The sequence below is a fragment of the Salipiger sp. ABF4_146 genome (assembly GCF_056161345.1).
Genome location: NZ_JBSWYX010000028.1, coordinates 1 through 53,370, shown reverse-complemented (window position 1 = coordinate 53,370; position 53,370 = coordinate 1). Strand labels below are relative to the sequence as shown.

General features: G+C 65.8%; 56 protein-coding genes and 1 tRNA gene (1 of these 57 only partly in view). 28 read left to right on the top strand and 29 right to left on the bottom strand.

Translation table 11 applies throughout. The features are described 5' to 3' along the window. The 7 genes from ACXAJT_RS24845 to ACXAJT_RS24815 all read right to left on the bottom strand — a co-directional run. Positions 1 to 916: the 5' portion of an SPFH domain-containing protein gene (locus ACXAJT_RS24845; protein ID WP_475240754.1), read on the bottom strand. It extends 197 nt beyond the left edge of the window; only the first 916 of its 1,113 coding nucleotides appear in the window; its start codon is at positions 914 to 916; its stop codon lies beyond the left edge, outside the window. A gap of 30 nt (positions 917 to 946) precedes the next feature. Beyond that, on the bottom strand, positions 947 to 1,924 hold the full coding sequence (locus ACXAJT_RS24840; protein WP_475240752.1) for a DUF2927 domain-containing protein: 978 nt from the start codon (positions 1,922 to 1,924) through the stop codon (positions 947 to 949). Positions 1,925 to 1,928: 4 nt separating this feature from the next. Then, on the bottom strand, positions 1,929 to 3,131 hold the full coding sequence (locus tag ACXAJT_RS24835) for a toxic anion resistance protein (protein ID WP_475240803.1): 1,203 nt from the start codon (positions 3,129 to 3,131) through the stop codon (positions 1,929 to 1,931). 19 nt (positions 3,132 to 3,150) lie between these two features. Further along, positions 3,151 to 4,053 carry a 5-bromo-4-chloroindolyl phosphate hydrolysis family protein gene (locus tag ACXAJT_RS24830; protein WP_475240750.1) on the bottom strand — a complete coding sequence of 301 codons (903 nt, stop codon included), beginning with the start codon at positions 4,051 to 4,053 and terminating at the stop codon, positions 3,151 to 3,153. A 221-nt stretch (positions 4,054 to 4,274) separates the two neighbouring features. Continuing rightward, the gene (locus tag ACXAJT_RS24825) at positions 4,275 to 5,108 is read right to left on the bottom strand and encodes a hypothetical protein (RefSeq protein WP_475240747.1); all 834 of its coding nucleotides are present in this window, start codon (positions 5,106 to 5,108) and stop codon (positions 4,275 to 4,277) included. A 98-nt stretch (positions 5,109 to 5,206) separates the two neighbouring features. After that, on the bottom strand, positions 5,207 to 5,401 hold the full coding sequence (locus ACXAJT_RS24820) for a hypothetical protein (protein WP_475240740.1): 195 nt from the start codon (positions 5,399 to 5,401) through the stop codon (positions 5,207 to 5,209). 132 nt (positions 5,402 to 5,533) lie between these two features. After that, positions 5,534 to 6,712: a pseudouridine synthase gene (locus ACXAJT_RS24815; RefSeq protein WP_475240735.1), complete on the bottom strand. Its 1,179-nt coding sequence runs from the start codon at positions 6,710 to 6,712 to the stop codon at positions 5,534 to 5,536. Between the two features lie 78 nt (positions 6,713 to 6,790). On the opposite strand from ACXAJT_RS24815, the gene ACXAJT_RS24810 reads away from it, so the two are divergent. Genes ACXAJT_RS24810 through ACXAJT_RS24800 form a run of 3 tightly spaced genes read left to right on the top strand, consistent with a single transcriptional unit; the run spans position 6,791 to position 8,491 of the window. Continuing rightward, positions 6,791 to 7,246 (top strand): nucleoside deaminase, encoded by a 456-nt coding sequence (locus ACXAJT_RS24810; RefSeq protein WP_475240733.1) that lies wholly within the window; start codon positions 6,791 to 6,793, stop codon positions 7,244 to 7,246. Further along, on the top strand, positions 7,246 to 7,791 hold the full coding sequence (locus tag ACXAJT_RS24805) for a pseudouridine synthase (RefSeq protein WP_475240726.1): 546 nt from the start codon (positions 7,246 to 7,248) through the stop codon (positions 7,789 to 7,791). Before ACXAJT_RS24810 ends, ACXAJT_RS24805 begins: the two co-directional genes overlap by 1 nt. A 40-nt stretch (positions 7,792 to 7,831) precedes the next feature. Continuing rightward, positions 7,832 to 8,491 carry an SOS response-associated peptidase gene (locus ACXAJT_RS24800; RefSeq protein WP_475240721.1) on the top strand — a complete coding sequence of 220 codons (660 nt, stop codon included), beginning with the start codon at positions 7,832 to 7,834 and terminating at the stop codon, positions 8,489 to 8,491. Positions 8,492 to 8,512: 21 nt separating this feature from the next. Here the strand turns inward: ACXAJT_RS24800 and ACXAJT_RS24795 are convergent, their stop codons facing one another. The 4 genes from ACXAJT_RS24795 to ACXAJT_RS24780 form a co-directional block, all read right to left on the bottom strand. Then, the gene (locus ACXAJT_RS24795) at positions 8,513 to 8,863 is read right to left on the bottom strand and encodes a cupredoxin domain-containing protein (RefSeq protein ID WP_475240716.1); all 351 of its coding nucleotides are present in this window, start codon (positions 8,861 to 8,863) and stop codon (positions 8,513 to 8,515) included. Positions 8,864 to 9,012: 149 nt separating this feature from the next. Beyond that, a complete protein-coding gene (locus ACXAJT_RS24790; protein ID WP_475240710.1) occupies positions 9,013 to 10,188 on the bottom strand; it encodes a class I SAM-dependent methyltransferase in 1,176 nt (391 codons plus the stop codon). Continuing rightward, the gene (locus ACXAJT_RS24785; protein ID WP_475240708.1) at positions 10,185 to 10,961 is read right to left on the bottom strand and encodes a DUF1365 domain-containing protein; all 777 of its coding nucleotides are present in this window, start codon (positions 10,959 to 10,961) and stop codon (positions 10,185 to 10,187) included. Before ACXAJT_RS24785 ends, ACXAJT_RS24790 begins: the two co-directional genes overlap by 4 nt. Then, positions 10,958 to 12,250 (bottom strand): NAD(P)/FAD-dependent oxidoreductase, encoded by a 1,293-nt coding sequence (locus tag ACXAJT_RS24780; protein ID WP_475240703.1) that lies wholly within the window; start codon positions 12,248 to 12,250, stop codon positions 10,958 to 10,960. The genes ACXAJT_RS24785 and ACXAJT_RS24780 overlap by 4 nt, the downstream gene beginning before the upstream one ends. Positions 12,251 to 12,470: 220 nt before the next feature. Between ACXAJT_RS24780 and ACXAJT_RS24775 the strand changes: the two genes are divergently transcribed. The 3 genes from ACXAJT_RS24775 to ACXAJT_RS24765 are packed head-to-tail and all read left to right on the top strand — an operon-like array spanning position 12,471 to position 14,513. Beyond that, positions 12,471 to 13,133 (top strand): sigma-70 family RNA polymerase sigma factor, encoded by a 663-nt coding sequence (locus tag ACXAJT_RS24775; RefSeq protein WP_475240700.1) that lies wholly within the window; start codon positions 12,471 to 12,473, stop codon positions 13,131 to 13,133. Continuing rightward, positions 13,130 to 13,765, top strand: a complete 636-nt coding sequence (locus ACXAJT_RS24770; protein ID WP_475240696.1) for a ChrR family anti-sigma-E factor — start codon at positions 13,130 to 13,132, stop codon at positions 13,763 to 13,765. Before ACXAJT_RS24775 ends, ACXAJT_RS24770 begins: the two co-directional genes overlap by 4 nt. A 13-nt stretch (positions 13,766 to 13,778) precedes the next feature. Further along, positions 13,779 to 14,513, top strand: a complete 735-nt coding sequence (locus ACXAJT_RS24765) for an SDR family NAD(P)-dependent oxidoreductase (RefSeq protein ID WP_475240691.1) — start codon at positions 13,779 to 13,781, stop codon at positions 14,511 to 14,513. 39 nt (positions 14,514 to 14,552) lie between these two features. Here ACXAJT_RS24765 and ACXAJT_RS24760 read toward each other — a convergent pair whose 3' ends face one another. Continuing rightward, entirely contained in the window at positions 14,553 to 14,957 is a 405-nt protein-coding gene (locus ACXAJT_RS24760; RefSeq protein WP_475240689.1) for a DUF2177 family protein, read from the bottom strand. 140 nt (positions 14,958 to 15,097) lie between these two features. Here ACXAJT_RS24760 and ACXAJT_RS24755 point away from each other — a divergent pair. The 3 genes from ACXAJT_RS24755 to ACXAJT_RS24745 all read left to right on the top strand — a co-directional run bounded on the left by ACXAJT_RS24755 (position 15,098) and on the right by ACXAJT_RS24745 (position 19,138). Then, positions 15,098 to 15,171, top strand: a tRNA-Gly gene (locus tag ACXAJT_RS24755). A gap of 125 nt (positions 15,172 to 15,296) precedes the next feature. Then, positions 15,297 to 17,096, top strand: coding sequence for an ABC transporter transmembrane domain-containing protein (locus ACXAJT_RS24750; protein ID WP_475240687.1), 1,800 nt, complete (start codon positions 15,297 to 15,299; stop codon positions 17,094 to 17,096). A 146-nt stretch (positions 17,097 to 17,242) separates the two neighbouring features. Then, on the top strand, positions 17,243 to 19,138 hold the full coding sequence (locus ACXAJT_RS24745) for an acyl-CoA synthetase (RefSeq protein ID WP_475240684.1): 1,896 nt from the start codon (positions 17,243 to 17,245) through the stop codon (positions 19,136 to 19,138). 33 nt (positions 19,139 to 19,171) lie between these two features. On the opposite strand, the gene ACXAJT_RS24740 is transcribed toward ACXAJT_RS24745, so the two are convergent. The 4 genes from ACXAJT_RS24740 to pcaD form a co-directional block, all read right to left on the bottom strand. Then, positions 19,172 to 19,462, bottom strand: a complete 291-nt coding sequence (locus tag ACXAJT_RS24740; protein ID WP_475240800.1) for a metalloregulator ArsR/SmtB family transcription factor — start codon at positions 19,460 to 19,462, stop codon at positions 19,172 to 19,174. Positions 19,463 to 19,657: 195 nt separating this feature from the next. After that, positions 19,658 to 20,476 carry a hypothetical protein gene (locus ACXAJT_RS24735; RefSeq protein ID WP_475240680.1) on the bottom strand — a complete coding sequence of 273 codons (819 nt, stop codon included), beginning with the start codon at positions 20,474 to 20,476 and terminating at the stop codon, positions 19,658 to 19,660. A gap of 3 nt (positions 20,477 to 20,479) precedes the next feature. Further along, positions 20,480 to 21,199: an alpha/beta fold hydrolase gene (locus tag ACXAJT_RS24730; RefSeq protein ID WP_475240675.1), complete on the bottom strand. Its 720-nt coding sequence runs from the start codon at positions 21,197 to 21,199 to the stop codon at positions 20,480 to 20,482. Then, on the bottom strand, positions 21,199 to 21,999 hold the full coding sequence (gene pcaD / locus ACXAJT_RS24725; protein ID WP_475240672.1) for a 3-oxoadipate enol-lactonase: 801 nt from the start codon (positions 21,997 to 21,999) through the stop codon (positions 21,199 to 21,201). Before pcaD ends, ACXAJT_RS24730 begins: the two co-directional genes overlap by 1 nt. 212 nt (positions 22,000 to 22,211) lie before the next feature. Here pcaD and truB point away from each other — a divergent pair, with 212 nt between their 5' ends. Continuing rightward, on the top strand, positions 22,212 to 23,117 hold the full coding sequence (truB, locus tag ACXAJT_RS24720; RefSeq protein WP_475240668.1) for a tRNA pseudouridine(55) synthase TruB: 906 nt from the start codon (positions 22,212 to 22,214) through the stop codon (positions 23,115 to 23,117). 3 nt (positions 23,118 to 23,120) lie between these two features. Here truB and ACXAJT_RS24715 read toward each other — a convergent pair whose 3' ends face one another. Together ACXAJT_RS24715 and ACXAJT_RS24710 are read right to left on the bottom strand one after the other, a co-directional pair. Continuing rightward, a complete protein-coding gene (locus ACXAJT_RS24715) occupies positions 23,121 to 23,948 on the bottom strand; it encodes an alpha/beta fold hydrolase (protein ID WP_475240664.1) in 828 nt (275 codons plus the stop codon). Further along, positions 23,948 to 24,634 (bottom strand): haloacid dehalogenase type II, encoded by a 687-nt coding sequence (locus ACXAJT_RS24710; RefSeq protein WP_475240658.1) that lies wholly within the window; start codon positions 24,632 to 24,634, stop codon positions 23,948 to 23,950. The genes ACXAJT_RS24715 and ACXAJT_RS24710 overlap by 1 nt, the downstream gene beginning before the upstream one ends. Positions 24,635 to 24,917: 283 nt before the next feature. Here ACXAJT_RS24710 and ACXAJT_RS24705 point away from each other — a divergent pair, with 283 nt between their 5' ends. Then, on the top strand, positions 24,918 to 25,346 hold the full coding sequence (locus tag ACXAJT_RS24705; protein WP_475240654.1) for an FKBP-type peptidyl-prolyl cis-trans isomerase: 429 nt from the start codon (positions 24,918 to 24,920) through the stop codon (positions 25,344 to 25,346). Between the two features lie 99 nt (positions 25,347 to 25,445). On the opposite strand, the gene ACXAJT_RS24700 is transcribed toward ACXAJT_RS24705, so the two are convergent. Beyond that, complete coding sequence (locus tag ACXAJT_RS24700) at positions 25,446 to 26,432, bottom strand: quinone oxidoreductase family protein (protein ID WP_475240652.1); 987 nt, start codon at positions 26,430 to 26,432, stop codon at positions 25,446 to 25,448. Positions 26,433 to 26,660: 228 nt separating this feature from the next. Here ACXAJT_RS24700 and ACXAJT_RS24695 point away from each other — a divergent pair, with 228 nt between their 5' ends. Beyond that, positions 26,661 to 27,527, top strand: coding sequence for a DUF2189 domain-containing protein (locus tag ACXAJT_RS24695; protein WP_475240648.1), 867 nt, complete (start codon positions 26,661 to 26,663; stop codon positions 27,525 to 27,527). Positions 27,528 to 27,576: 49 nt separating this feature from the next. On the opposite strand, the gene ACXAJT_RS24690 is transcribed toward ACXAJT_RS24695, so the two are convergent. Beyond that, positions 27,577 to 28,560, bottom strand: coding sequence for an NAD(P)H-quinone oxidoreductase (locus tag ACXAJT_RS24690; RefSeq protein ID WP_475240642.1), 984 nt, complete (start codon positions 28,558 to 28,560; stop codon positions 27,577 to 27,579). Positions 28,561 to 28,603: 43 nt separating this feature from the next. Further along, complete coding sequence (locus ACXAJT_RS24685; RefSeq protein WP_475240638.1) at positions 28,604 to 29,287, bottom strand: COQ9 family protein; 684 nt, start codon at positions 29,285 to 29,287, stop codon at positions 28,604 to 28,606. Between the two features lie 116 nt (positions 29,288 to 29,403). Here ACXAJT_RS24685 and rpsU point away from each other — a divergent pair, with 116 nt between their 5' ends. Continuing rightward, positions 29,404 to 29,610 carry a 30S ribosomal protein S21 gene (rpsU, locus tag ACXAJT_RS24680; protein WP_007818122.1) on the top strand — a complete coding sequence of 69 codons (207 nt, stop codon included), beginning with the start codon at positions 29,404 to 29,406 and terminating at the stop codon, positions 29,608 to 29,610. 224 nt (positions 29,611 to 29,834) lie between these two features. On the opposite strand, the gene ACXAJT_RS24675 is transcribed toward rpsU, so the two are convergent. Beyond that, the gene (locus ACXAJT_RS24675) at positions 29,835 to 31,394 is read right to left on the bottom strand and encodes a D-alanyl-D-alanine carboxypeptidase family protein (protein ID WP_475240634.1); all 1,560 of its coding nucleotides are present in this window, start codon (positions 31,392 to 31,394) and stop codon (positions 29,835 to 29,837) included. Between the two features lie 221 nt (positions 31,395 to 31,615). Then, positions 31,616 to 32,314, bottom strand: coding sequence for an HAD family hydrolase (locus ACXAJT_RS24670; protein ID WP_475240631.1), 699 nt, complete (start codon positions 32,312 to 32,314; stop codon positions 31,616 to 31,618). Positions 32,315 to 32,455: 141 nt separating this feature from the next. Here ACXAJT_RS24670 and clpS point away from each other — a divergent pair, with 141 nt between their 5' ends. From clpS to hemF, 4 genes are read left to right on the top strand one after another with little or no spacing between them, the layout of a single operon-like run. Next, the gene (gene clpS, locus ACXAJT_RS24665) at positions 32,456 to 32,782 is read left to right on the top strand and encodes an ATP-dependent Clp protease adapter ClpS (protein ID WP_475240628.1); all 327 of its coding nucleotides are present in this window, start codon (positions 32,456 to 32,458) and stop codon (positions 32,780 to 32,782) included. Between the two features lie 24 nt (positions 32,783 to 32,806). Then, positions 32,807 to 33,787, top strand: coding sequence for a class I SAM-dependent methyltransferase (locus tag ACXAJT_RS24660; RefSeq protein WP_475240626.1), 981 nt, complete (start codon positions 32,807 to 32,809; stop codon positions 33,785 to 33,787). Positions 33,788 to 33,824: 37 nt separating this feature from the next. Further along, entirely contained in the window at positions 33,825 to 34,625 is an 801-nt protein-coding gene (locus ACXAJT_RS24655; protein WP_475240620.1) for an SDR family NAD(P)-dependent oxidoreductase, read from the top strand. Positions 34,626 to 34,644: 19 nt separating this feature from the next. Next, entirely contained in the window at positions 34,645 to 35,535 is an 891-nt protein-coding gene (gene hemF / locus ACXAJT_RS24650) for an oxygen-dependent coproporphyrinogen oxidase (protein WP_475240615.1), read from the top strand. Between the two features lie 8 nt (positions 35,536 to 35,543). On the opposite strand, the gene ACXAJT_RS24645 is transcribed toward hemF, so the two are convergent. After that, entirely contained in the window at positions 35,544 to 36,605 is a 1,062-nt protein-coding gene (locus ACXAJT_RS24645; RefSeq protein ID WP_475240613.1) for a YeeE/YedE family protein, read from the bottom strand. A gap of 172 nt (positions 36,606 to 36,777) precedes the next feature. On the opposite strand from ACXAJT_RS24645, the gene ACXAJT_RS24640 reads away from it, so the two are divergent. The 4 genes from ACXAJT_RS24640 to ACXAJT_RS24625 all read left to right on the top strand — a co-directional run bounded on the left by ACXAJT_RS24640 (position 36,778) and on the right by ACXAJT_RS24625 (position 39,905). Beyond that, a complete protein-coding gene (locus ACXAJT_RS24640; protein WP_475240609.1) occupies positions 36,778 to 37,203 on the top strand; it encodes a cupin domain-containing protein in 426 nt (141 codons plus the stop codon). A 54-nt stretch (positions 37,204 to 37,257) separates the two neighbouring features. Then, positions 37,258 to 38,493: an MFS transporter gene (locus ACXAJT_RS24635; RefSeq protein WP_475240797.1), complete on the top strand. Its 1,236-nt coding sequence runs from the start codon at positions 37,258 to 37,260 to the stop codon at positions 38,491 to 38,493. Positions 38,494 to 38,587: 94 nt separating this feature from the next. Continuing rightward, the gene (locus ACXAJT_RS24630; protein WP_475240606.1) at positions 38,588 to 39,463 is read left to right on the top strand and encodes a 50S ribosomal protein L11 methyltransferase; all 876 of its coding nucleotides are present in this window, start codon (positions 38,588 to 38,590) and stop codon (positions 39,461 to 39,463) included. A 97-nt stretch (positions 39,464 to 39,560) separates the two neighbouring features. Further along, positions 39,561 to 39,905, top strand: a complete 345-nt coding sequence (locus ACXAJT_RS24625) for a hypothetical protein (RefSeq protein ID WP_475240603.1) — start codon at positions 39,561 to 39,563, stop codon at positions 39,903 to 39,905. Positions 39,906 to 40,004: 99 nt separating this feature from the next. On the opposite strand, the gene ACXAJT_RS24620 is transcribed toward ACXAJT_RS24625, so the two are convergent. Then, positions 40,005 to 40,268 (bottom strand): DUF1127 domain-containing protein, encoded by a 264-nt coding sequence (locus ACXAJT_RS24620; RefSeq protein WP_475240599.1) that lies wholly within the window; start codon positions 40,266 to 40,268, stop codon positions 40,005 to 40,007. Between the two features lie 331 nt (positions 40,269 to 40,599). Between ACXAJT_RS24620 and ruvC the strand changes: the two genes are divergently transcribed. The 4 genes from ruvC (at position 40,600) to ACXAJT_RS24600 (ending at position 43,535) form a co-directional block, all read left to right on the top strand. Then, the gene (gene ruvC / locus ACXAJT_RS24615) at positions 40,600 to 41,088 is read left to right on the top strand and encodes a crossover junction endodeoxyribonuclease RuvC (protein ID WP_475240595.1); all 489 of its coding nucleotides are present in this window, start codon (positions 40,600 to 40,602) and stop codon (positions 41,086 to 41,088) included. Continuing rightward, on the top strand, positions 41,085 to 41,759 hold the full coding sequence (ruvA, locus tag ACXAJT_RS24610) for a Holliday junction branch migration protein RuvA (RefSeq protein ID WP_475240589.1): 675 nt from the start codon (positions 41,085 to 41,087) through the stop codon (positions 41,757 to 41,759). The genes ruvC and ruvA overlap by 4 nt, the downstream gene beginning before the upstream one ends. Positions 41,760 to 41,762: 3 nt before the next feature. Then, positions 41,763 to 42,797: a Holliday junction branch migration DNA helicase RuvB gene (ruvB, locus tag ACXAJT_RS24605; RefSeq protein ID WP_475240585.1), complete on the top strand. Its 1,035-nt coding sequence runs from the start codon at positions 41,763 to 41,765 to the stop codon at positions 42,795 to 42,797. A gap of 114 nt (positions 42,798 to 42,911) precedes the next feature. Then, positions 42,912 to 43,535 carry a hypothetical protein gene (locus ACXAJT_RS24600; protein ID WP_475240583.1) on the top strand — a complete coding sequence of 208 codons (624 nt, stop codon included), beginning with the start codon at positions 42,912 to 42,914 and terminating at the stop codon, positions 43,533 to 43,535. Here ACXAJT_RS24600 and ACXAJT_RS24595 read toward each other — a convergent pair. Together ACXAJT_RS24595 and trpS are read right to left on the bottom strand one after the other, a co-directional pair. Further along, a complete protein-coding gene (locus ACXAJT_RS24595) occupies positions 43,527 to 44,438 on the bottom strand; it encodes a homocysteine S-methyltransferase family protein (protein WP_475240581.1) in 912 nt (303 codons plus the stop codon). The two genes, ACXAJT_RS24600 and ACXAJT_RS24595, sit on opposite strands and share 9 nt — an antisense overlap. A 207-nt stretch (positions 44,439 to 44,645) precedes the next feature. Next, a complete protein-coding gene (gene trpS, locus ACXAJT_RS24590; RefSeq protein ID WP_475240576.1) occupies positions 44,646 to 45,686 on the bottom strand; it encodes a tryptophan--tRNA ligase in 1,041 nt (346 codons plus the stop codon). A 75-nt stretch (positions 45,687 to 45,761) separates the two neighbouring features. On the opposite strand from trpS, the gene ACXAJT_RS24585 reads away from it, so the two are divergent. Then, positions 45,762 to 46,448 (top strand): rhomboid family intramembrane serine protease, encoded by a 687-nt coding sequence (locus ACXAJT_RS24585; RefSeq protein ID WP_475240573.1) that lies wholly within the window; start codon positions 45,762 to 45,764, stop codon positions 46,446 to 46,448. Positions 46,449 to 46,476: 28 nt separating this feature from the next. On the opposite strand, the gene ACXAJT_RS24580 is transcribed toward ACXAJT_RS24585, so the two are convergent. Further along, positions 46,477 to 47,967, bottom strand: a complete 1,491-nt coding sequence (locus ACXAJT_RS24580; RefSeq protein WP_475240569.1) for a phospholipase D family protein — start codon at positions 47,965 to 47,967, stop codon at positions 46,477 to 46,479. A gap of 3 nt (positions 47,968 to 47,970) precedes the next feature. Then, positions 47,971 to 49,515 carry a murein biosynthesis integral membrane protein MurJ gene (gene murJ, locus ACXAJT_RS24575; RefSeq protein ID WP_475240566.1) on the bottom strand — a complete coding sequence of 515 codons (1,545 nt, stop codon included), beginning with the start codon at positions 49,513 to 49,515 and terminating at the stop codon, positions 47,971 to 47,973. 253 nt (positions 49,516 to 49,768) lie between these two features. Between murJ and ACXAJT_RS24570 the strand changes: the two genes are divergently transcribed. Next, complete coding sequence (locus tag ACXAJT_RS24570; protein ID WP_475240561.1) at positions 49,769 to 51,202, top strand: TrkH family potassium uptake protein; 1,434 nt, start codon at positions 49,769 to 49,771, stop codon at positions 51,200 to 51,202. Positions 51,203 to 51,335: 133 nt separating this feature from the next. Further along, positions 51,336 to 53,207, top strand: a complete 1,872-nt coding sequence (locus tag ACXAJT_RS24565; RefSeq protein ID WP_475240555.1) for an amidohydrolase — start codon at positions 51,336 to 51,338, stop codon at positions 53,205 to 53,207. Positions 53,208 to 53,370 lie beyond the last annotated feature (163 nt).

The window sequence follows — 53,370 nt, the reverse complement described above, 5'->3', positions numbered from 1 at the left end:
CGTGTTCGACGGGCGGCGGGGGAGGCGGCGGCGGTGCGGCGGCGGCGCTCTGCTGCGGGCGGGCGCCCCATGGCCCGGCCTGTGCGCCGCTCATGGCCATCCCCATGCCTGCCCCAAAGCCGGTGCCCATCGCCTGCCCGGCGGCAGAGCCCTCGGCCCCAAGCGCCTCGGCAGCCTGAAAGCGGGTGTAGGCATCCAGATCGCCAACGACGCCCATCGAGGTGCGCTTGTCGAGCGCCTTCTCGACGGCATCGGGCAGTGAGATGTTTTCAATGTAGAGCTCGGGCAGGGTGAGCCCGTATTCGGCGATGGTCGAGGAAATGCCCTCGGCCAGCATCTTGCCCAGTTCCTGAGTATTGGCCGCCATGTCGAGCACCGGAATGCCCGACGAGGCGATCAACCGCGAGAACTCCTGCACGATGATGTTGCGGATCTGAAAGCTGATCTCGTGGCTGGTGAACTCGCCGTCGGTGCCGACGATCTCGACGAGGAATTTCGCCGGGTCCGACACGCGCACGGCATAGGTGCCATAGGCGCGCAGGCGCACCGGGCCGAACTCGGGGTCGCGGCAGATGATCGGGTTCTTCGTGCCCCACTTCAGCCCGGTGAAACGGGTGGTGTTGACGAAGTAAATCTCGGACTTGAACGGCGAGCGAAAGCCATGATCCCAGTGCTGCAGCGAGGTCATGATCGGCATGTTGTTGGTCTCGAGCATGTAAAGGCCCGGCGTGAACACATCCGCCAGTTGCCCTTCGTGCACGAAGACCGCCGCCTGTCCCTCACGCACGGTGAGCTTGGCGCCGTATTTGATCTCATGGCCCTCGCGCTCAAAGCGCCAGACCATCGTGTCGCGGGTGTCGTCGGTCCAGTGGATGACGTCGATGAACTGTCCCGAGAGGAAATCCAGAATTCCCATGATCATCTCCTGTTCTCGCCTGTGCTCAGCTCAACTCGGTCCGCTGCCGCCGGTCATCTGCGCGGCGAGGGTCTGCACGATCGGTCGCGCGGTTGCGGCATCCATGCCGGGTTTGAGCTGGGGGTCATAAAGGATCTTCAGCAGCATCTCGTCCATCGAGGTGAGAAGTGCGAACTCATCGTCGTCGTTGAAGATCGAAGGCCGGGCCTGCGGGCTGTCGTTGCCCAGCCCAAGACCCTGCGCCACCTCCTCGTGGATGCAAGAGCGGCGCAGCAGATCGGGGTGCTCGGAGCGGATCACCGCGATGGCCTGACCGTAGGCATAGCCCCCCGGCTCGTCGGAGAAGGCGATGACCAGGCAGTGAATCTCGCGCGGGAGATCGTTGAACACAGCCAGCGCGGTCGGGTTCACGTCGGGCACCAGTTGTTTGATGCGCGGGGCGATGGCCTGCTTGTCGTCCTCGGACATGAAAAGCACGTGGAAGTTCGAATTGCTGTCCTGCATCGAGATCGGATGCCCGGTGATCCGGCCCAGCCGTGTGACGTACTGGCTGAGCATGTTGCGGTCGGTGACCTGCTGATCCGGGGGAACATGCGCACCGAACTCTGCCGAAACCCGCACCGGCTTCAGCCATTTCTTCACCAGGCCCAACTCGCCGCGCGAGGGCTTCAACCCCTGTCCGCGGGCGTATTCCTCGGCCAGTGCGATGCGTTCGAAATTGCGCGCCAGCATGGTGTCGGTGACCGGCGTGTCGGGGCCGCCACCATCGGTGCGCAGCAGGCCCTGCTGCAGAAGGTCAGCCTGAACCCGCGCGTAGTACACCTCGAGGTCATAGCTCGCCAATGACTTGCGCGGCAGTCCGGGTGCGGCGGGTGCCTCGGGCTTCAACCCGGAGGGCCGCGACTGCGGCAGCACCTCGGTGCTGCGCGGAGCCAGGGCAGAACTGTCGCAGGCCGCAAGGCCCGCGCAAAACAGGATGCTCAGTACACTCTTACCCCAACCCCGCATGCAATCACGATCCCGCAGGAACCGAAGTGGCGGCGTTGTCGCCGGTGCCGGTCGAGCGCGCCTTGGCTGACGCCAGCGTGTCGCGCAGTTCGCTTTCCATCTGCTGCAGGTCCTTTTCGGCGGCGGCGCGGCGGGCCTTGCCTTCGTCGGCGATGCGCAGGCTGTCCTCGATGGTGGCAATCAGATCGGTATTGGCTTGTTTCACCGCCTCGATGTCGAAGACGCCGCGCTCCATCTCGGTGCGGATCGCCGCGTTGCTCTCGCGCAGGTTCTTGGCGTTCGAGGTCAGCAGCTCGTTGGTCAGGTCGTTGGCGTCGCGCACGGCGGCTGCGGCCTCGGACGATCGCTGAATCGTCACCGCCTGCGCCAGCTGGGTCTCCCACAGCGGCACGGTGTTCACGAGGGTGGAGTTGATCTTGGTGACGAGGCTCTTGTCGTTCTCCTGCACCAGCCGGATCGATGGCAGCGACTGCATGGTCACCTGCCGCGTCAGCTTCAGATCGTGCACCCGGCGCTCCAGATCGTCGCGCGCGGCGCGCAGGTCGCGCAGCTCCTGCGCCTTCATCACCTTCTCGTCCTCGGGGGCGGCCTCGACAGCGGCTTCGCGGGCGGGGATGTCGTTGGCGTCAAGGTCTTCGAGCTTCTTCTGACCGGCGGCGATGTAGAGCGCCAGCTCGTCGTAGAAGGTCAGCGTCTTGTCGTAGAGCAGGTCGAGCGACTTGATGTCCTTGAGCAGCGTGTGCTCGTGTTTGAGCAGGTTGTCGGTGATGCCGTCGATCTGGCCTTGCACCTCCTCGTAGCGGGCGGTGAACTTGGCGAAGGGCGCGGCCTTGCCGATCAGCTTCTCCCACCAGCTGCGCTTGCGGCGCACGTCCAACTCCGAGACCGAGAACCCGCGGATGGTGGTGACGATGTCGCGCAGGCTGTCGCCCGCCGGGCCGACATCCTCGTTGCGCACATCCGCCAGCATCGCCTGACTGATTTCCTGCAGTTCGGCCTGCGCCGCCGAGCCGAAGGAGACGATCGACTGGGTGTCCTCCATGTCGATCTCATCCATGCGGGTGCGGATCTCTTCGGTCACCTCGGGCGAGGCGGCCTCATAGCTTGCGACCTCTTCTGCGGGCTTGGGCTCGGGCAGGATCACAGCATTCACCTCTTCCACCATGGCCAGTTCCTGCTGGGCCTTGGCTCTTACGTTCTCGGACATCGGACTTCCTCCGTATCTGTCACTCATTGGGCTCTTTCAGCCGTACGCCTTCGCGCTGCAGGCGATCGCGCAGCACGTCGATCTCGACCGTGAGGTCGGCATTGTTGTCGAGCAGCAGCTTGCGGTTCTTCTGGCCGAAGCTCTCCTCGAGGTCCGTCAACAGCATCATGAAATCGGATTTCGCGCCGCGATCCTGGGTGCGGCTGTAGATGTCGGCAAATTTCACCGCCGCATCACGCGCGCCCATCAGGTAGACGCCGAGATACTTGCGCGCGGCGGTCAGGTCGCGCGGGTCCTCCTCGACGGTGCGAATGAGGTCCTTGGCCTTCGAGTGAAAGCGCTGCACGCGCGCCTCCACCTGCCGGTCGCCAGCGCGGCGCACCGCGTCTTCCATGGCGTTGAGGTAGCTCTCGGCCTCGTCCACCACCTTGGCGACCCGGTCCTGCTGAAAGGTGTCGATCCCTTCCATGCCCTTGTGCTTCAGCGGGTCGAGCCCAAACGCCCCGATGTGCAGCGCTGCGGCGGACAACCCGTAGAGCGTTGGCGCGACGAGGCCGGGATCGGCCTTGAACACGGCCAGCCCGACGCCGACACCGGCACAGGCCGCAGCAAAAAGCTTGCGGGGGATCGATGGGCGCCGGGCGATTTTGCGCTCGTCATAGGCCGCTTGCGCGCGTAGCCCGTCGCGCAGCAGCCACGCGCCAAGCAGCAGAACCGCGGCGCCGACAAGCCCCAGTGCCAGCCCGGTGGCGCCATCGTTCAGCGAGGTTGCCGCAAGCACGATCGGCGGCGCGAAAAGCACGTTCGAGCGCGCGCCAACCGGATCGACCTTGGCGCCGTGATAAAGCGGACGTTCGTCTTTGGAGCCGGCATCGTCGGAAGACCCGTCAGGGCTGTACTTGCCGCCATAGCGCTGTGCCAAGTTCAGAGTCCTCCCAGCCAGCCGGAGGTGACTCCGAAAAGAAGCACGATCAGCAGCACGTACGCCGCCTTGCGCAAGCCCTTGTCGGTCATGGTGCCCCCCGCAAGCTCTTTCGGTTCACCAAGAACTTAAGCGCTTCGAAGGTCACTTGCTAGGGGGGAGTTCCCTAGCGTCGGCTCTTCTCAGAAGAGAAGCCGTGCAACGGTGGGATTGGCGGCGGTTCAGGCCGCGCTCTTGTCGACCATCCGGTTCCAGAGCAGGTCGGCCTCGACATCATAGGCATCGCGCCCATGCTCGGTTCCGGCTTTGCGCAGGCGCTCCTCGAAAGCTTCGCCAAGCGAGGTCAGTCGGGCGAGGTAGCGGCGGCGCGCTTTCAGCCGGTCCTTGGTGCCCCATGCCTCGATCAGACGCGCGTTTTCCTTGCCGAGAAGCTCGAGAAAGCGGGCCACAGGCTTGCGCAGCCGGCGCGCCGCCAGCGGATCCTGTGAGATCGCCTGCATCAGCCCCATGACGCCGCTGCGCAGTGCCTCTGCCCGGCGGCTGAGTTCGGCATCGCCAAGCGCGGCGACATCGGCCACCGCGAGGCCGATGGCCGCATCGATGCGGTCCAGCGTTTCCTGCGTGCGCAGATGCGGCAGTTCGTTCTCGACCGCGGTCTGTTTGCTGGTGAGCGGATCTCTGCCGAAGGCCGCGACCCCCAGCCCGAAGGCCAGCGCGCCGAGGCCCAGCGGTACCGTCAGCGAGACAAAGTGATGCCCGGCCAGAATCACCACGAGCAGCCCCAGCAACGCCGAGCCCAGCAGCTTGCGTGGCAAGCGCGGCGCCTTTGCGGTTTCGGCGGCTTCGAAAGCGCGGGCGATCTGCGTTCCGCGGTGGAGAAGCCAAAGTGCCAGCGCGAAGATCGCCAGCACCAATAGGCCTGTGAAGGTGGTTTCGGGGCGCCCTTGGAACAGCAGCATCAGGAGCGGGAAGGCCGCCAGCAGCAGAACGCCCAAGCCGGAGTCCAGAGGCCCGGATGTCGAGGTCTGTCTGCGTTTGCCTGAGGGTTTTGCCATTGGGTGTTCCGTGGTCCGTTCGGTGCTGCGCATGGGCTGCGGAGGGGCAGGGGCGCCTTGATCTGCCGGTTTCGGCTTCGGGGGGCTGCGGGGCCGGGTCAGAAGTATCCGAGCGAGAAGATCAGAAGCCACAAGGCGGCGAAGGCCAGCCTCGGCATCAGCAGACCGCGGTCGCGGGTGCGTGCCGTGGCGCCTGCCAGCGCGTTAAAGGTGTCTGTCGCCACGCCTCTGAGATTCCCCAGAACAAGAAGCGTGGTCGCGGCAAGGATCATGATGGCAAGTAGCGTGCTCATAGGCCCAACACTGCCCCGTAAAGCAGGCGAAATCAGGGCGTATTCCGGCCCAAGACGTGAAATTTAGTTCAGCGTTAACGGCGGCTTAAGGCGATATTGGCGCCTTTTGGGCGATGCTGCCCGCCCATCGCCCTATTGCCGTCGTTTCGGGGGGGTGTTGCGGCGGCTTCGAGTCGGTACGGGCTTGTCGGTCTTCGCCCCTTCGAGCCCGAGCTGATCGCGGATCACCTTGGGCCGCAGCTCCTGCACCTCTCCGACCTTAAGGTCGCCCAGTTGGAACGGCCCGTAGGACACGCGGATCAGCCGGTTCACCGTCAGGCCGATGTCGGCCATGGCGCGGCGGATCTCGCGGTTCTTGCCCTCGCGCAGCCCAACGGTCAGCCAGGCGTTGGCGCCCTGCTGGCGGTCGAGCGTCACCTGCATCGGCTGGAACGCCTGCCCGTCGACAACGATGCCCGCACGCAATGGCTTCAGCATCTCTTCGGTGGGGGCGCCATTGACCCGCACACGGTATTTGCGCAGCCAGCCGGTCGACGGCAACTCGAGCTGCCGTTTGATGCCGCCGTCGTTGGTCAGCAGCAGCAGCCCTTCGGAGTTGAGGTCGAGGCGCCCGATGCTCATCACCCGCGGCAGATCCTCGGGCAGCTTGTCGAAGATCGTCTCACGGCCCTTCTCGTCGTTGGTGGTGGTCACCAGCCCGATGGGCTTGTGATAGAGCCAGACGCGCGGCGCCTCAGGCGGGGCGAGGGGCACGTCGTCGACGGTGATCCGGTCCTTGGCAGTGACGTTGAGAGCGGGGCTTTCCAGCACCTTGCCGTTCACCGTGACGCGGCCGTCTTCGATCATCTTTTCCGCCTCACGGCGGCTGGCGATGCCAGCGCGCGCAAGCACCTTGGCGATGCGCCCGTCCGCGCTCACCGCAGGCGCGGCGGGGGTGTTTGTCGGCTTGTTGGCTGGGGCCGATTTGGCGCTCGCCTTGGTGCCGCGGCGCGGCGGCGGTCTGGTGCCAGACTTCGCGCCGGGCTTCGCAGCTGACTTGGTGCCGCTGCCGTAGCTGGCCTCGTCTTGGACGATGCCACGGCCCTTCGGTTTGCCTCCGGGCTTCCCAGCCGGTTTGCCGAAGGGCTTTGCGCCCGGCTTGCCGCCGCGGGACGTGCCGTCGAAATCACCTTTGGGGCCGGCCTTGAAGCCGGGTCTGGAGCCGGATTTCGGGCCAGATTTCGGGCCTGACTTCGGGCCAGCCTTCTGGCTCGTGCTGGCACGGGACTTGGGGCCGGAGGGTTTGGCGGGGCGCGACGGGGGTTTGCTCATGCCTTCTCGCATACTGCATCGCCCGCGCCGGGGGAAGCCGACTCGCCAAGCGCGGTGCTTCGCGGTAATCCAGCGCTCATGAGTTTTCGCAGTCACATGGATCAGGCGCTGGACGAAGCGCGCGCCGCCGCCGCCCGCGGCGAGGTGCCGGTGGGTGCGGTGCTGGTTTCTCCCAAGGGCGAGGTCATCGCCGCGGCGGGCAATCGTACGCGCGAGTTGAATGATCCCACCGCCCATGCCGAGATCCTCGTGCTGCGCGCCGCTTGCGCCGCGCTTGGGTCCGAGCGGCTGCCGGAGCACGATCTTTATGTCACGCTCGAGCCTTGCCCGATGTGCGCCGCGGCGATCTCTTTTGCGCGGATCCGGCGGCTGTACTACGGCGCCTCCGACCCCAAGTCGGGCGGGGTGGCGCAGGGCGCGCGGATCTATACGCAGCCGCAGTGCCACCATGTGCCCGAGGTCTACGACGGGCTCGCGGCGCCCGAGGCCGAGGCGCTGCTGAAAGACTTCTTTGCCGCGCGGAGGGATGGTTGATGGCCCGGGTAATCCTGCTCAACAAACCGTTCGGCGTGCTGTCGCAATTCACCGACAAGGGCACCGAGGGCAGCGCGCGCGAGACGCTGTCCTCCTACGTCAAGGTGCCGGGCGTCTATCCCGCAGGCCGGCTCGATCGCGACAGCGAAGGGCTGCTGGTGCTGACCGATGACGGAAGGCTGCAGGCGCGTATCTCGCATCCGAAATTCAAGCAGCTCAAGACCTATCTCGTGCAGGTCGAAGGCGAGCCGAGCGATGCGCAGATCGCGCAGCTACGCAAAGGGGTCGAGCTTAAGGACGGGATGACTCGCCCGGCGCAGGTGCGGCGCATCCCTGAACCCGATCTCTGGCCGCGCAACCCGCCGGTACGCTTTCGCAAGTCGGTGCCCGACAGTTGGCTCGAACTGAAGATCACCGAAGGGCGCAACCGGCAGGTGCGGCGGATGACGGCGCATGTGGGGCTGCCCTGTCTGCGGCTGGTTCGCTGGGCGATCGGCACTTGGACGCTCGACGACATTCCGCCCGGCGAATGGCGCGACGTCTGAAGGGCTGGCGCGCGCCGCGTGGCGCGCTACTCTGAGCGCCATGTGCGGACGTTTTGCAGTCACTCTCCCCGATGACGCCATGGCCAAGATCTTTGAGGCCATGCCCGGCAATGATCTGCCGCATATCCCGAACTTCAACGTCTGCCCGACCAATGACGTGCATGTCGTGCGATCCGATGGGGGCACGCGGCTGCTCGGCGCGATGCGCTGGGGGTTTTTACCGCATTGGTACAAGGCGCCCAACGACGGGCCGCTGCTGATCAACGCGCGGGCCGAGACCATCGCCGAGAAGCCCGCTTTTCGCGCCGCCTGCCGGGCGCGGCGCTGCATCGTGCCGGCCAGCGGCTTCTACGAGTGGACCAAGACCGAAGATGGCCGCCGCCTGCCGTGGTACATCACCCCGGCAGAGGACGATCTGCTGGCCTTCGCCGGCATCTGGCAGGACTGGGAGGGGGACGGGCAGGCCTTCCGCACCTGCGCGATCGTCACAACCGGCGCTAGCGAACAGATGTCGAAAGTGCACCACCGGATGCCGGTGATCCTATCCAAGAAGGACTGGGGGCTGTGGCTGGGGGAAGATGGCCACGGCGCCGCGACGCTGATGCAAGCGGCGCCGGAAGGATCGCTGCGGATGTACCGGGTCGATCCGAAAGTGAACTCGAACCGCGCCGAAGGGCCCGAGCTGATCGAGCCGATCTGAGCGCGGACCGGAGGCGCCCGATCAGTTGTTGTTTTCGAGTTCCAGCGGTGCCGGGTTCACGTAGTCGATAAGCCCGGCGGCCGCGTTGTCGGCGTCGTAGGTGTCGCCAAAGGCGCCTTCCATACCGTCGGTGACCTCCAGCGCAAATGCCTCGCCTGGTTGCAGCACACCGGTGTCCCAGCTGGCATCGCTCGCGGTGGCCGACATCGGCACGTCGGAGGCGTTGACGAAGTGAACGACGTCGCCGACCGAGACATAGATTGCCTCGGGGAAGTAGCTCCGTCCGGTCATCAGCACTTCCTGCTCGGCGGCGAGAAGCGGTGCCGCGGTTCCGGCGAGGAGAAGGAGGGAGGCTCCGATCTTGGACAACATCTTTGTATTCCGTGACTTTGGCGTGACATGCGGCGGTAACATACATTGATCACGGCGGGGCAGGGGCCGCGCCGATCCGCGTCACCGCTAGAGGCGCAGTAAGGCGAAAATGCGGCTACCGCTGGGGAAATTCAGTGGCGCGCCGCTGCTCAGGCCTCTCCGGCGTGGCGCAGTTCGACCTGAACCACATCGGTGCGTCCGGTCGAGAAGGTCGCCGCGCAGGCATCGAGGTAGAACTGCCAGCTGCGCAGGAAGGTCTCGCCATATCCCAGCTTCTCGATCCGCTTGCGCTGTTCCAGCAGGTTCTCGCGCCAGATGCGGCAAGTGCGGGCGTAATGCTGGCCGAAGGCAAAGCTCTCGCGCAGCACCAGACCAGCCTTCTGTGCCTCGCGCGCCAGCACGGCGTTGCAGGGCAGCATGCCTCCGGGGAACGTGTGCTGGCGGATAAAGTCGGTGCGCTTGCGGTAGAGCGAGAACTCCGCGTCTTGCACGGTGATCGCCTGCAGCACTGCACGGCCACCTTCGGCCAGGCGATCCTTGAGTGCGGCGAAATAGACCGGCCAGTATTTCTCGCCCACTGCCTCGATCATCTCGATCGATACGATGTTGGCGTAGCGCCCCTGCACTGCCCGGTAGTCCTGCAGGCGGATGTCGGCGCGTCCGTCCAGCCGGGCGTCAGCATAGCCCTTCTGGCTGGGCGAAAGAGTGATGCCGGTGACGCTGCGCCCCTGCTGCGCCGCACGTTCGGCAAAACCGCCCCAGCCGCAGCCGATTTCCAGCACCGAGGGGCTGTCGTTCAGGCGCGACAGGATACGGTCGTACTTGCGATCCTGCGCTTCGGGCAGCGCCGCGTCGCCTTCACCCTCCGCGAAGAGGGCCGAGGAATAGGTCATGCCTGGGTCGAGCCAAAGCTGGTAGAACTCATTGCCCACGTCGTAATGCGCCTGAATGTTGCGCGACGAGCCCTTGAGGCTGTTGGCGCGCAGCACCCGGTCGATCAGCCGGAACCGTAGCCGGGCAAGCGGGCCGGGGGTCACATAGCGTTCAAAGGCGTCGATGTTGTCCAGCGCCAGCTTCAGCAACCGCTCCGGCGAACTGCTGTGCCACAGGCCCGCGATGTAGCTCTCGCCCATGGCCACCTCGCCCCGCGCGACGAGCGCGGGCAGTACCGCCCAGTCGAGGATATGCAGATCAGCCTCCGGCCCGGTGGTGCCGAATTGGTGCCGTTCGCCCTCGGGCGTCAGCAGGCTCAGCCGCCCGTGCTCGATCTGCTCGAGGGTCGACAGGAAGCGGCGTTTCATCATCGCGGTGACGGGCAGGTTCATCGGCTGATCTCGTGTTCGGGCGGTTCGGGGAGCTTTCGATAGTCGGCTCCCTTCAATTTAAGACGAAGTGCGTTCCAATAGATGAGCATAATCACACGCATCGCGCCACCCGGGCGGCGCAGCGCGCTGCTCAGCAGGCGTCGGGACCGGGCCGGGGCGAAATCTCCGGCCATGGTGGCCTTGAGCCCCTCCTTGCCGTCGATCTGCCGGATGCCGATCGCGGCGGCAGCGGCGGTGATGGAAAAGCGGAAGTGATAGGTGCCCTTCACGTCTTGGAACGGGGAGACGTGGAAGACCTTGGTGGCGGTCAGCTCATCCTCTGGCGCGATCGGCGCGAAAGCGGCGTGGTGACACAGGTAGCTGTGGCGCTGACCGAAGGTGTTGCTGACCTCTGCGATCACCGCCAGCAGACGGTCGCCGCGCAGCGCCAGCCAGAACGAGACGGGGTTGAACCAATAGCCCAGAAACCGCGGCTGCATCATCAGTGCCACGCGCACGCCCTCCAGTCCGGCAGCGGAAAACACCCGGCGCGCCCATGCTGCACCGTCGCCCGCGCCGCGCGGTCCACCGTGATCGCGGTCGTAGAGCGAGAACAGGTTGAACCGGTTGCGCGAGAACAGCGAGGGACAGCGGACGCTATCGGGATCGAGCAGCAGATAGTCCACGCTATAGGCAAAGGCGTGGCGGATGCCACCGCGCCGCGCATGCGTCACGCGGGCTGGCAGATGCAGCATCTCGCCGGTGCCCAGCCTGTCTGCAAGGCTGTCGTTCATGCGGCCACCGGTGTCGGCAGCATCTGCCGGGCGATGCGCACCGCGCTGGCGAATCCATCCTCGTGAAAGCCGTTGCGCATCCATGCGCCAGCGTACCAGCTGCGGTTCTTGCCCTGCAGCGCGGCGATACGGGTCTGTGCGTCCAATGCGGCGGTATCGAACACCGGGTGGCGAAAGGTATTGCGGTCGTAGATCAGCTCATCGGGAATGTCGCGCTGCGGGTTGAGGGTGACGAACATCGGATCGCTGTCTGGTATGTTCTGCAGTCGGTTCATCCAATAGGTCACGCCGACCGACTGATCGGGCGGGGTGCCGGGCTCGGTGCGGAACACCCACGAACTCCAGCAGCGCCGGCGCTGCGGCATCAGGCGGGTGTCCCGGTGCAGCACGGCGTGGTTGTCCTGAAACTTCACCGCGCCAAGCGCCCGGCTCTCGGTGCTGGTCGGGTCCGCAAGCAGCGACAGCGCCATGTCGGCGTGGCAGGCGAAGACGACCTGATCGAATTGCTCGGGCTCGTGCCCCTCGGTCATGACGGTGGCGTGCTTGTCGTCGCGCAGTACCTGCGTCACCGGGGTGCCGGGGCGCAGCGAAACCTGCCGCGCCTCAAGCGCCTCGGTCAGACGGGTGACATAGCTGCGCGAGCCGCCCGAAACGGTCCACCATTGGTGTTGCCCGCCCGCCGAGAGCAGCGCGTGGTTGCGCAAAAAGCGCATCAGCGCCTGCGCCGGGAAATCTCCGATCTTTGCCGAAGGCGTGGACCAGATCGCACCGCAGATCGGGTAGAGATAGCGATCACGGAAAGCGTCCCCCAGCCCCAGCGCCTCGACCAACCCCGCGATCGACAGATGCGGGTGGCTTTCGGCCTTGGCCTCGGCGTTGCGGTTGAAGTGCAGGATGTCCCGGATCATTGCGTAAAAGCCGGGCCGCGCAAGGTTGCTGCGCTGTCCGAAAAGCGCGTTGCCCGACCGAAGGGCATACTCCAGCCGCCCGCCATTGAGCGAGACGCCGAAACTCATGTCGCTGCGTTCCACCGGCACGTCGAGGTCGCGGAACAGCGATGTAAGATGCGGGTAGTTGGCGTAGTTGAATACAATAAATCCTGTGTCCACTGGCTGGTCGCCATAGAGACCCGCGGTGACGGTGCGCGCGTGTCCACCAAGTCGGGGCGCCGCTTCGTAAAGCGTCACGCGGCAGCGTTGCGAAAGTAGCCAAGCGGTGGCGAGACCCGAGATGCCGCCGCCGATGACGGCAACGCGCTGGGGAACTCCAAAAGACAGGTCAAGGGCCACGCAAACCTCCCGCGGACAAGGCAATCATTACTGTGATACGCACCGGTGTTTGAAATGGATCACCAAAGACTTGAGGCGAGAGGAATTTTTTCGGCGCACTGCCGGGCGGGTAGCCCTGCCTCCGCCGGGCAGGCGGACATCAGCATTGCGGCGGTGAAGAAATCCGGGAAAATTTTGCGCGCGGGGTGATCCGGGTCGCATCGCGGGGCGTAACCCCTACATGTCTCTTGATGGCCGCCTCATTCCGCATGACGCACGTGATGCTTTCGACGCCGATGGCATCGTTCAGGTCGCGATATGCGAAGCACCGAAGAAGGAGACCCGCGTGACGCCTGCCGAAACAACCGACCAGACGCGCTGGCTGCTGGCCGTGCGCGACCGGCGCGATCGCGAGGCATTCGGGCGACTGTTTGATTTCTTTGCGCCGCGGCTGAAGGCAATGCTGATGCGCGGCGGTCTGCGCGATGGCAGCGCGGAGGATGTGGTGCAGGACGTGATGCTGTCGGTTTGGAACAAGGCCGCTCAGTTCGACCCGCACCGCGCCGAAGCCTCGGCTTGGATTTACCGCATCGCGCGCAACCGCCAGATTGACCTCTATCGTCGCAAGCCATTGCCAGAGCCGGAATTGATGCAGGAGCCGGAGAGCGCCGAGCCGGATGCGCCGCAGATCCTCGCGCTGGAACAAGAGTCGCAAAAACTGCGCGACGCGCTCGAAAAGCTGAGCCCGGAACAGACCGAGGCGCTGCGCCACGCATATATGGAAGAACTGCCCCATAGCGAGATCAGCCGGATCACCGGCCTGCCGCTGGGGACGATCAAATCACGCATCCGCCTCGGGCTCGACCGCCTGCGGCGCGACCTCACTGACCTGAGACCCCAATGAGCAAGATCAGCCATCATATCCCCGAGGAGATGCTTCGTGCCTATGCGTCCGGCACGTTGCCACAGCCGTTCTGTGTGGTGATCGCAGCGCATATCTCGCTCTGCGACGAGTGCCGCGCGGTTGTCGAGGCCGAAGCCGCCATGGGCGGCGCGCTGCTCGATGGGCTGGCGCCTGCGGACGTGTCGCAAGGCGCCCGAGATCGGATATTCGCCGCGCTCGACGAGATGCCGCCGAGCGCGCCGCAGCAGCGCGGCTCGGGCATTTTCCCTGCTCCGGTCATGGAGGCGCTGAACGGTCAGCCGCCGCGCTGGAAGATGCTGGGCGGCGGTATCCGTCAGCAAATCCTCAGCGCTGACGAGGAAGGCTCGCTGCGTCTGCTCTATATCCCGCGCGGCCGGGCCGTGCCCGAGCATGGCCACCAAGGGCTGGAATTGACGCTGGTGCTGCAGGGCAGCTTTTCAGATAGCGGCGGGGAGTTCGGCGTCGGCGACGTAGAGGTGGCGCAGGACGATGTGGATCACCAGCCGCTGGCCGGGGACGAGGCGCCGTGTATCTGTCTTGCCGCGACCGATGCACCGTTGAGGTTCCACGCGATGATCCCGCGGCTGCTGCAGCCGCTGTTCCGCATCTGAGCTAGGTGAACGCATGAGCCCACATCACGGCAAACGCATCTGGATCATCGGTGCCAGCTCTGGCATCGGAGCGGCGCTGGCGCGCGAACTGGCGGAGCAGGGGGCGCAGCTGGTGCTCTCGGCCCGCGACGAGGATGCTCTGCGCGAACTGGCGGCGGACTGCGGCGAGGCCGAGGTTTTGCCGCTTGATCTTGCCGAGCCGGAAACGCTGGATGCCGCTGTGGCGCATCTTGGTCAGAGCCTCGATGCGATGGTCTGCACCGCGGCGCTCTACGATCCGGCGCGGGTGGTCGATCTTGACCGCGAGACAACGGCGAAGCTGGTGCAGGTGAACGTGACCGGCACGCTGCTGGTGGCGCAGAGTGCGCCTAAGGTGCTGAAGGAAGGCGGGCAACTGGTGCTCTTCGGCTCGGTCGCTGGCTACATTGGGCTGCCGAAGGGGCAGGCCTATTCGGCGACGAAGGCGGCGATCATCAATCTTGCGGAGACGCTGAAGATTGAACTGGCACCCAAGATCGATGTGCGGCTGGTCTGCCCCGGCTTCGTGCGCACCCGCCTGACTGACAAGAACGATTTCAAGATGCCCGCGATGATCGAGCCGGACGAGGCCGCGCGCGATATCGCGAAAGGCATGGCAGGGCGTGGCTTCGAGATTCATTTCCCGAAGCGATTTACCTATGTGCTGAAGTTTTTGCGTGTCCTGCCCTATCCGCTGGCGCTACGACTCACGGAACGCCTCGCGGGCTGAAGCCCTCTCGGCAAGTCCCCCCGCCGAGAGGGCTTCAGTTCATTTCCCGAAGAGAGCTGACACGACGGCAACTCCAACCCAAGCGGAGAAGCCGGTCAGCACGCCGCCCCAGAGGCAGTCAGCGATCACCTGTTCCCAGCTCCAGTCGGCGAGCGTGGCGAAGTTTGTCATCTCGTAGGTGCCATAGCACATGAGGCCAAGCAGCGCGCCGGTCCACAGCGCCTGCACAGGGGCCCCCTCGCGCAGCGCCGGCAGCGAGACGAAGAACAGAACCCCCACCACATAGGCGAGGTAGAAGCCTGCTGCCGGTCCCAACCGCAGCGGTTCTGCCAGGAGGTGGCCCACATGGCGCTCGAACACCGGGCGGATCAGGTAGCGCAGCCCGAGCATATCGAGCCCGAGGAACACCGCCGCGGTCACGGCGTAGAGGGTGAGCGTTTGCATGTGGGGTCCTTTTGCATTGTTTGCTGGTGATACGCGGGGGAGCCGGGCGCGGATCACCAGAAAACGTGGCGGCATCCTGCAAAAGCCGCGCGGAGGCGGTTGACCGGGCGGGTCGGTTGCAATATCCCTCCGCCCACTACGCGGGCGTTGTGTAGTGGTAAGACCTTAGCCTTCCAAGCTAATGACGCGGGTTCGATTCCCGCCGCCCGCTCCATTCCCTCCCCGAAAACAGAATGTATCGGCCCGAGTTTCGGCTTTCGTGGTGCGCTTGCGGCGCGCGCGTTGCTTGACGGGGGGCGCCTGCAGGCCCAATACCGTGCTGCAGACAAAGGAGGGGCCATGGCCCACGGAAACCCGGCTGCCACCGTGCAGGACGATCGCGAGAAATCCCGAAAACTCGGCTCTCTGGCCGCGCTCTGGCCGTTCATGCGGCCGTATCGGGGGCTGATGATTGCGGCGATCCTCGCGCTGATCGCCACCGCGACCGTGTCGTTGACCCTACCGATGGCCGTGCGCCGCGTCGTCGACAACTTCGGTGTCGAAGATGGCGCGCTGCTGGATCGCTATTTTATGGCCGCGCTCGGCATCGCCGCGCTTCTGGCGCTTGGCACGGCCCTGCGCTACGGGCTGGTGACGCGGCTGGGAGAGCGCGTGGTTGCCGACATCCGCAAGGCGGTGTTCGCCCGGGTGATCAGCCTCTCGCCCGCCTTTTACGAAAAGATCATGACCGGCGAGGTGCTCAGCCGGATCACCACCGACACCACGCTGATCCTGTCGGTGATCGGCTCTTCGGTTTCGATCGCGCTGCGCAACCTTTTGCTGTTCGTTGGTGGGCTGACCTTGATGCTGTTCACCTCGGCCAAGCTGACAGGGATGGTGCTGCTGATCGTGCCCGTGGTGATCGTGCCGATCCTCACGCTGGGCCGCCGTCTGCGCAAGCTGAGCCGCGAGAACCAGGACTGGATCGCCGCGTCCTCCGGCAATGCCGCCGAGGCGCTTGCGGCGGTGCAAACGGTGCAGAGCTACACCCACGAGGCGATCAGCCGCGAAGCTTTTTCTGATGTCACCGAAAAGAGCTTTGATGCCGCCCGCCGCCGCGTCTGGACCCGCTCACTGATGACGGCGATCGTGATCTTTCTGGTGTTCACCGGCGTTGTCGGGGTGCTTTGGGCGGGTGCCATCGACGTGCGGGCCGGGCAGATGAGCGCGGGGGCACTGGTCCAGTTCGTCATCTACTCGGTGATGGTGGCCGGGGCGGTTGCGGCGCTGTCGGAGATCTTTGGTGAGCTGCAGCGCGCCGCGGGGGCGACCGAGCGGCTGGTGGAACTTTTGCAGTCCGAGGACACGGTGAACGACCCGGCGCAGCCGCTGCCGGTGCCTTCGACCGTGCGCGGCGAGATCACCTTTGACCATGTGGATTTCACCTATCCGGCGCGGCCGGGGATCAAGGCGCTGGACGCCGTCGATCTGGCGATCAAGCCGGGGGAAACGGTGGCGCTAGTCGGTCCCTCGGGCGCGGGCAAGACCACCATCGTGCAACTGATCCAGCGGTTCTACGATCCCGATGGCGGACGTGTGCTGCTTGACGGTGTTCCGGTGGATGCGATGAGCCGCAATGCCTTCCGGCAGCATATCGCGCTGGTGCCGCAAGACCCGGTGATTTTCGCCGCCTCGGCGCGCGACAACATCCGTTTTGGTCGACCCGGTGCCACCGATGCGGAGGTCGAGGCCGCCGCGCGGGCTGCCGCCGCGCATGATTTCCTGACCGGGCTGCCCGACGGCTATGACACATGGCTGGGCGAGCGCGGCGTGATGCTGTCGGGCGGGCAGAAGCAGCGCGTGGCCATCGCGCGGGCCATCCTGCGCGACGCGCCGGTGCTGCTGCTGGACGAGGCGACATCGGCGCTGGACGCCGAGAGCGAGCGCGCGGTGCAGCAGGCGGTCGATACGCTGGCCGAGGGGCGCACCACGATCATCGTCGCGCACCGTCTGGCTACGGTGAAGAAGGCCGACCGGATCGTCGTCATGGACCAAGGCCGCATCGTCGCACAAGGCGCGCATGATGCGCTTGTGGCCGAAGGCGGGCTTTATGCGCGGCTGGCGCGGCTTCAGTTCACCGATGGCGTTGCCGCAGAGTAAGTCTGCCGCGGCGTCACTGCGCGCTTTGCCGCCAGCGAGAGCCATGATAGGGCGCAGCCGTTGCGGGAGGTCTGGAGGACTTCCACACGTGGAAATGGTGCTTCGGCGCAGCGCGCCGGCACGACGAGGGGAGGAGGAGTGCAGCGATGCAATTCGTGACGCCGGCAGATCGCGCTGCGATCGAGGCTGAGAAACCATGGTCCGAGAGGGCGTTGCCGGAAACGCTGCACGCCTGTCTCGCGCAGACCGCTGCCCGCTACCCCGATCACCCTGCGATGAGCTTTCAACTGCAATCGGGGGTGACCGATCCGGCCGAGACGCTGACGTGGTCCGATCTTCTGGAGCGCAGCAATCAGGCGGCCAACCTGTTTCGCAGTCTTGGCATCCGCGAGACCGACGTCGTGGCCATGGTGCTGCCCAATTGCACCGAGGCTCTGGTGACGCTGCTGGGCGGCGCCACCGCCGGTATCGCCGCGCCGATCAACCCGCTGCTCGAGCCAGAGCAGATCGCCGCAATCCTGCGCGAGACCGGGGCGCGGGTGGTGGTGACGCTCAAATCCTTCCCCAAGACCGACATCGCGCAGAAGCTGGCCGAAGCCTGCCGTCACGCGCCGCGGGTGGTGACGGTGCTCGAAGTGGATCTCAACCGCTACCTGACCGCGCCGAAGCGCTGGTTGGTGCCGTTTTTGCGTCCGAAGCTGCGCAATATCCACCACGCCGACATTCGCTGTTTCCACGAGGAGTTGCGGCGCCAGCCGGTCGAGCTCAGCTTCACGCCCCTCGCGGGCGACAGGGTCTGCGCCTATTTCCATACCGGGGGCACTACGGGCATGCCCAAAGTGGCGCAGCACAAGCTTTCGGGGATGCTCTACAACGGCTGGCTCGGCTCGCGCCTGCTGTTCCGCGAGACGGACAACGTGATGTGCCCGCTGCCGCTGTTCCATGTCTTCGCTTCGGAAGTTGTGGTCATGTCGGCGATCGCCTCGGGTGCGCATATCGTGTTGCCTACGCCCGCAGGCTACCGCGGCGAGGGGGTGTTCGACAATTTCTGGAAGCTGTGCGCGCGCTGGAAGATCACCTTCATCATCACGGTGCCCACCGCCGTCTCGGCGCTGATGCAGCGCAAGGTCGACGCAGATATCTCGACGGTGAAATATGCGTTCTCGGGCTCTGCTCCGATGCCCGCCGAGCTTTTCAAGCGCTTCGAAAGCGCCGCCGGGGTTACCATCTGCGAAGGCTACGGATTGACTGAGGCGACCTGCCTCGTGTCGGTGAACCCGCCTGAAGGGGTGAAGAAGGTCGGCTCCGTGGGGTTTCCGCTGCCCTACACCAAGGTCAAGATCGTAGAGCAGACCGACGCGGGCCCGCGCGAATGCCCGGTGAACGAGATCGGCGAGATCTGCGTGTCCAATCCGGGGGTCATCGCGGGCGGCACCTACACTGATGCCGAGCGCAACGCCGGTCTTTACCACGAGGGCGTATACCTGCGCACGGGCGACCTTGGGCGGCTTGATGAGGAAGGCTATCTTTGGATCACCGGACGCGCCAAGGACATCATCATTCGCGGCGGACACAACATCGATCCCGCCGAGATCGAAGACGCGCTTATGCGGCACCCGGCGGTGGCGGTGGCCGCTGCGATCGGCGAGCCGAACGATCACGCCGGGGAATTGCCCTGTGCCTATGTGGAACTGGTCGCCGGTGCCGAGGTCTCCGACGAAGAGCTTCTGGCGCATGCCCGCGTGCATATCCACGAGCGGGCCGCGTGGCCGAAGTATCTAGAAATCTTGCCAGAATTGCCGAAGACGGGTGTCGGGAAGGTCTTCAAGCCCGACCTGCGCAAGCAGGCGATCACCCGCGTCTATGATGCAGCGCTCGAACGGGCTGGCTTGCCCGCGCGGGTGGCATCGGTGGTGGATGATCGCCGTCGGGGGCTGGTCGCGCAGCTTCAGCGCAACGGCGCGACCGAGGCGGACGTTACGAGATGTCTTGGAAGCTATACGCGGCCTTGGGAGTGGCAGGAGGAGCAGCCCGAGGCCTGATCGCGCAGCGAGAGGGCCACGGCGGCCTTTTGCTCAGCACTCGCTCTTGGCGCAGAAGATTTCGTAAAGCAGGCCAATCACCCGCGCAGTGTCTTCGGTGGCGAGGCTGTAGTAGATCGTCTTGCCCTCGCGGCGGGTGTTCACAAGGCCTTCTTCGCGCAGACGCGCGAGCATCTGGCTGACGGCGGCCTGCCGCATCTCCAGCAGGCTTTCCAGTTCGCCCACAGACCGCTCACCCGAGCCGAGATGGCACAGGATCATCAGCCGGCCTTCGTGGGCCAGCGTCTTGAGGAAAGACGCCGCGTTGCGCGCGTTTTCTGCCATTTCCTCGGGCGGGGGGCTGAGCGTTACTTCCGTCACCTGTATAGGCCTCTTCAAGATAGCAATCAGAATATAGGGCGACCGCCGCAGAAAACGAGAGCGCGGCGGGCCGGGGTACCTGGCTGGGCGGGAAAACCGTCTGGCGGGTGCCTATCTGTTAGCGCGAATTAACCTTTTCTCGCAAGCCTCATAGTCGCCTTACTCTCCTGCAGGTGGCATGGTGCTGGTGTTTTCGGCAGATGCGCGGGCGCGGTGTATTGCGGCAGCGCAGCTCAGCAGCAACTGCGGCAGCATCAGTTGCTCGAGATACCGCTGCTCCTGTGCTGGTCGTTCGTTCTCAATGTCTTTGTTCAGAGCCGCCGAAAGTGCGCCCGCATGCACAGCCAGTGCTGCGTTCAGTGGATTCTGGTCCCCCAAGAAGGCGACCACGCGCGCGCTCCAATCCGCAAGGCTGCGCAGAGCGAGGCGGTCGTGCCCCCAGCCATTCTCGCCAAGGTTGAGAGCGGCGGCGAGTGCTGGGCGCAGGGTGTCGGCGTCGTCTCCCGCGTAGCTGACAGACAGCAGCGCATCGCGCAGAGCGGGCAGGTCGGCCCTTAGGGCATCGGTGCCGGCAATATTCGCCAGCCCGGCTTCCAACTGCGTCAGGACCTGCCGCAGACGCAGCGCCAGAGCGCAGTCCTGCAGATCGTTGGCGCGCGCGCCCCGGCCCAGATATTGCGCATAGTCCGGTGCCTGCATCAGCGCCGCGAAGGCCTCGAGAAGCGGCGGCACCACGTTGCCAGCGGCGGCGGTATCCCGCGCCAGCCCGCCGGGATCGATCTGGAGTTCCAGCGCCGCGCGGTGGATGGCCTTCGCGGCGGTCTCGGGGATCAGGCCTGCCTCGCCCTGTACCTTCGCCAGCGTACCGGCGACGATCATCAGCGCCCTTACCTCAGCGCTGTCGGAGAAGAGTTTGGCCAAATCTCCGCTGGGAAAGAGGCGGTGCAGATGGGTGCTGTCGAAGGGCGTGGCAGACATGGGTCAGCTCCGGGCGATACGGTCGAGAAGGGCGGCGAGCCCCTCTGGGTCGGACATGAAGGGCGAATGCGCGCTGCTCATGTCGTAGACATCCTCTCTTGGCAAGACCGACGCCATGGAACGCTGATGATCGGGTGGCACGGCAAGGTCTTGCGCGCAGACGATGTAACTGCGCGGCACGCCCTCGGCGCGGCCTGTCAGCGCGACCGGTTGCTTTTGCGTCGCGGTGGGCTGCGGCGTCAGATGCCGCGCGGCGCGGGCCACCAGCGCGTCGGGACAGTCGTGGTAGAACGTTTCTCCGATCTGCGCGGGATCGAAGTGGAAAGTCACGCCGCCTTCGTCGCGGCGGATCGCCGGAGCAAGCGGTTGCTCGGGCCATGCGCGGCTGAGGCTGGTAACACTATCGCCGTCGCCGGGCAGGAAGGCGCAGAGATAAACCAGCCGGGCGAAAAGCTCGGGGTGCAGATCGGCCGCTTGCGTTGCCGGGACGCCGGACATGGAGTGGGCCACGACGATGCTGGGCTTGCCCGTGTCATGCAGGGCCGAGAGGATGGCCTCGACGTAGCTTTGCAGGCTCACCTCTTGGCGCGGGGTTGCGTCCTCACCATGGCCGGGAAGGTCGATGGCGCGCGCCTGATGGCCGCGTTCGGCCAGTGCCGGGATCACGTCGCGCCAGCACCATGCGCCATGCGACGCGCCGTGGATCAGCAGGAAATTCGCCATCAGCCTTGCCCTCCAATATGGCCTTGGGACCTCAGAAAATCGCCGAGAACCTTCGCGTAGTCAGCGGGTTTTTCGACAAACGGAAGATGCCCGGCCCTGCGGATTAGCGCGAACTGCGAGCCGGGGATCAGGTCGGTGGTTTCGCGCACGAGATCGGCTGGTGTGGAGCCGTCTTCCGACGCGGCGATGCCCAGCACCGGGAGGCGGAGACCGGAGGTGGGGGTGATGAAATCGGTGCCGGCGATGGCGGCGGCGCAGCCGGTGTAGCCTTTGGTGGGCGTGGCGCTGAGCATGTCGCGCCAGTGATGGAATTCGGGGGTGGTGCGGAAGCGGCGGGTGAACCAGCGTTCGAGTACGGCGTCTGCCACGGCGCCCACGCCGTTGCGCTCGACCTCGGCGATGCGCGCCTGCCATATCTGCCGGGTGCCGATCTTGGCGGCGGTGTTCGACAGGACCGCCGCGCGCACGAGGTCATGGCGTTTCGCGGCGATGCCCTGCGCGATCATTCCGCCCAGGGAAAGGCCAAGAAAAACAGCGTCTTTGAAGTTGGTTAGCTCCATCAGCCGCTCGGCGTCGCGAACCAATGACCCCATCGAATAAGGGGGTTCCGGGCAGTCCGAGAGGCCGTGGCCGCGCATGTCGTAGCGCAGGATCCGCAGCCCCTCGGGCAGATGCGGCAACAGTGGCTCCCAGAGCCGCAGATCGGTGCCGAGGGCGTTCGCCAGCACCAGCGGCGCGCCGCCTTCGGGGCCGTCGATGCGGTAGTTCAGGCGGATGTCGCTGAGGTCTGCGATCTGCATTCGAGTGCCCTTTCCGGTGGTCGCGGCGACCCTAGCGAAGGGCGCGCGGGGAGGAAAGAGAACGGGTTTGAGAGGGGGCACAGCGCATGCACATTGCATGCACAAACCATACATACGCGCGCGCCTTGGGAGCCTGCGCCAGATTGACAGCGATGGCTGCGCCCTGCTAGCAGGCGCGCCTCAGAAGCACGCAGCATCACTCAGGGGCAGACATGGCACGCAAGAAGGGTCGGGACATTTCCGGCTGGCTGATCGTCGACAAACCGGCCGGTATGACGTCCACCTCGGTGGTCAACAAGGTGCGCTGGGCGCTGGCGGCGAAGAAGGCCGGGCACGCAGGCACGCTCGATCCCGATGCGACCGGTGTGCTGGCCGTGGCGCTGGGTGAGGCGACGAAGACGGTGCCCTACATCACCGACGCGATGAAGGCCTACCGCTTTACCGTGCGGCTGGGGCAGGCGACCAACACCGATGACGCCGAGGGGGAGATCCTGCGCGAGAGCGCCGAGCGCCCCTCGGACGATCAGATCAAGGAAGCGCTGCACCAGTTCGTCGGCGACATCCAGCAGGTGCCGCCGCAGTTCTCGGCGGTGAAGGTGGACGGCCAGCGCGCCTACAAGCGTGCCCGCGACGGCGAGGAGATGGAGCTTTCGGCGCGTCCGCTTTGGGTGGAGTCGCTGATCATGCTGTCGCGCCCCGACGAAGACCACGTCGAACTGGAAATGGTCTGCGGCAAGGGCGGCTACGTGCGCTCGATCGCGCGCGATCTGGGAGAGGCGCTGGGGTGCTTCGGCCACGTGCTTTGGCTGCGCCGCGAATGGTCCGGCCCGTTCGAGGCCAAGGACGGCATTTCGGTCGAGGAGATCGACGCGCTGGCCAAGACGCCCGAACTGGACGCCAAGCTGCTGCCGACCGAGGTGGGGCTGGCCGATCTGCCCGAGTTGCGCTGCACGCCCGAGGGCGCGGCACGGCTGCGCAATGGGAACCCCGGCATGGTGATCCCCGGCGAGGCCGAGTACGGCGACGAGGCATGGGCCTCGTTTCAGGGCAAACCGGTGGCCGTGGGCATCTTCAAGGCTGGCGAGCTGCACCCCAGCCGGGTGTTCAACCTGAACTGAGCCTCAGCTCAGCATCTTCAGCCAGCGCGTCAGCGCGCTGAGCGACTCCGGCTCGTCCAGAAAAGGCACATGGCCGCGGCCGGGGATCTCGGCGGCGATCATGTCGGGGCGGCGGCGCTTCATTTCGGCGAAGGTTTCGGCGGTCAGCAGTGTCGAGCCATCGCCGCGCAGCGCGCAGAGCGGCAGCCCCTTGAGCGCCTCGAACAGCGGCCACAGATCGGCCACCGGCTGCGCCCCCGCTTCGAGCACCGCGTCGCGCAGGCGCGGATCGTATTGGATCTGCAGGCCCTCCGGGGTTTCGCGGTAGAACTTGCGCACTTCTTCCATCCAGCGCCCGGGCGGCACGTCCTTGAAGGCGGTCATGCCCTGCGCCATCTGCGCCGCCGCCTCGTCGTAGGTTTTCCAAGCCGGGTTGCGGCCGATGTAATCCTTGATGACCGCGAGGCCCTCGCCTCCGATCTCGGGCCCGATGTCGTTGAGCGCCACCCCCAGCAGCCGGTCCTTCGCGGTCGCGGCCAGCACCATGGCGATCAGCCCGCCGCGCGAGGTGCCGAGGATCGCTGCCTGCTTCAGCCCGAGGTGATCCAGAAGCTCTATGGCATCGCGCCCCTCGACGGGGATCGTGTAGGTGGCGTGATCGGTCCAGTCGGACTGGCCGCGGCCGCGGTAGTCCATGCGGATCATCCGCACCTTGGCCGGGTCGATATGCGGCGCGAGATAATCGAAGTCGCGACCGTCGCGGGTCAGCCCTGCAAGGCACAGCAGCGGCAGGCCGTGGCCCTCGTCGGTGTAGTGGACTTTCAGGCCGTCGGAGGTGGTGAATTCGGGCATCACAAAAGCTCCGGGAGTGAGGTGAGATCGGACAGGACGTGCTGCGGGCGTCCGGGAAGGCAATCCATCGGCTCCCCGGCGCGGTTCACCCAAACGGTGGTGAACCCGTAGGCGGCGGCGCCCGCGGCGTCCCAGCCATTGGAGGAGACGAAAAGTACCTGCGCCGGATCGGTGTCGAAGTGCTGGCCGACGAGGTCGTAGACCGGGCGGGCGGGTTTGAAGATGCCCACTTCTTCGACCGAGAGCACGGCGTCGAGGTCTTCGGCGACACCAGCGCTGGAGACGGCACCCTCCAGCATGTCGGGGCTGCCGTTCGAGAGGATGGCGCAGCGTTGGCCCTGTGCCTTCAGGTCGGCCAGAAGGCGCGGCACCTCGGGGTAGGCGGGCAGTTGCCAGTAGAGGCCGAGCAGGGTTTCGCGCAGGTCGGGATCGCTGAGGTCGTGGCGGGCCAGCGCCCAGTCGAGCCCGTCCTGCGTTACCTGCCAGAAACTGCAGTGATCGCCAGTGATGGCGCGCAGCCAGCTATACTCCAGTTGTTTGCGGCGCCAGTCGGCAGACAGCGCCGGCCAGATCGCGGCGAGACGATCCTGCCCCGGTGCCTCGGCGGCGCGCCGGGCGGCACCGGCCACGTCGAAGAGCGTGCCGTAGGCATCAAAGACGCAGGTGCTGATACTTGCCGGGGCCATGTGTCGCGCGCTCCTTTGGTAAATCCGGGGCAGGGTGGCATGCCGGGGGAGAGTCCGGAAACCCCGAAAATCGATGACGGCGCCTTGCTTTCCGGGAAACCGCGCGCGGCAGGGGGCGCGGCGCGCGCAGCCCTGAAAACTAGGGCGAGACGCCGTTTCGGACATCCTCTTTGCAATCCCGGGACAGGATGCTTAGGTTAGGGGGGAGAGCAAACGAGCACCCGCCGCGACAGGCGGCCTCGTCCCATCCATAGAACTTTCCCAAAAAGATCGGAGACACCCCATGACGCAGGTCAAGACCGGCGACACCGTGCGTATCCATTACACCGGCACCCTGAACGATGGCACCACCTTTGATTCCAGCGCTGGCCGTGACCCGCTGGAATTCGAAGTGGGCTCGGGCCAGATCATCCCCGGCCTCGACAAAGCGATGCCCGGCATGAGCGTCGGTGAGAAAAAGACCGTCGAGGTCACCTCGGAAGAAGCCTACGGCCCGATGCAGCCGGAAGCACGCCAGACCGTGCCGCGCACCGAGATCCCCGACGACATCCCGCTCGACCTCGGCACGCCGCTGCAGGTGCAGACGCCGACCGGCCAAGTGGTGCAGGTGACCGTGGCCGAAGTGACCGAGACCGAGGTCACGCTCGACGCCAACCACCCGCTCGCGGGCAAGGACCTGACCTTCGCCATCGAACTGGTCGAGATCGCCTGATCAAGGCTAAAGGCACGGGGCTGCGGCTCCGCCTGACATGAAAACGGCGCGGGGGGTCCCGCGCCGTTTTTGTTGTCGGAGGGGGTCCGGCTCGCGCCCTTATTCCAGCGTCAAGATCGTCTGGCCGGTGGTTTTGCGCGCTTCGAGGGCACGGTGCGCTTCGGCGACATCCTCGAGCGGGAAGCGCTGGTCGATGCGGATCTTTACATCGCCCGAGGCGACCTTGCCCATCAGCATCGCCGCCATCTCCTGACAGGCGGCGGGGTCGGCGATATGCGCGAACAGCGTGGGGCGCGTGACCTTCAGCGAGCCTTTCTGCGCCAGAACGCCGAGATTGAACGCCTCGACCGGGCCGGAGGCGTTGCCGAAGGAGATCATCATCCCGAGCGGCTTCAGGCAGTCCAGCGAGCCCATGAAGGTCGAGGCGCCGATCGAGTCCATCACCACGTCGACGCCCTTGCCGTCGGTCAGTTCGCGTGTGCGGGCGGTGAAATCCTCGGTGGTGTAGTTGATGCAGGCGTCGGCACCATGGTCCAGCGCCAGCTGGCATTTGGCGTCCGAGCCGGCGGTGCCGATCAGCCGGATGCCCTCGGATTTCGCCCATTGGCAGGCGATCAGGCCCACGCCCCCGGCAGCGGCGTGAAAGAGCACCGTGTCGCCCTTCTTCAGCGGCGTGGTGCGGTGGAAGAGATACTGCACGGTCAGCCCCTTCAGCATCATCGCTGCGCCTTCTTCAAAGGAGATCTCGTCGGGCAGCTTGCACACCTGTGCCGCCGACATCACCCGCGCCTCGGTATAGGCGCCGGGCGGTGTGGCGGCATAGGCGGCGCGGTCGCCGGGGGCGAGATGGGTGACACCCTCGCCCACCGCCTCAATCACGCCCGAGGCCTCCATGCCGAGCGCATGCGGCAGGTCCAGCGGGTAGAGGCCGGAACGCTGGTAGCAGTCGATGAAGTTGAGGCCGCAGGCCTTGTGGCGGATCAGAATTTCGCCGGGGCCGGGCTCGCCCACCGGCCAGTCGGCCAGTTTCAGGGCTTCGGGGCCGCCGTTTTCCTCGATGATGACGGTGCGGGCTGTTGCGGTCATCGGGGGGTCTCCTCCTTGATGCGTTTGGCGCAGACCCTGCGACGCGGACGGGGCAGGTGCAAGGGGCGGCGCGCGGTGCTGCCCGGGCGTCGCAGGCTCGTGATGCGCGGTGCGGGTGTTTCGTGCTACTCTGGGCCTACACACGCGCGGCCGATCCGTCCGGCCCTCGGCGCGTGCCATGGCCGGACCCGTGATTGGCGCTCTGCGCGACGCCAAGGGAGGAGGCTCATGGCACATACACCTCATACGATCGGAAACCCGCTAAGCTGGGCGGCGCAGCAGTTGTCGGCGGCGGGCTCGCATTTGTCCGCCTCGACGCGGGAGTTGGGCACGGATCATGCGCATACGCCGCGCCGGGTGCGGACCATGGCGATGTCAGACATTTCGGACTCGCTGCGCGCCGGGTGGGAGGACTTCAAGGCCTGCCGCAGCGACGTGCTGTTCATCGTGCTGATCTATCCCGTGATGGGGCTGCTGCTGATCGGCATGGCGTTTCATCAGGCGCTGCTGCCGCTGATGTTTCCCATGGCGGCGGGCTTCGCGCTGATCGGGCCAATGGCCGCGGTGGGGCTCTACGAGATGAGCCGCAAGCGCGAAATGGGGCAGGAGGCGACGTGGCGCGATGCCTTCGCGGTGCTGCGCTCGCCTGCCTTCGGTGCGATGCTGGTGATGGGGCTTTACCTGATCGCGCTGTTTTGCGCGTGGATGCTGGTGGCGCATTTCATCCATCTGGCGACCATGGGGCCGGCCGGGCGGGACAGCCTCGGGGCCTTCCTGTCAGACGTGTTCAACACCGCAGGCGGTTGGTGGATGATCGTGCTGGGCTGCGGCGTGGGCTTTGTCTTTGCGCTGGTGGCGCTGGCGGTCTCGGTGGTCTCGTTCCAGCTGCTGCTGCACCGGCACGTCGGTGCGCCGGTGGCGGTGATGACCTCTGTGCATGTGCTGCAGAAGAACCCGAAAGTGGTGCTCAGCTGGGGGGCGGTGATCGCCGTTCTGCTGGTGCTGGGCTCGCTGCCACTGCTGCTGGGGCTGATGGTTGTGCTGCCGCTGCTGGGCCACGCCAGCTGGCACTTCTACCGCCGGGCGGTGGCGTGAGCGGGGGCCGGGCGAAGCACTGACACGCCCGGCTTATGTAGCACTTGGATCAGGCGACCTTGAGGACGATCTTGCCGATGTGGGTCGAGCCTTCCATGCGGGCATGGGCATCCGAGGCCTGCGCGAGCGGGAAATCGGAATCCATCACCGGCGCGACGCGGCCCGCCTCCAGCAGCGGCCAGACATGGGTGCGCAGTGCGTCCGCGATTCGCGCCTTGGCCAGATCGCTCTGCGGGCGGAGGGTGGAGCCGGTGATCGTCAGCCGCCGCATCATCACCTGCGCGAAGTTCAGATCGGCCTTGGGACCCTGCAAAAAGGCGATCTGCACCAGTCGCCCCTCGTCGGCCAGCGCCTTGACGTCGCGCTTGATGTACTCGCCGCCGACCATGTCGAGGATCAGATTGGCGCCGCCTTCGGCGCGCAGCACCTCGACGAAATCCTCTTCGCGGTAATTGATCGCCCGCTCGGCCCCGAGCTTTTCGCAGGCGGCGCATTTGTCGGCCGAGCCGGCGGTGGCGAAGACCCGCGCGCCAAAGGCGCTGGCAAGCTGGATCGCCGTGGTGCCGATGCCGGACGAGCCGCCGTGCACGAGGAACCGCTCGCCCGCCTGCAGAGCGCCGCGCTGGAAGACGTTGCTCCAGACGGTGAAGAAGGTCTCGGGCAGGCAGGCGGCCTCGCGCAGACCCATGCCAGCCGGCACGGGCAGGCAATGCGCGGCGGGCGTGGCGACATATTCGGCATAACCGCCGCCGGGCAGCAGGGCGCAGACCTCATCGCCCATGGCGGGCCAGCTGACGCCGGGGCCGGTGGCCACCACCTCGCCGGAACATTCGAGGCCGGGCAGGTCCGAGGCTCCGGGCGGCGGCGCGTAGTTGCCCGCGCGTTGCAGCGCGTCGGGGCGATTGACCCCGGCATAGGCCACGCGGATCACCACCTGCCCATGGGTAGGGGAGGGGACGGGGCGCTCTGTCAGGCGCAGCACCTCGGGGCCGCCGGGCTGCGAGATCTCCACGGCGCGCATTGTCTCGGTCATGTCTTGTCCTGTCTTGCTGTCGTCCGGTGGTGGCGAAGGGCGCTTAGCGCGGCGCGGTCCAGCCACCGGGCAGGCCGTGTCGGATGTTGCGGGGCGAGCGGACCTTGCCGAGCATCTTTTCGGAGTTGGCAAAGACCTTGCCGAGCACGGGCGTCGAGCGGACCTTCGCCTTGGTCTTTTCGAACCGCATCACGTCCTCGATCCGGCGGTCGAGGAATTCCCAGGTGGCGTGATTGTCGAGCGAATCATCGCCCAGCCAGTAAAGCACCGTCGACGAGTAGACCGCGCTGAGCGTGGCACGTTTCGTGTACCAGTTGAAATCGCGGTCGGTGTCGCCCAGTTCCGTCCAGATGCGATCTGAGGTGCCCCAGATCAGCTTGGCGCCATCGGCGGCATACATCGGCAGGGCAAAGAGCGTGGTGCCGCGGCGCACCGCCTCGCGGTCGTCCACGGCCTCGATCCGCGTGCGCACGGCAAGCGCCACGCGGTCGCGGAAACGCATCTCGGACTGGTCAATATCCTTGAGCCTCTGGGACATAGCCTCGTCGCCGCGCCGGTGGAAGGCGATCGCCATGTCCACCGCGCCGCGCGGGTAGAGCCCGCGGGCCACCACCGGGTCGACCCCGGCATCGCTTACCGCCGCGCGGAAGGTCGTCTCGGACCAGCCGTCGAAGGCGACATGATTCAGCGCCGCATCAAGCAGGCGCCCGGCAATATCTTCACTCATGGGGCCTCTCCTTTGACTCAATGGGTAGGAGTCTAGACAAGATTGGCAAGGCTTGCTATAGACCGGCTTCCTGCAATTTCCTTGCAACTCAAACTTAGAAAGGTGGTGAAAACCACATGCAGGTTAGTGTTCGCGACAACAACGTCGATCAGGCGCTCCGCGCCCTGAAGAAGAAGCTGCAGCGCGAAGGCGTTTTCCGCGAAATGAAGCTCCGGCAGCATTTCGAGAAACCGTCCGAGAAGAAAGCTCGCGAGAAAGCCGAAGCCATCCGCCGTGCCCGCAAGCTGGCGCGCAAGAAGGCTCAGCGCGAAGGTCTCCTCTAAGGTTCGCCTTTGAGATCTTGCTCGTGAGGTCAGCCAGCTGACCTTCCGACACGGAAGAAATTGACGACCCCCGGGGCTCTGCCTTTCGGGGGTTTGTCGTTTTTTAAGGCCATCGTTTTTGGGGGAGGGGACTTTGTCGCCGTGCTACGGGCAAAAAGAACCCCGCAAAAAGAAACCCCGGGTGAACGCCCGGGGTTTCTATTGTTCGTCCTCGGGTCGGCGGGTCAGCTCGGCCCGATCATGAAGCAGGTGACCTGCCGGGCCTGCAGCCGGCGGCAGGCGAGATCGGCGGTCTCGCGCGTCAGCCCCATGAAGTTGGCGTCAAACCCGCTGGAGCGATCGACCACCTTGCGCAGCGAGCCGTCGAGTGTGGAGGTTTCCATCAGCGCCGTCTTCAGCAGGATCTTCTCGGCGGCGTAGCGGCTGGGATAACGGCCGACGTTGATGCCCCAGTGACGCCCGCCCGAGGTCGAGACGCGGGTCACAACCTCTTGGGTGTCCGGCTCGGCGATGGCGGCGGTCTCAATGCTGACCGGCTCCGAGGCGCTGGCCAGAAGCATCTGCTGCGGGCGGCGCATCGGCTTGATCGAGGCGTCGGGCGCGACGCCGGTGTCACCCTCGGCCATGGCGATGGCTTCTTCCACGGCGGCGGCCTCGATGTCAGGCTCGTCAACTTTTGCCACGTCGATGGTTTCGGGGGCGACGGCCACCGGCGGTTCGACCTTGGCGACCTGAACCGATTCAAGAACGCTGTTGATGTCTGCCTCGACCCCGGCCACCAGCGGCGCGACGTCGGTGCCGCGCACACCCGGGCGCAGCTTCGGACGCAGGCTTTTGGGCACGGCAGCTGCGGCGACGCGGATCGACTTCCCGCGCAGGCCGGAATCGTTGGGGTTGGCATCGGCGACCATCGTCTGGTTGCCAACGCGGCCCATGTAGGCCGGCTTGGCCGGGCGGCGCAGCGCGACGTTGGTCTTGGCGCGCTTGAAGCCGAGGTTCAGCAACTCGGCGCTTTTGGCGTTGCGCGCGGCGGTGGAGGTGCCGCCGAAGACCACCGAGATGATCCGCTCGCGCCCGCGCTCTGCCGAGGCGACAAGGTTGAACCCTGCGGCGCGGGTGTAGCCGGTCTTGATGCCATCGGCGCCTTTGTAGGCGGCGAGGAAGCGGCGGTTGGTGTTGGCCACTTCGCGCATGCCGGCATTGGTGGTGTGGCGCGAGAAGAGGTTATAGTATTCGGGATAATCGTAGAGGATGTGCCGGCCCATGATCGCCATGTCGTGGGCGGTCGACAGGTGACCGTCGGAGGTGAGGCCGTGGGCGTTCTTGTAGCTGGTGCGGGTCATCCCCAGCGCCTTGGCCGTGCGGTTCATGCGGCGGATGAAGGCGGATTCCGACCCTTCGATGGCCTCGCCGATGGCGGTGGCGGCATCATTGGCGGATTTCACGGCGGCGGCGCGGATCAGGTAGCGAAGCTTGATCTTCTGCCCCGAGCGCAGCCCCAGCTTCGAGGGCGGCTCTGCCGCCGCGTTGCGCGAGATGGTGACCAGAGTGTCGAGGCTGATCTCGCCGTGCTCGACCGCCTCGAAGGCGATGTAGAGCGTCATCATCTTGGTCAGAGAGGCGGGGTGGAGCCGGGTTTCGGCGTTCTCTGAAAAGAGCACCTCGCCTGATCTCGCATCCATCACCAGCGCTGCGTAGGGAGCAGCCCAAGCGCCCAGCGGGGCCACCAAGGTGAGCCAGATGAGTGTGAAAATATACAGGCCTGCTCGGCCCGGTCGCTGCATGCGCCGTCCCGTCACTGTTCTCGCCTCTTCTGCCTCTCGCCCCGGTTTTCCGGTGGCCAACTGTTCTAGTTTGGAAAAACGCTAGCACGGGGTGCCTAAAAAATAAAGTCTGTAGTGCCTTGATTTTTCGCAATTTTCCTGAATGTGATTTCCCATATATTGCGCTCTGCCAAGGAGTTACCCGCTAGGGAGGCGATTATGGCGAAAATGTGCAATCGCAATTAACCAAGCGCCGCGACAAGTTCCGCAAGGGCACCGAGATGGGGAATCTCCCGAAAACGTGGGTGCTCAAGACGCTCGTCATGCTCAAGGCTCCACGCCAGATCCTGCGGCACGAAGACGCCCCAGCTGCCCGCGCGGATGGCTGGGTTCACGTCGGACTTCAGCGAGTTGCCGACCATCATCGCGCCCTCTGCACCGCCGGGGCAGGTGGCAAAGATGCGCGCGTAGGTCTGCGGCTGCTTGTCCGAGACGATCTCGACCCGGTCGAAATGCTCGCCCAGCCCGGATTGCGCCAGCTTGCGCTCCTGATGCAGCAGATCGCCTTTGGTGATCAGCACGAGGTGATGATCGGGCGCCAGGGCTTCGACCGCCTCGCGCGCATGTGGCAGTAGTTCGATGGGATGCGCCAGCATGTCGCGTCCGGCCTCGAGGATCTGGCCGATGACCGTGCCGGGAACCTGCCCGTCGGTGACCTCGACCGCGGTTTCGATCATCGACAGGACGAAGCCCTTCACGCCGAACCCGTAGTGCCCGAGGTTGCGCTTTTCGGCCTCCAGCAGCCGCGCGTCGAGATGGTCGCGCGCGGCGTGGTCGGCGAGCAGATCGGCGAATCGCTCCTGCGTGGAATTGAAGAAACGCTCGTTGTGCCAGAGCGTATCGTCGGCATCGAACGCGATTGTTTGCAGTTTCCTGTCCATAATGACGCCTCTTGGGGCCGCGGGCCTTTCCTCCGGGGCTGCTTGGAATTATATAGTCCCTTCAAAGCCGGAACCGCAAAGCACACGCAAAGCAAAAGCGTCCTTGAGATGATACAATCCGTCACGGCCCATAAAACCCGCATGACAGACCCGACCGACCCCCGCGATGGTGAGGGCGGCGCTGACGTCGTGCTTGAGACCAAGCCGAAAACCAAGCGCCCGCCGCTGTACAAGGTTCTGCTGCTGAACGACGACTACACGCCGATGGAATTCGTCGTGCATGTGCTCGAACGGTTCTTTGGCATGACTCACGCGCAGGCCTTCGAAGTGATGCTGACCGTCCACAAGAAGGGCGTCGCCGTCGTTGGCGTGTTCAGCCACGAGATCGCGGAAACCAAGGTGGGGCAGGTGATGGATTTCGCCCGGCGCCACCAGCATCCGCTGCAATGCACCATGGAAAAGGAGTGATCCGCCCCTCGCGGCGGCTCGACCATGTCTGATACCCGATTGAGTTTCGCGCTCGAGGGAGGTCTCGACCTGCCCTCCGATGGGCGCATCCTGCTGCTGGGCGCCCCCGGTGATTTCGATGCCTCGGCGCTGCCGCGTGAGCGTTGCACTGTGGTGCAGCGGTCCGCCCCCGATTTCGCCGCATGGGAGCGCCGTGGCTGGGATGTTGCCACCGCGCCCGAAGGCACCTTTGCCGCCGCCATCGTGTTCTTGCCGCGCGCCCGCGACCGGGCCGAGGGCTGGATCGCCGAGGCCTGCGCCGCCGTCAAGGACGGGCTGGTGATTGTCGACGGACAGAAGATCGACGGCATCGACACCGCGCTGAAGGCCGCGCGCAAGCGCACCGAGCTTGCCGGTCATGTGTCCAAGGCGCATGGCAAGACCTTCTGGTTCGCGGCCACGGACGCGTTTGCCGACTGGGCACGCGGCCCGGCGCAGCTGTCCGGCGGTCAATGGACCGCGCCGGGCGTGTTTTCCGCAGACGGCCCCGATCCGGCGAGCGAGGCGCTGCTGGCGGCGCTGCCGCAGAAGCTGGGCACCAATGTCGCCGATCTTGGCGCGGGGTGGGGCGGTCTGGCCAATGGCCTTCTGACCCGCGAGAAGATCGGCACGCTGCATCTGGTCGAGGCCGATCTGGTGGCGCTCGACTGCGCACGGCGCAATGTCACCGACCCGCGGGCGCAGTTCCACTGGGCCGACGCGCTGAGCTGGACGCCTCCGGCGCTGCTGGACGCCGTGGTGATGAACCCGCCGTTCCACACCAACCGCCGCAAGGCCGAACCCTCGCTTGGTCAGGCCTTCATCGATGCGGCGGCGCGTATGCTGAAACCTTCGGGGCAGCTTTGGCTGGTGGCTAACCGGCACCTGCCCTACGAGACCCGCCTTGCCGAACGCTTCCGCAATTCCGAGGAAATCGCCGGGGACACCCGGTTCAAGATCCTCCATGCCTCTCGCCCAGGGCGTTGATCGCGGTTAGCGTGGCGCAAACATTCAAGGGATTCCCATGAGTTTTTCCATCGAAGGCAAGACCGCCATCGTGACCGGCGCCGCCAATGGCGTGGGGCTGGCCATCGCCCGGCACTTTGCGGCGCGCGGCGCCAACGTCATGTTTGCGGACATGGATGAGAACCGGCTCGCCAAGGAATGCGGCAAGGTCGAAGAAGACAGCAACATGCGTTACTTCGCCGGCGACCTGCGCGAGAAGCTGACGCTTGCCAACCTGCTGTCGGCGACGCTGGATGCCTATGACCGGGTCGATATTCTGGTCAACGGCGCGCGGCAGATCCTGCCGACCAACGTGCACGACTGCGAGGATGCCTCGCTCGAGACGATGCTGGGCCAGAACCTGCTGCCAGCAATGCGGCTCAGCCAAATCGTGGCCAAGCGGATGATCAAACAGGCCGAGGGCCACGAAGACCGCTGCGCTGGCACGATCATCAATATCTCGTCGATCGCCGCCTGCCGGACCAACCCGCATCTGCTGGGGTATTCGGTGTCGGTCGCGGCGCTGGATCAGCTGACGCGGTCGATGGCGGTGTCGCTCGCCGATCAGCGCATTCGGGTGAACTCGGTGGCCTTCGGCTCGCTGATGTCCTCGAGCCTGAAGAACATCCTCAAAGAGCACCCCGGCTACCGCGAAGAGATCGAAAAGCACACGCCCGCGGGCCGCATCGCCGGGCCCGGCGAAGTGTGTGAGGCGGTGCAATTCCTCGCCTCCGAGGCGTCGGGCTTTATGACCGGACAGATCATGACCGTCGACGGTGGCCGCACGCTGGTCGACCCGGTCGGCGCGCCGATGCACTGAGCCGGGCAGGAGAGACCAGATGACCGACGTGTTCGACGCGCAGAAGACCCGCGCCTCGCATTGGTTTCGCGCCCTGCGCGACGAGATCGTGGAGGCGTTTGAGGCGCTGGAGGACAGCCATGCCGAAGGGCCGCTGTCCGACCATACGGCGGGCCGCTTCACGGTGACACCGACCACGCGCACCGCCGACGACGGCAGCGATGCGGGCGGCGGGCTGATGAGCGTGATGCGCGGCGGCCGGGTGTTCGAGAAGGTCGGGGTGAACGTCTCGACCGTCTACGGCACGCTGGGCGAGGCAGCGCAGAAATCCATGGCGGCGCGTGGTGTGCCGGGGATCGAGGACGATCCGCGCTTCTGGGCCTCTGGCATCAGCCTCGTGGCCCATATGCAGAACCCGCATGCCCCCGCGGTGCACATGAACACCCGCATGTTCTGGACGCCGGGGGCGTGGTGGTTCGGCGGCGGATCGGACCTCAACCCCTGCCTCGAGTACGACGAGGACACCGCGCATTTCCATGCCACGCAAAAAGAGTACCTCGATCCGCATGGCGAGACGCTCTATCCCGAGTTGAAGGCCTGGGCGGACGAATACTTCTACATCCCACACCGCAAGCGGGCGCGCGGCGTCGGCGGCATCTTCATGGATGATCGCAACACCGGCGACTGGGAGGCGGATTTCGCATTGGTGCAAGACATCGGCCGGGCGTTCCTGCCGGCCTACCTGCCACTGGTCGAAAAGCGCCGGGGCATGGCGTTCGGCGAGGCCGAGAAGGACGCGCAGCTTGTGCATCGCGGCCTCTATGCGGAATACAACCTCGTCTACGATCGGGGCACCAAATTCGGCCTCGCCACCGGGCACGACCCGGATGCGGTGCTGATGAGCCTGCCGCCGCTGGCGAAATGGGTGTGAGCTGAGGGTCAGGCGGGCGCGCTCGCGCGCCGCCCGCCCATCAGCACTTCGGTGGCCATGCCGCCGAGCCACATGCAAAACAGCGCCAGCCACGCTGTCCCGGCAAAGATCGAGCCGCCGGTGACCCCAGCGCCAATGGCGCAGCCGCCCGCCAGCATCCCGCCGAAGCCCATCAGCGCCGCGCCGATCATCGCGTTGCGTAGCGGGGTCGGGCCCTCGAAGCCCTGAAGTTTCAGGTCGCGCGCCCATGCGGCGGCCAACAGCGCGCCGAGGAAAACGCCGGCGATCAGCCCGACGTCGAAATCCACCACCGCCGGGCGCTGCAGGAACACCATCAGCGTATGCGCCGAGGGGCCCGTGAACGTTGCGCTTTCCACCTGAACCGGGTCGAAGGCGACATTCGACAGCGCAAAGGTCAGCCCCCACCCCAGCGCCACCGCAAAGCCGACGCCAGACGCGAAGACCAGCCGCGGCAGGCCGATGCGATTGCGCCGCGCCAGTTCCAGCGCCAGCAGCGCGATGCCAAGCCCAAGCGCCAGCCCCGCGCCGCGCGGCAGATGCAGGGCCGAGAGCAGGTCCATGTTGCGCCCGCCTTCGGTGATCCAGAGCGCGGCCAGCCGGTCGCGCCACGGCGCCAGCAGCCCCGAGAGCGACATCTGCGCCACCACGGCAAAGATCAGCCCGGAGATCACCGACCGCAGGTTGCCCGTCGCGGCGAGGACCAGCAGCCGCCCCGAACATCCATTGGCCAGCACCATGCCCGCGCCGAACATCAGCCCGCCAAGGATCGCGCCGGACCAGCTTCCGGGCACCGCCATCATCCGCGCGTTGCCAGCATCGAACAGCCCCAGAAGCTGCAAGCCCTGCACCCAGACCAGCGCGGTCGAGAAGGTCAGCAGCCAGACCGCCAGCTTGTCGCCCATGCTGCCCCGCGCAAATTCCACCACCGCCGCCCGCAGGCAGAAGCGCGAACGCTGCGCGGCGATGCCGAATATGGTTCCGGTGAGCAGGCCAAACAGTGCGGCGGTCGGGCCCTCTCCGATCGCGTCGACGAGTGAGACGAGTTGCATATCCGTCCTCCTCCTAGGCTGTGGAACCAATCACAGAAGTGGAATGTGATGGCATTGATCCAGATCACGGCGCTGCGATCCGCCCGCGACATCGCTGTCGCAAACTGGCGCGACCGATGCGCGCTTGGCCGGCAGGCTTGGGGCAGTTGGGCCCTTGTTGGGGAGACGCGCCATGACCACGCCAATGCACGACATGCTTTCCAGTGCTCTGCTCTCCGGGATCCCGGTTGTCGCCAACGCGGACCATGCCCCGCTTGAAGGTGGCGAAGACCCTGCGTTTGGCACGGTCCGCTGGCGCACGCTGTTCTGTGCTGACCGCACCGCCACCGCAGGCATGGTGATGGGCATCGCCGAGTTCGGCGCCTTCGGCACGCTCAAAGCGCATCGCCATGGACCGGCCGAGATGTACTTTGGCCTCGCGGGGTCTGGCATCGTCACCATCGACGGCAATGCACATGAGATCGGACCCAACGTGGCGCTGTTCATCCCTCATGAGGCCGAGCATGGCACCGTGGCGGGCGAGGAGGGGCTGCGATTCCTCTACGTCTTTCCGCGCGATCGCTTTTCCGATGTCGAGTACCGCTTTTCGGAAAGCTGAGCCGCGGGCGCCTTGCCTCTCGCCAAGGCGCCGCAAACCGCTTATCGCAAGGGGATGACCCGTATCGTGCCCCTTGGGCAGGCGCGGGCGCTGCCGCTCTGGCGCCGCCCTGTGACGCTGCTGTTCCTCATGGCGATCGCCATGCCTTTGAGCTTTGCCACATGGTCGGCGCTGCTCAACAACTTTGTCATCGAGGCGGCGCAATTCGACGGCTCGGACATTGGCTGGCTGCACACGGTTCGCGAGATACCCGGCTTTCTTGCGATAGGGGTGATCGCAGTGCTGCTGGTGATGCGCGAGCAGGTGCTGGCGCTGATCGCGCTTTCGCTGCTGGGCGTGGCGACGGCGGTGACCGCGTGGTTCCCCAGCATGGGCGGGCTGCTGATGGTCACGCTGCTAAGCTCCATCGGGTTTCACTATTACGAGACGGTGAACCAGTCGCTGCAACTGCAATGGCTGCCGAAAGATCGCGCGCCGCAGATGCTGGGCTGGTTGCTGGCCGCCGCCTCGGGGGCGACGCTGATCGCCTATGTTGCGATCGTGATGACATGGGAGGCGTTCGATCTTTCATACAATTTCGTCTACCTCGTCTCTGGTGGGCTGACGCTGGCGATCACCGGCTATTGCGCGCTGGCCTTCCCGCAGTTCGAAAGCCCGAACCCGCAGCGCAAGTCCTTCGTGCTGCGCCGCCGCTACTGGCTCTACTACGCGCTGCAGTTCATGTCGGGGGCGCGGCGGCAGATCTTCGTGGTCTTTGCCGGGTTCATGATGGTCGAGCGCTTCGGCTTTGCGGTGCACGAGGTGACGGCGCTTTATCTGATCAACCTCATGGCCAATATGGCCTTCGCGCCGCTGCTGGGCAAAGCGGTGCACCGCTACGGCGAGCGTCGGGTGCTGCTGTTCGAATACGCCGGGCTGGTGATGGTCTTTCTCGCCTATGGCGGGCTCTACTGGTTTCACTGGGGCGTGGTGCTGGCCTCGGTCCTTTATGTGATCGACCATATCTTCTTTGCCCTCGCGCTGGCGCTGAAGACCTACTTCCAAAAGATCGCCGATCCGGGCGACATCGCCCCCACCGCCGCCGTCGCCTTTACCATCAACCATATCGCGGCGGTGTTTCTGCCCTTCGCACTGGGGTATCTGTGGCTGGTCTCGCCCGGCGCGGTGTTCGGTCTGGCGGCGGGCATGGCGCTGGTGTCGCTGGCGCTGGCGCTGATGATCCCGCGCCATCCCAGCCCCGGCTACGAGACCATCTTTGCACCGCGCCTGCCGCCGCAGCCTGCCGAGTGAACCGCAGCCAAGGGCCGTTGTGGCGCACGGCAAGGCTGGCGCTGACGCGGCAAACGCGCTATCGGGCAGGCCAACCCTGAACGGAGAGCATCACATGGCCAAGACCTGGACCGCCTTCACCAAGCTGAGCGACAAGACCGCCGCCGAGGCCCTGGGCGAGGCCATCGAAGATCTCGAGCCTGAGCCCACCGGCGTTGGCGTCTTCGAGATCGAGGACGGCACCGGCACGTGGGAAGTGGGTGGCTACTTCCTCGAACCGCCGAGCGACGTGGAACTGGCGCTGCTGTCTGCAGCCTATGGCGCCGCGCCTTTCGTGGTGTCGGAAGTGCCGGATCAGGACTGGGTCGACAAGGTGCGCCGCGAACTGACCCCGGTCGAGGCCGGGCGCTTCTTTGTTTACGGCTCGCATGACGCCGACAAGATCCCCGAAGGCGCCGAGCCGCTGCTGATCGAGGCGGCCATGGCCTTTGGCACCGGGCACCACGGCACCACTCTGGGCTGTTTGCGGGCGCTGGACCGGCTGGCGAACGAGGGTATGGTTGGCGAAAATGTGGCCGATATCGGCTGCGGCACTGCCGTGCTGGGCATGGCCGCCGCGCGCATCTGGCCGAACCCGGTGATCGTGTCGGACATCGACGAGGTGGCGGTCGAGGTGGCCGAGGCCAACGTCCGCGCCAACAATCTGACCGACAAGGTGATCTGCGTCGAAGCCGCGGGTTTTGGCCATCCCGACCTTGCTGCCCGCGCACCCTTCGATCTGGTTTTCGCCAATATCCTCAAGCAACCGCTGATCGATCTGGCGCCCGACATGGCGGCGCATCTGGCGCCGGGCGGCTATGCGATCCTGTCGGGAATCCTGATCCGTCAGGCCGACGAGGTGATCGACGCCTATGCCAAGGCGGGTGTCGAGAAGGTTCTGCGCGACGAAATCGGGGAATGGGTTACGTTGACGCTGCGCAAGCCTTTGTGAACGAAAAAGGGCGCAATAGACGCTATTTTGCCTAAATTTTGCCGCGGTTCCCTTCCAAATACGCCCCGTATTTAATTGGTTAGAGGGGTTCCGCGGTATGGAAAGCGCTCTCAAAAGTTTCGAGCGTCGTCAGCGTGCAGTGACGCAAAAGCACCGCAAGCTGGCACAGGGCTATGTCACCAAGATCAACCGGAACGGCAATTTCGAACACCGTCCGATCCGCCGCCTGTCGCCGATACGGCTGCCGGGTCTGCTGCTGACGCTGCTTGGTTTTCTGGTGTTCAAGGGCGTGATGCTCGCCAATCTGGGGCCGGCGAATTACGCCGAGCATCTGTCGCATCTCGCCGATGGCAATCTCGCGGACAAATTGGGCGCTTGGGTGCTGGGCGTCGATCCGGTCACGCTGTGGATCGGCATCGGTCTGCAGGCGCTGCTGACCTAAGCCCTCGGGCAATACTCGAAGCGATCATCGCATCGCTCCAAAAGGAAAGGCCGCCGTCCTCTTCAGGACCGCGGCCTTTGCGCTTGATCTGTCATGTGATCAGCGACGGCGTGCGATGGCAGCGATGTCGCCACGGGTCAGGCCGATATCGTCGAGTTCACGGTCGCTCAGAGCTTCGAGGCTCTTGCGGGTCAGGCGCGTGTCGTTCCATTCGGCGACGATGCCGAAGAGGGTCGCGAAGAGGCCAGCCGAGCGCGGGGTCTGGTCAGCGATGGGAGCGAAGCCGGAAACGAAAACGTTGCCGATGCGGCCTGCGAGGCCTGCGGCGCCGGATGCGTCGCGCGAGTAGTCATAGACGGCCATTGGTCAGTGTCCTTGTCTGGAAGTTTTCAAAGTGCCTGAAATCTAATCGCCAGATAGAGGTGGGCAGCATTTGCGACAAGCTGGGAAAAATGCATGGGTGGGCTGCAGTTTTCACATAGCAAACGAATTGAGCAAAACGCCGAGAGAACAGCTTATTATCCAGGCTCTGCGCGTCGGCCATTGGCGCCAGAATGTCGTGTTTCGGAGGTGATCGTGGCGCGGTGAACGCAACTGCTCTGCGCTCGGGCAATTGCACAGGGGCGAGGGCTTGGCGGATGTTCGCGTTTCGTGCTAACTGCGTGGTAGAAAAACAACATTGGGCAGTGATGGAATGCGGGTCATCGGAATCGATCCGGGCCTTCGGCACCTCGGCTGGGGGGTGATCGAGGCCGACGGAAGCCGTTTGCGGCATATCGCCAACGGAACATGCGATTCGGGGCAGGGTACTTTGGCCGCGCGTTTGCTGACCCTGCACGAACAGCTGACCGATGTGCTGCACCGCTGGCAGCCGCAGATCGCGGCGGTGGAGCAGACCTTCGTGAACCGCGACGGCGCCGGGACGCTGAAGCTGGGGCAGGCGCGCGGCATCGCCATGCTGGTGCCGGCGCAGTTCGGGCTGGAGATTGGCGAATACGCGCCCAACACGGTGAAGAAAACGGTGGTCGGCGTCGGCCACGCGGATAAGACACAGGTGGATCACATGGTGAAGATGCAACTGCCGGGCGTGGTCATCCACGGTCCCGACGCGGCGGATGCGCTGGCCATCGCGATTTGCCACGCGCACCATCAGGGCGCGCAGAGAATGAAGGTGAAGGCATGATCGGACGTATCGCCGGACGGGTGGACTACAAGGGCGATGATCACGCGCTGATCGACGTGCGCGGCGTGGGCTATGTGGTCTATTGCTCGGACCGCGTGCTGGCGACGCTGGCACCCGGCGAGGCGGCGGCGCTTTATACTGACCTTCTGGTGCGCGAGGACCTGCTGCAACTCTACGGCTTTCCAACGCTGGTGGAAAAGGAATGGTTTCGGCTGCTGATGTCGGTGCAGGGGGTCGGGGCCAAGGCGTCGCTGGCGATCCTCGGCACGCTGGGGCCGGACGGCGTCAGCCGCGCTATCGCGCTTGGCGACTGGACAGCAGTGAAGGCGGCGAAGGGCATCGGGCCGAAGACCGCGCAGCGGGTGATCAACGAACTCAAGGACAAGGCGCCGATGGTCATGGCCATGGGGGCGGGGCAGGCGGCCTCGGCCGCAGATGTGGTGATCGAAGACGATCCTGCGCCGACGCCTGTGCCTGCCGCGCCGCGCAAGGCCCCCGCCGCGAAACCCAACGCCTCGGCCCAATCCGAGGCGCTCTCAGCGTTGAGCAACCTTGGCTATGGTCCCGGCGAAGCGGCCTCGGCGGTGGCGCAGGCGGCTGGCGAGGACCCGGAGGCCGAGACCTCCGGCCTGATCCGCGCCGCGCTGCGGCTGCTGGCGCCGAAAGGGTAACGCATGGTCGAGAGCGATCCCACGTTGCGCCCCGACCCGCTGCCCGAGGACGAGGGCCGCGCGCTGCGCCCGCAGATGCTGGGCGATTTCATCGGTCAGGCCGAGGCGCGCGCCAACCTGCGGGTGTTCATCCAGTCCGCGCGGTCGCGCGGCGAGTCGATGGACCACACGCTGTTTCACGGACCTCCGGGGCTTGGCAAAACGACGCTGGCGCAGATCATGGCGCGCGAGCTTGGGGTGGGCTTTCGCATGACCTCCGGGCCGGTGCTGGCCAAGGCCGGCGATCTGGCGGCGATCCTGACCAACCTAGAGGCGCGCGATGTGCTGTTCATCGACGAGATCCACCGGCTCAATCCGGCGGTCGAGGAGGTGCTCTACCCGGCGATGGAAGACTACGAGCTTGATCTGGTGATCGGCGAGGGCCCGGCGGCACGCACCGTGCGGATCGAACTGCAGCCTTTCACGCTGGTCGGAGCGACCACCCGTCTCGGCCTTCTGACCACGCCGCTGCGCGATCGTTTCGGCATTCCGACGCGCCTGCAATTCTACACCGAGGATGAGCTCAACGAGATCGTCAGCCGCAATGCGGTGAAGCTGGGCGTGCGGGCAGAGCCCGATGGTGCGCGCGAGATTGCCCGCCGCGCCCGCGGCACGCCGCGGATCGCCGGGCGGCTGCTGCGCCGCGTGGTGGACTTCGCCGTGGTCGAGGGCGACGGCGTGGTCACCCGCGAACTGGCAGATGGCGCGCTGACCCGGCTCGGGGTCGATCAGCTTGGGCTCGACGGGGCCGACCGGCGATATCTGACGCTGATGGCCGAGAATTATTCCGGCGGGCCGGTGGGCATCGAGACGCTGTCGGCGGCGCTGTCGGAAAGCCGCGACGCGCTGGAGGAGGTGATCGAGCCCTATCTGCTGCAGCAGGGGCTGATCCAGCGCACCCCGCGCGGGCGCATGCTGGCGCAGCGGGCGTGGGATCATCTCGGGTTGCCGGTGCCGCGACCGCAGACGCCGGGGCAGGGGTCGCTCTTCGACGGCTGACGCGCCTCGGGGTGTGCCGTGCATCTTGCGCGGCGGCGCCCGGCGTGGCAGGTGGAGCGCCGCGTGGCGCGTGCCGCGCTATGCGTATTTGCCAAAGAGAAGAAGGGGCGAGCCATGGACGCGGCCGAGGTCGAAGCGCTGTTTACCCGCGATGACGGGACCTACCTGTGCGCCCGTTGGGGGCGGCCGCTGGTGCCCATCGTCTTCGGCGTCGAGGATGCGACGCTCTCGGTGGTCAAGGGCGCCTTCGAGGTGGTCTGCGCCATGTCGGGCCACAAGATGGCCGAGCACGATCCCGAGCTTGGCGCCAATGTCATGGTGTTCTTCTTCCGCGACTGGGCCGAGCTGCTGGACCTGCCGGACCTCGGGCGAATGATCGACGGGCTGCCGCAGATGGTTGAACGGCTGCAGGCAAGCGAGGCGAACCAGTACCGGGTGTTCCGCTTTGACAGCGACGGGTCGATCAAGGCGGCCTTTGTCTTCCTGCGGATGGATGCGAGCCTGACCAACATGCCTGCCGAGGATCTGGCTCTGGCGCAAGTGGCGCAGGTGATGCTGACTTGGGGCAATGGCGCTTTTGCGGCGCGCTCGCCGTTGGGGCGGCTGGAAGATGGCCGCGTCGTGCTGAAGCCGGAGATCGGTGCGCTGATCCGGGCCGCCTATGATCCGGTGATGCCGGTGGCCGCGCAGGACGCCAGCCACGCGTTGCGGCTGGCGGCGCGGGTTGCGCTAGGCTGAGACGCCCGCCACCCGGCGCGCGATCGCGCGCAGATGGCGCAGGTCGGTGCCGCAGCAGCCCCCGAGCACCCGCAGCCCCGGGTGGCTGCGCTGCAGCTCGGCGAGCTGCGCGGCAAGCTCCTCGGGGTCGCCGTCGTCCAGCGTCTCGCAGGCGTCGAGCTCGGCGTGGCTCTGGCGTGAGGCATTGGCGACGATGCCCGCCAGATGGGCCTCCCACTCGCCGCCGTCAAAGGCCTCGGCGATATGCTCCGGATGGGCGCAGTTGACCATGATCGCCGCAGGTTCGGTGGCCCCGGCGAGACGCTGCACGGCTTCCGACAGCAGCGCGCCGTCGGCCAGCCGGCCATCGGTTTCCACGGTGAAGGCGATGAGCGCGGGGATGCCTGCCTCTTCCGCGGCCTTGGCGATGCCGATCGCCTCTCCGGCGGCGCCAAGCGTGTAGGCGCTGATCATGTCGGCCCCGGCGTCGGCGGCGGCGCGGACCTGCGGGCCGTGATAGGCGGCAGAGGCCTCGGCGGCGGTCATGCCGGGCTGGTAGCCATCGCCCTGCGGACCGATCTGCACGCTGATCCGCGTGGCGACGTCGAGGTGGGTCGCGGTCCTCTCGCGCAGCAGCGCCACCGTCTCTTGCGTCACGCGGGCGAGGTCGTCGGCGGTGTAGCCGACGGGCGCGGCGCGGTCGGGGTTGGCCATCCATGTCGGCGTGTCGAGGATGACGCCAACGCCGGTGTCGCGACCAATGCCGATCAGCGCCTCGGCATAGCCGCGCAGCCGGGCCCGGCCCTCGGTCTCGTCGATCATCGGGAAGGCGGCGAAATGCGGCAGGTCGACACCGTGGTTGAAGATCAGATCGGTTTCCATCCCGGTCCATGCGATCCACGTGCGATCGGGGGTAAGTGTCATCGCGTAGGTCCTCCCTCAAGCCCAGGGCGATGGATGGGCGCTGGATGGGCGATGGTGGGCAGTGTAGCACGAAAAGCGCGGCCTGCCGCCGGACGCGTCGTGGCGGGCCCCGAAAGGCGAAAGGCCGCCCCTTGGACGGCCTTACAGGTGCAGGTCGACAGTGGCTGTGGCGCCTTGTCGGGTCTTGTCAGGTCTTGGCAGGTCTTGTCAGGCCTTGGCGCCGACCATGCCGACGATCTCGTAGGTCTTTTCGAGGATCGGGTCGGCGATCTTGCGAGCACGGCCTGCGCCATCGGCGAGGATCGCGTCGATCTGCGCCGGGTCCTGCATCAGCCGCGCCATCTCGCTGGAGATCGGCGCCAGTTTGTCGACCGCCAGATCCACCAGCATCGGCTTGAACTCCGAGAACTGCTTGCCGCCAGCCACGGCCAGAACCTCGTCGACGCTTTGCCCGGCAAGGGCGGCGTAGATGTTGACGAGGTTGCGCGCCTCGGGCCGGCCTTCGAGGCCCTTGGCCTCCGACGGCAGCCCGTCCGGATCGGTCTTGGCCTTGCGGATCTTCTTGGCGATGGCGTCGGCGTCATCGGTCATGTTGATGCGCGAAGCGTCCGAGGGATCGGATTTCGACATCTTCTTGGAACCGTCTCGCAAGCTCATCACGCGGGTGGCCGCGCCCTCGATCACCGGCGCGGTCATCGGAAAGAACTCGGTGCCGTAGTCGTGGTTGAACTTCGCCGCGATGTCGCGGGTCAGTTCGACGTGCTGCTTCTGGTCCTCGCCCACGGGCACGTGGGTGGCGTGGTAGAGCAGAATGTCGGCGGCCATCAGCGCGGGATAGGCATAAAGGCCCAGCGAGGCCTTCTCGGCGTTCTTGCCGGCCTTGTCCTTGAACTGGGTCATCCGGTTCATCCAGCCGAGCCGCGCGACGCAGTTGAAGATCCAGCCAAGCTGGGCGTGGCCGGGCACTTGGCTTTGGTTGAACAGGATCGATTTCTGCGGATCGAGGCCAGCGGCCAGATAGCCGGCGGTCAACTCGCGGGTCTGGCGGCGCAGCGCCTCGGGGTCCTGCCAGACGGTGATCGCATGCATGTCGACGACGCAGTAGATCGTCTCGACCCCGCTGTCCTGCATGTCGACGAAACGCTTGATCGCGCCAAGGTAGTTGCCCAGCGTCAGCCCGCCCGAGGGCTGGATGCCGGAAAACACGCGTGGCGTGAAAGCGGAATTGATGTCGCCCGCGTCGGACATGGGCTTCCTCCGTCTGGAAATTCTGTCTTGGCTGGCTTACCCATGGCCCGACATGCCGTCAAGAAAGAGGCCACCATGGCGCACCAGCACAATGTCTCGCCGTTCAATTCGCTGCCGCCCGTGATCGTGGCGCTGGCCGTGGTGATCGTGGGGGTCGAAGCGGCCTTCTCGCTCGGCGCGCGCGGGCTGCTGGGCGGGCCCGGCGCCGTCGGCTGGCGGCTCGACGCGCTGCAGCGTTTCGCCTTTTCGGGCGAGATATGGCACTGGATGCTGTCGACCGGGCAGTTCCCGGCGCAGCATCTGATCCGGTTCTTCAGCTATCCCTTCGTGCACGGCAGCTTCAGCCATGCGCTGTTTGCCGCCGTTATGCTGCTGGCGCTTGGCAAGATGGTGGGCGAGGCGCTGGGAAGCTGGCGCACGCTGGCGATCCTTGCGGTGTCGAGCTTTGGCGGGGCGCTGGCCTATGGGTTCGTCAGCACGCCGGTGCCACTGATCGGGGCGTTTCCCCCGGTGTACGGGCTGATCGGCGGCTTCACCTACCTGCTGTGGCTGCGGCTGGGGCAGATGGGCGCGCAGCAGGCGCGGGCGTTTTCGCTGATCGGCATCCTGCTGGGCATTCAGCTGCTGTTCGGGCTGCTGTTCGGCGGCAGTCTCGACTGGGTGGCCGATTTGGGCGGTTTCGCCTCCGGCTTCGTGTTGACCGTGGTTCTGGTGCCGGGCGGCTGGGGGCGGCTGCGGCAGCGCTTGCGTCAGCGCCGCTGAGCGCCACCCTTGTCTTATATGCCGCCCGTCAAAACATGTCGGCGGGCAGCACTGGCAGTGGCTTGGAGAAGGCGCGCCCTTCGGCCTGCGGGTAGGGCAGCACAAAGCCCTCGCGGTTCTCCGGCGGATGCGCGGCATTGGCCAGCGCGGCCTGACGCCACGTACGGGCGCTGACCGGGTCATGGCCGTTCAGGTGGTCGCCGAGCCATGTACGGGCCAGCTGCCGCTGCAGATTATGCACTGCGTCCGGGCGCCTGAACAGCACCGAGGCTTCGGTGTCCCAGCGCAGCGAGCGGCCGTTGAGATTGGCCGAGCCGACGAGGCCGACCCGGTCGTCCACCAGAGTCACCTTCGAGTGCACGTAGATCGGGCCTGAGCCAAGCAGATCGGGGATGTCCTCGCGCGACTCGCTGTGCTGGCCCGGCGAGACGAAGGCGGCGCGGTCGCCGAAGGCCTTCGCCACTTTTGCCACCGCCTCGGTCTGCAGTGCATGACCATGGCGCGTGTCCCAGCCCTCATGGCCCTCGTAGAGCACCCGGTCGGGGAAAGAGGGCATGAGCACGATCAGTTGCAGGTCGCCGTGCCGCTGGCCGGCTTTGGCAAGTGCCTCTGCGACCGGGCGATGCCGCAGGAACTGGGTTTCGATGTAGATGTGCCGCTTGGCCTCGCCGATCATGTCGATCACGGTTTTTTCGTGCTCGGTGATCGCGGCGCGCGGCGACAGCCGCGCCGGGCCGCTGCAGGGGGCCGAGAAGGTGCGCACGACGCGCAGGTCGGCGGGTGCCTGCGGACGTTTGGCAGTGTCAAACCGTTCGGCCTTGCCGGTGAGGCAGGGCGTGTTGCAGTCCAGCGCGGCGTTCCAGCATTCGCCGAAATGGTGGCGCAGCGCGGCGGAGAAATCCGCATCATCCACCCGCATCGACACGTCGTGCCATGTCTCGTCGGCGGGGCGGTCGTGCTCGGGCGTGTCAAAGCGCCGTTCGTTGATGTCGAGCCCGCCGATCACCGAGGCCTTGCCGTCGGCGACGGCGAACTTCTGATGGATCGTCACAGGGCGCAGCGCGACGGCGCCTTTTAGAACGGCGCGCTGCACCGGGGTGAGGCTGCTTTGCTCTTCCTGACGGAGCTTTTGCATGTGGCGGGCGATGGGCCCGCGCATCGCCAGTCGCCAGACCCAGCCGGCGTTCTGCCCGTGCGGGGCGCAGAGGATTTCCGTGTCAGTGCCCTGAAGGCGCTCGGCGAAGGTGCTGGCAGAGCGCCATGCATTGCGGTGCAGCGTAGAGGTGAAGACCGGATCGAAGTCGGAGATGATCAGACGCAGCTTCACGCCGCGGCCGGCGACATCGGCCAGCAGGTCAGCCCAGTTTTCGAGGCCCTTCGCGCGCAGCTCGGGGGTGCGGATTTTGGTTCGAGGGTCGAGGATGCGAAAGCTCATCACGAGCTCGTCTTGCGCGTCATTGCACAGCCTCTCCAGGGCGGGAAACCCCTCGGCGGCAGTGATCAGCGGTGTCAGCGTCATGTATTAGCCCTTGCGGCGAAAAGCGGTGCGGAACTCGGACAGGCGGAATGCCCCGACCGCCTGCCCCGCGATCCCGTAAGAAAGGATCCCAACGAGGATCAGGCCGACAAGGGCGAGGCTCCGCCAATAGCTTCTCTCAAGCAACGGTCCGAGGGCGGTCATAGTTCCCCATAGGATGACCCCCATGATGACAGAGGCAAGACAGATGCGCAGAATTCTCTGGCGGAAGCGCGCATCGAAGCGTGCCACCTCGCCCAGTTTGCGCCCGCCCCAGGCCAGCTGCGCCACCATGGTCCATGCCGCGCAGGTGGTGGCGATGGCGGGCGCGTACCAGCCCAGAACCGGCGCGAGGCCAATCGCCAGCACCGCGTTCACCGCCATAGACCACAGCGCGTAGCGAAAGGGCGTTCGGGTGTCCTCGCGGGCAAAGAACAGAGGTTGCAGCACCTTTTGCAGAACGAAGGCGGGTAGCCCCAGCCCGTAGATGGCGACGGCGAAGGCGATGGCCTGCGCATCGGCCATGGAGGTGGCGCCGCGCTGGAACAGCACCGCGACGATCGGCAGCGGCACGACGATCAGCGCCACGGCGGCAGGCACGGTCAGCGCCAGTGACAGCTCTCCGGCGCGCGAAAAGGCGTGGCGGGCGCCGGATTCGTCCTGCGCTTTCAATCGTCTGGATAGATCGGGCAGCAGTACGATGCCGACCGCAATGCCGACGACGCCGAGGGGGAGTTGATAGAGACGGTCGGCGGCGTAGAGCCATCCCACCGCCTTCTCGAAGTTCGAGGCGACCTGCTGGCCGACCAGCAGGTTGACCTGCATGACCCCCCCTGCGAGGGCTGCGGGCACGGCAACGCGGACCAGTCGTTTCATGTCGGCGTTCCAGCGCGGACGACCGGGGCGCAGCTTGATCCCGGCGCGTTCGGCAGCGACCCAGACGAGCCCAAGCTGCGCCACGCCCGCCAGCGGAATCGTCCAGACAAGCCATTGAATTATATCGCCATCCAGCGCCTTTCCGGCGACCATTGCCAGCACCACGAAGATGTTCAGCAGCACCGGGGCCGCGGCGGCGGCGGCGAAATGGCCGGTGGCGTTCAGAGCGCCCGAGAACAGTGCGGCGAGCGAGATGAAGAAGATGTAGGGAAAGACGATACGCCCGTAGCCGACCGTCAGGTCAAAGCGGTTATCTGCGGCAAAGCCTCCGGCGGTGGCCCAGACCAGCGCGGGCATGAAGATCAGCGCCAACGCCGAGAGCAGCAACAGCACGAAGGCAAGGCCGTTCATCGCTTGGCTGCCGAACTTCAGCGGGTCTTCCTCGCCTTCGTACTTCTTTGAAAATATTGGCACAAACGCGGCGTTGAAGGCGCCTTCGGCAAAAAAGCGGCGGAACATGTTGGGCAGGCGGAAGGCGGCCACGAAAGCGTCCATCACCGGGCCCGGGCCGATATAGGCGAGAATGAAAATCTCGCGCGCAACGCCGAGGACGCGGCTGGCCAGCGTCCAGAAGCCGACCGTGAGGATGCCGGAAATCAGGCGGATGGGTTTCATGATGGCGGCGCCCTTCAGGATAATCGCAAGCGCCAGAGGTAGACCATCGGCAGCGCCCGAGAAAGGGGGCACAGGGCATGCACATCGCATGCACAAACCATGCATACGCCTTGCGGTCGTCGTGGCGCCGGACCGCTCATTGCTGCGGCTGCAAAGAAGCCGATTGTGCCTTTGGAAAAAGTGGAGTTGAAATCGGCGCAGTTCTGCCCCGGTCGGGCAGAGCGCTGCGCCGGGCAATCGAGAGCACGCGGTCATGAGCTTCATCTATTTCATCAACGGATTGGTCTGCGTGTTCTTCGCCGCGCTGATGGGCGTGGTGGCGTTGGTCTTTCCTGCCACCTCCGGGGTCTTTGGCGTTTCGGCAGTGCTGGTCGGCATGGTCGGCGTGGGGGTGAGCCTGTCGACGTGGTCGGAATTTCTTGACCTGAACCGGCTGCACACCTTCCTGCTGACCTCCTCGGTCTGGGTGACTGCCGCCGTCGCCGGGGCGGTGCCGCTTTGGCAATGGGGGCTGTCGCCGGTCGACGCGGTGTTTGAGGCGATGTCGGGGATCACCACCACCGGCTCGACGGTGATGAGCGGGCTTGATGGCACGCCGCATGGCATCATCCTGTGGCGCGCGCTGTTGCAGGCGGTGGGCGGTGTCGGGTTTATCGTGACGGGCATTGCTATGCTGCCGATGCTGCAGGTGGGCGGGATGCAACTGTTCCGCACCGAAAGCTCGGACAAGGGCGAGAAGGAACTGCGCAGTGCCGCCTCTTTCGCCTCGGCGACGTTGAGCATTTATCTGGCGCTGATGGCGGTCTGCGGCGTGCTCTACCTTGTTGGGGGCATGGGGCCGTTCGATGCGCTGACCCATGCGATGACCACGCTCTCGACCGGCGGCTATTCGGGCTATGATGCCTCGTTCGGGCATTTCACCAGCCCGTTTCTGCAGTGGACGGCGACGGTCTTCATGCTTCTGGGGGCGCTGCCGTTCGCGTGGTACGTGCGCGGGCTGCACCGCCGCGCGCTGCGCAGCGAGCAGGTCGAGGCGTTGGTGAAGGGGCTGGTGGTGGTGATCGCCGTGCTGTCGATCTGGCTGGTGGTCGACGAGGGGATGCGTCCTTTCGAGGCGGCCACGGCGGTGGCCTTCAACGTGGTCTCGGTGGTGACCACCACCGGCTATGCCACCACCGACTACACGCTTTGGGGGCCGTTCGCCGCCGTCGCCTTCTTTCTGCTGACTGCGGCGGGGGGCTGTACCGGATCGACCGCGGGCGGTGCCAAAGCGATGCGCTGGGTGCTGTTCGCGCGCGCGGTGAAGGCCAAGATGCAGACCATCCGCGCGCCGCACGCGGTGACCGCGATCCGCTACGAGGGCCGCCGGGTGGACGAGGACACCATGCGCAGCGTCATCGTCTTCATGATGTTCTACGGGCTGACCTTTGGCGGCTTTACCATCGTGCTGGATTTCTTCGGGCTGGATTTCTCGACCTCCGCGAGCGCAGCACTGACCGCGCTGGCCAACGTCGGGCCGGGGGTTGGGCCGATCATCGGGCCGGCGGGGAATTTCGCCACGCTGAGCGACCCGGTGAAGCTGATCCTCGCCTTTGCCATGTACCTAGGCCGGCTGGAGATGATCACCGTCTACGTTCTGCTGACCCCTCTGTTCTGGCGCGAGCTGAGCGATATGCGAAGCAGGTGAACATCGCCAGCGGCGGATTTTCTCTTCTCGTCGAATTACGCCCTCAGGCCTTACGTAGAATTGCGTCAGATCAACTTTGTGCGAGACTGCAGTCGCTATGGTTGCATAGGCGCGGCACATGGGAGGGATTTCGATGCGGATGATTGCAGGCAGCACGGCGCTGCTGATGACGGTATTTGGCTCGGCAGGGGTGCTGGCGCAGGAGGTTGCGGACACCATCTATTCCGGCGGGCCGATTCTTACGATCAATGACACGCAGCCGACCGCCGAGGCGGTTGCCGAGAAGGATGGGACGATCCTTGCCGTCGGCTCCATGGAGGACGTCTCGGCGCTGCAGGGCGAAGGGACCGAGATGTACGATCTGGGCGGCAGAACGATGCTGCCCGGTTTTGTCGACAGCCATGGCCACGTGGTGCTGGGCGGCATTCAGGCGCTCTCGGCCAACATGCTGGCACCGCCCGACGGTGACGTGACGGATATCGCCAGCCTGCAACAAGGGCTGCGCGACTGGGCGGAAGAGAACCGCGAGGCGGTGGAGGCGGTGAACCTCATCGTCGGCTTCGGCTATGACAACGCGCAACTGGCCGAGTTGCGCCATCCCACGCGCGACGATCTGGATGCGGTGTCGCGCGACATTCCGGTCTTGATCATCCACCAGTCGGGGCACTTGGGCGTGGCGAATTCAAAGGCGCTGGAACTTGCCGGGATTACCGACGACTCGGAGAACCCGCCGGGCGGGGTGATCCGCCGCGGCGCAGACGGGCGGCCCAACGGCGTGCTCGAGGAATACGCGTTCTTCGGCACGCTTGTGCCGTTGCTGGGGCAATTGGGGCCCGAGGGCTTTGAGACCTTTGCCAAGGCCGGGGCAGAGCTTTGGGCACGCTTTGGCTATACCACCGGTCAGGAGGGCCGCTCGAGCGCGGGCAATGTCGAGGCGCTGCGGGCGGTGGATGCCAAGGGAGAGCTTCCGATCGACGTGGTGGCCTTTCCCGATGTGCTGGAAGCACGGGACTTCATCGAGGCGAATTTCTCCCATGACTATGACGGCCACGTGCGGGTGGGCGGCTGCAAGCTGACCATCGACGGCTCGCCTCAGGGGTTCACCGCGCTGCGCGACCGCCCCTACTACGATCCGGTCGGGGATTACCCGCCGGGCTACAAGGGCTATGCGGCGATCACCGAGGAGCAGGTGGCGGATGCTGTGGACTGGTGCTTTGGCCACGACTACCAGATCATCACCCATGCCAATGGCGAGGGCGCGTCGGACATGCTGATCGCGGCCATTGGCGCTGCGGAAGAGAAATACGGGGCGCCGACCAACCGCCCGGTGCTGGTGCACGGCCAGTTCCTGCGCGAAGATCAGGTGGACAGCATCCAGCGGCTGGGGATTTTCCCGTCGCTGTTTCCCATGCACACATTCTATTGGGGCGACTGGCACCGCGATCACACCGTTGGCCCGGTCCGTGCCGACAATATCTCGCCCACCGGCTGGGTGCGGCAGCGCGGGATGATGTTCGGCTCGCACCATGATGCGCCGGTGGCCTTCCCCGACAGCATGCGGATCCTCTCGGCCACGGTGACGCGGCGGACGCGCTCGGGCGATATCCTCGGCCCGGCGCAGCGGGTGAGCGTGATGGAGGGGCTGAAGGCGCTGACCATCTGGCCCGCGTGGCAGCATTTCGAAGAAGGCAGCAAAGGCTCGATCGAAGTGGGCAAACGGGCGGATTTCGTGATCCTGTCGGACGACCCGATGGCGGTGGACCCCGAGACGCTGGCCGAGATCGATGTGCTGGCGACGATCAAGGATGGTGCCGTGATCTATGAAGCCGCGGAGGGCGAGCAGAAGACCGAACTGCGCGATGGTCAGTTCTTTGGCGATCCGGTTCTGGCGCACCGCGTGCTGCACGCGATGAACGAAGCGATTGGGGTGGAGCGCCCGGTGGCCTGCATGCTTGCGGCGGAGGATTGCAGACGGTTGTTCGGGGGCTTCGTGGCGCCGATGTAGGCGGGGTGTGCGCCGTTCGACCTGACAGGCAAAAGGCGCGGAGAACCTCCGCGCCTTTTTCATGTTTCCTAAAGCTGGGCCAGATCAGGCCTAAGCGTGCGCCTTGGCGCGGCTGCCTCCGCCGCCACCGCCGCTGCGGCGGCCACGGCCCCCGCGCGAGCGG

Bases quoted from the DNA above. Each gene is read 5' to 3' on its own strand.
- ACXAJT_RS24840 (WP_475240752.1), bottom strand. From the start codon at position 1,924: ATGCGGGGTTGGGGTAAGAGTGTACTGAGCATCCTGTTTTGCGCGGGC.
- ACXAJT_RS24835 (WP_475240803.1), bottom strand. From the start codon at position 3,131: ATGTCCGAGAACGTAAGAGCCAAGGCCCAGCAGGAACTGGCCATGGTG.
- ACXAJT_RS24825 (WP_475240747.1), bottom strand. From the start codon at position 5,108: ATGGCAAAACCCTCAGGCAAACGCAGACAGACCTCGACATCCGGGCCT.
- ACXAJT_RS24820 (WP_475240740.1), bottom strand. From the start codon at position 5,401: ATGAGCACGCTACTTGCCATCATGATCCTTGCCGCGACCACGCTTCTT.
- ACXAJT_RS24815 (WP_475240735.1), bottom strand. From the start codon at position 6,712: ATGAGCAAACCCCCGTCGCGCCCCGCCAAACCCTCCGGCCCCAAGTCC.
- ACXAJT_RS24810 (WP_475240733.1), top strand. From the start codon at position 6,791: ATGAGTTTTCGCAGTCACATGGATCAGGCGCTGGACGAAGCGCGCGCC.
- ACXAJT_RS24805 (WP_475240726.1), top strand. From the start codon at position 7,246: ATGGCCCGGGTAATCCTGCTCAACAAACCGTTCGGCGTGCTGTCGCAA.
- ACXAJT_RS24800 (WP_475240721.1), top strand. From the start codon at position 7,832: ATGTGCGGACGTTTTGCAGTCACTCTCCCCGATGACGCCATGGCCAAG.
- ACXAJT_RS24795 (WP_475240716.1), bottom strand. From the start codon at position 8,863: ATGTTGTCCAAGATCGGAGCCTCCCTCCTTCTCCTCGCCGGAACCGCG.
- ACXAJT_RS24790 (WP_475240710.1), bottom strand. From the start codon at position 10,188: ATGAACCTGCCCGTCACCGCGATGATGAAACGCCGCTTCCTGTCGACC.
- ACXAJT_RS24785 (WP_475240708.1), bottom strand. From the start codon at position 10,961: ATGAACGACAGCCTTGCAGACAGGCTGGGCACCGGCGAGATGCTGCAT.
- ACXAJT_RS24775 (WP_475240700.1), top strand. From the start codon at position 12,471: ATGTCTCTTGATGGCCGCCTCATTCCGCATGACGCACGTGATGCTTTC.
- ACXAJT_RS24770 (WP_475240696.1), top strand. From the start codon at position 13,130: ATGAGCAAGATCAGCCATCATATCCCCGAGGAGATGCTTCGTGCCTAT.
- ACXAJT_RS24765 (WP_475240691.1), top strand. From the start codon at position 13,779: ATGAGCCCACATCACGGCAAACGCATCTGGATCATCGGTGCCAGCTCT.
- ACXAJT_RS24760 (WP_475240689.1), bottom strand. From the start codon at position 14,957: ATGCAAACGCTCACCCTCTACGCCGTGACCGCGGCGGTGTTCCTCGGG.
- ACXAJT_RS24750 (WP_475240687.1), top strand. From the start codon at position 15,297: ATGGCCCACGGAAACCCGGCTGCCACCGTGCAGGACGATCGCGAGAAA.
- ACXAJT_RS24745 (WP_475240684.1), top strand. From the start codon at position 17,243: ATGCAATTCGTGACGCCGGCAGATCGCGCTGCGATCGAGGCTGAGAAA.
- ACXAJT_RS24740 (WP_475240800.1), bottom strand. From the start codon at position 19,462: ATGGCAGAAAACGCGCGCAACGCGGCGTCTTTCCTCAAGACGCTGGCC.
- ACXAJT_RS24735 (WP_475240680.1), bottom strand. From the start codon at position 20,476: ATGTCTGCCACGCCCTTCGACAGCACCCATCTGCACCGCCTCTTTCCC.
- ACXAJT_RS24730 (WP_475240675.1), bottom strand. From the start codon at position 21,199: ATGGCGAATTTCCTGCTGATCCACGGCGCGTCGCATGGCGCATGGTGC.
- pcaD (WP_475240672.1), bottom strand. From the start codon at position 21,999: ATGCAGATCGCAGACCTCAGCGACATCCGCCTGAACTACCGCATCGAC.
- truB (WP_475240668.1), top strand. From the start codon at position 22,212: ATGGCACGCAAGAAGGGTCGGGACATTTCCGGCTGGCTGATCGTCGAC.
- ACXAJT_RS24715 (WP_475240664.1), bottom strand. From the start codon at position 23,948: ATGCCCGAATTCACCACCTCCGACGGCCTGAAAGTCCACTACACCGAC.
- ACXAJT_RS24710 (WP_475240658.1), bottom strand. From the start codon at position 24,634: ATGGCCCCGGCAAGTATCAGCACCTGCGTCTTTGATGCCTACGGCACG.
- ACXAJT_RS24705 (WP_475240654.1), top strand. From the start codon at position 24,918: ATGACGCAGGTCAAGACCGGCGACACCGTGCGTATCCATTACACCGGC.
- ACXAJT_RS24700 (WP_475240652.1), bottom strand. From the start codon at position 26,432: ATGACCGCAACAGCCCGCACCGTCATCATCGAGGAAAACGGCGGCCCC.
- ACXAJT_RS24695 (WP_475240648.1), top strand. From the start codon at position 26,661: ATGGCACATACACCTCATACGATCGGAAACCCGCTAAGCTGGGCGGCG.
- ACXAJT_RS24690 (WP_475240642.1), bottom strand. From the start codon at position 28,560: ATGACCGAGACAATGCGCGCCGTGGAGATCTCGCAGCCCGGCGGCCCC.
- ACXAJT_RS24685 (WP_475240638.1), bottom strand. From the start codon at position 29,287: ATGAGTGAAGATATTGCCGGGCGCCTGCTTGATGCGGCGCTGAATCAT.
- rpsU (WP_007818122.1), top strand. From the start codon at position 29,404: ATGCAGGTTAGTGTTCGCGACAACAACGTCGATCAGGCGCTCCGCGCC.
- ACXAJT_RS24675 (WP_475240634.1), bottom strand. From the start codon at position 31,394: ATGCAGCGACCGGGCCGAGCAGGCCTGTATATTTTCACACTCATCTGG.
- ACXAJT_RS24670 (WP_475240631.1), bottom strand. From the start codon at position 32,314: ATGGACAGGAAACTGCAAACAATCGCGTTCGATGCCGACGATACGCTC.
- clpS (WP_475240628.1), top strand. From the start codon at position 32,456: ATGACAGACCCGACCGACCCCCGCGATGGTGAGGGCGGCGCTGACGTC.
- ACXAJT_RS24660 (WP_475240626.1), top strand. From the start codon at position 32,807: ATGTCTGATACCCGATTGAGTTTCGCGCTCGAGGGAGGTCTCGACCTG.
- ACXAJT_RS24655 (WP_475240620.1), top strand. From the start codon at position 33,825: ATGAGTTTTTCCATCGAAGGCAAGACCGCCATCGTGACCGGCGCCGCC.
- hemF (WP_475240615.1), top strand. From the start codon at position 34,645: ATGACCGACGTGTTCGACGCGCAGAAGACCCGCGCCTCGCATTGGTTT.
- ACXAJT_RS24645 (WP_475240613.1), bottom strand. From the start codon at position 36,605: ATGCAACTCGTCTCACTCGTCGACGCGATCGGAGAGGGCCCGACCGCC.
- ACXAJT_RS24640 (WP_475240609.1), top strand. From the start codon at position 36,778: ATGACCACGCCAATGCACGACATGCTTTCCAGTGCTCTGCTCTCCGGG.
- ACXAJT_RS24635 (WP_475240797.1), top strand. From the start codon at position 37,258: ATGACCCGTATCGTGCCCCTTGGGCAGGCGCGGGCGCTGCCGCTCTGG.
- ACXAJT_RS24630 (WP_475240606.1), top strand. From the start codon at position 38,588: ATGGCCAAGACCTGGACCGCCTTCACCAAGCTGAGCGACAAGACCGCC.
- ACXAJT_RS24625 (WP_475240603.1), top strand. From the start codon at position 39,561: ATGGAAAGCGCTCTCAAAAGTTTCGAGCGTCGTCAGCGTGCAGTGACG.
- ACXAJT_RS24620 (WP_475240599.1), bottom strand. From the start codon at position 40,268: ATGGCCGTCTATGACTACTCGCGCGACGCATCCGGCGCCGCAGGCCTC.
- ruvC (WP_475240595.1), top strand. From the start codon at position 40,600: ATGCGGGTCATCGGAATCGATCCGGGCCTTCGGCACCTCGGCTGGGGG.
- ruvA (WP_475240589.1), top strand. From the start codon at position 41,085: ATGATCGGACGTATCGCCGGACGGGTGGACTACAAGGGCGATGATCAC.
- ruvB (WP_475240585.1), top strand. From the start codon at position 41,763: ATGGTCGAGAGCGATCCCACGTTGCGCCCCGACCCGCTGCCCGAGGAC.
- ACXAJT_RS24600 (WP_475240583.1), top strand. From the start codon at position 42,912: ATGGACGCGGCCGAGGTCGAAGCGCTGTTTACCCGCGATGACGGGACC.
- ACXAJT_RS24595 (WP_475240581.1), bottom strand. From the start codon at position 44,438: ATGACACTTACCCCCGATCGCACGTGGATCGCATGGACCGGGATGGAA.
- trpS (WP_475240576.1), bottom strand. From the start codon at position 45,686: ATGTCCGACGCGGGCGACATCAATTCCGCTTTCACGCCACGCGTGTTT.
- ACXAJT_RS24585 (WP_475240573.1), top strand. From the start codon at position 45,762: ATGGCGCACCAGCACAATGTCTCGCCGTTCAATTCGCTGCCGCCCGTG.
- ACXAJT_RS24580 (WP_475240569.1), bottom strand. From the start codon at position 47,967: ATGACGCTGACACCGCTGATCACTGCCGCCGAGGGGTTTCCCGCCCTG.
- murJ (WP_475240566.1), bottom strand. From the start codon at position 49,515: ATGAAACCCATCCGCCTGATTTCCGGCATCCTCACGGTCGGCTTCTGG.
- ACXAJT_RS24570 (WP_475240561.1), top strand. From the start codon at position 49,769: ATGAGCTTCATCTATTTCATCAACGGATTGGTCTGCGTGTTCTTCGCC.
- ACXAJT_RS24565 (WP_475240555.1), top strand. From the start codon at position 51,336: ATGCGGATGATTGCAGGCAGCACGGCGCTGCTGATGACGGTATTTGGC.